Source organism: Bradyrhizobium sp. Arg237L, from assembly GCF_029990105.1.
GTDB lineage: Bacteria > Pseudomonadota > Alphaproteobacteria > Rhizobiales > Xanthobacteraceae > Bradyrhizobium.
In genome coordinates, this window is sequence record NZ_JAQMIL010000070.1 from 1 (window position 1) to 54,260 (window position 54,260).

Sequence of the window (54,260 nt, forward strand, 5' to 3'; positions counted from 1 at the left end):
GTGACGATCGCGACCCGCCCCTCATCCGCCGTGAGACGCGCGGAGTTAAATCACTGATTTGCCCGACGGCGGAAGCCGAATGTTTTTCGCGCGACGGCTGGACAGAGCAAATCACATTGGAATTGCTCGCGAATTTTTCTCCTCCCTCATTCCAAGGCATCGCCGTGTGTTCCGACTCGCGCGGGAGCCGTCGGCCTTCACAGCTGCTCGCCGCCACACCCATGGTTAGCCCCAATTCAAGCGGGCGCGGTGACTTAGCCCGGGCCCCCCACATCGAGAATGATCTTCCCTTTCGGCGGCGGCCGTTGGCCTTCCAACATCATATGGGCTTCTCGCGCAGCGGCAAAAGGAAGAACTGCGCCGACGCGGGTTTTCAGTTCACCGCGATCAATGAGATCGGCAATTTCGCGAAGACGCTCGGTGGTCACCTCCACCAAGAAGAAGGCGGCGGTGACCCCGTGGTGCTTTGCGCGGTCTTGATCAGGCTGGGACACAGCGGAGATCAGCCTGCCGCCCGGGCGAAGAACCTGAAAAGAACGTATTTGCGTTTCGCCTCCGACGAGATCCAGCACCGCGTCCGCATCCTTCACCTCTTCCTCGAAGTGTTGCGTATGATAGTCCAATACTCTGTCGGCACCGAGGGACTGCACGTACTCGATGTCTTTGGTCCCCGCGGTGGCGATTGAACGCAGGCGAGCGCGACGAGCGAGCTGAACCGCGTAGGCTCCGACATTTCCCGCCGCTCCGTGGATGACGACCGTCTGCCCGGCTTCGAGGCGAGCGTGGTCGAACAGACCTTGCCACGCCGTGACCGCAACGACGGGAACGGAGGCCGCTTCGGCATAGCTCAGCGAGCTTGGTTTCTTCGCGAGCATCCCAGCAGAGGCCACGGCGTATTCTGCGTAAGCACCAAGGAACTGGCTGTTGGTCACTCCGAAAACCTGATCCCCGACAGCGATGCCGGAAGTGCCCGGTCCCACGGCCGCGACTGTTCCGGACAGATCAGAGCCGAGCGTAAGAGGAAGAGGCTGCGGCAAGGCGCTTTTGCCGGCCCTGATCCAGCCGTCCCAGGGACCGACGCCTGCTGCGTGAACATCGACGAGGACCTCGCCCGGACCAGGAACTGGCCGCGGAACCCGATCCAAAATCATCACTTCCGGCGATCCGAATTCGTGTACTCGCCATGCCAACATGGGGCAGCGAGCAGGACCTTGGGACGCATCGTCGGGGAGGGTACTTGCCATTCTGGACTCCCTACTAAGACGCGGGTCAGCTTGAAAAACGAGCGTCGGCCATTGACCCAACAGCCGGCTCGCGTCAACCGGTGATACTGATCAGAGGTAGGGGACCGTCTGATCGGGAACAGTACCAAGATTGGCAACTCGCAATGCACCATCGATAGTTCGCTATTTCGCAGCGACGTTCATTTCGCAGTGCGATCGTGCCAATTTCAATAGCCGACGACAATCCGCCGCCAGCCGCCGCTCATTGAGGTTGGTCACTAGATCGCGCCAGTAGGGCAACCGTGGGCCGGAGGCGAGCCGCCCGTTCTCGATGCTCTCTCGGATCGCGCAATAGATCTGGGCAGCCAGTGGTGTCCTTCTGGCACGATCAAGTTGGATGGGGAGGACGGCCACCGCGCGATGGTACAGTCAAAATTGGCAATCTTGGTACTGTTTTATGATCCGTGCGGACCGATCTATTTCCTGTAACCTGCGGCACAGATACGGAAGACGGGAGTTCGACAATGGCCGACGTTATTTCTGGCGTTAAGATCCCCGATAGCAAAATCGCACGGGAGGCCGCCGAACTCGTGCGGCAACATGAAACCGAGTTGTTGTTCAACCACTCGGTTCGCGTGTTTGTGTTCGGTGCGATGAAGGGAATTCGTCAGAACCTAAAATTCGATTCTGAACTGCTTTATGTCGCAGCGCTGTTTCACGATCTGGGTCTTGTCCGCCCTTACCATACCGATACGAAGCGGTTTGAAGTCGACGGCGCCGATGCAGCCCGCGAATTCCTCAAGAGCCGTGGCATCCCGGATCCGAAAGCGGATCTGGTGTGGGAAGCAATCGCCTTACATACCACGCCAGGCATTCCCCAATACATGCGGCCAGAAATAGCTCTCACGAATGCAGGTGTTCTAGTGGACGTCGTCGGCATTGGATATGACGACTATACGCGAGAGCAGCGCGACCAGGTCATTGCCGCGTTTCCTCGTGGTGATTTCAAGAAGGAATTCATCCAGGTTCAGACGTGCTCGGCCTTGAAGAAGCCCCAGACCACGTTCGGCACGGTCAATGTCGATTATATTGAAGATCGCGATCCCACATTTCGTAAGCCAAACGCGTGCGTTCGGATACGCAATACTCCGTGGCTAAGCTGAACCGTCATGCCATGAATTCGGACGATCAATAGTTGCGTATCCATACAGCCGTAGCTGCCACGAAGGTGTACCGCTTTGGCAAACACACGTAGCCACAGACGTTCACCCGCCGTGATGTTTACCCCTCTAAAAGCGTAATCGAGCCGTAAGAGCGAGTTGAGAGATGCCAAAATTTGCTGATTTCCCGATCATACAGCGCTGGCCTGCGAAATACCCAGATCGCTTGCAACTCTACTCACTGCCGACACCCAACGGCGTAAAGGTCTCGATTATGCTGGAGGAGATCGGGCTACCTTACGAGGTGCATCTGGTCGACTTCAACAAGGACGACCAGCACACGCCCGAATTTCTTTCGCTCAACCCCAACGGCAAGATTCCCGCGATTCTCGATCCGAACGGCCCGGAGGGTCAGCCACTGCCCTTGTTCGAATCCGGTGCCATCCTGCAATATCTCGCGGAGAAGACGGGCAAGCTTTTGCCGGCCAACGCGGCTCGCCGATACAAGACTATCCAGTGGGTGCATTTCCAGATGGGTGGGATCGGACCGATGTTTGGCCAGCTCGGCTTCTTCAACAAATTCGCAGGCCGCGAATACGAGGACAAGCGCCCACTTCAGCGGTACGTCAATGAGTCAAAACGCCTGCTGGGCGTCATGGAAACGCATCTCGCCGCGCGGGAGTGGATCATGGACGATGAATATACCATCGCCGACATTTCGATGCTTGGCTGGGTGCGCAACCTGATCGGGTTCTATGAGGCGCGCGAACTCGTTGACTTCGACAGTCTTCAAGAAGTGCCCGCTTGGCTCGAACGGGGACTAGCACGGCCCGCAGTGCAGCGTGGATTGAGTATCCCGCAAAGGCCGTGAGACGGCAGCCGGTCTTCTTGCCCCGCCAGACGCGTAGTTCGCTTTAAGGCACATGTGGCGAGCGGGCGGGAAATCATGCTTTTCGCCTTCGCGCTTGGCGAAGGCGAAAAGCTAATCCGCCCTACGCCATCACGCCGCCTTCTGGCCGCTGCCGGCATCGAGGCCGGCATAGATGCCGCGCTCGAAGCCCGCAAAAGCCTCCAGGCATTTGCCGTCGCCGAACGGCAAGAGTTGCATCAGGATCACGCCGGCGACGTCGCGCGTCGGATCGATCCAGTAATAGGTGTTGGCGAGGCCCGCCCAGGCGAGGCTGCCGGCGCTGCGTCCTTCCGCCGTTTTCGCGGTGTTGATGAGGAAGCTCAGGCCCCACTTCTTGTCCATGTCGGGATAGAGATCGACGTCGTTGGACAGCGTGAGATCGGCCGAGACCATCTTGGTGACGTTGAGATCGCCCATGTGGTTCTGGCCCATCAGCGCCACGGTTTCGGGCTTCAGCACCTGGTTGCCGTTGCCGCGGCCCTTGTTGAGGATCATCCGCGTGAACTTGATGTAGTCGCCCGCGGTCGCGTAGAGGCCGCCGCCGCCCATGTGGAATTCCGGCTCCTGCTCGAGCTCGAACGGGATCGGCGCGAGCGATCCGTCGGGGGCTCTCGCATGCATGCCGACCAGGCGCTGGCGCATGGCATCGCTGATCTTGAATCCGGTGTCGTTCATGCCGAGCGGCGCGAACAGGTGATCGCGCAAGTAAGCGTCGAGCCGCTTGCCGCTCGCAGCTTCAACGGCCTTGCCGATGAAATCGATATTGATGCCGTACTCCCAGCGCGTGCCGGGATCGGACACCAGCGGCACTTTCAGCGCGTCGTTCTTGCAGGTGGTGATGGTCGGCATCTCGGTTTTCGCGACATACTTCCCCATGTCACCGTTCCACATGTGGTAGCAGAAGCCCGCGGTGTGCGTCATCAGATGGCGCAGCGTGATCGGCGTCCTGGCCGGCCGCAGCTTGGGCTCGCCATCGGCGCCGAAGCCTTCCAGCACTTGCGGTGAAGCGAGATCAGGCAGCACCTTGCCGATCGGCTCGTCCAGCGAGAGCTTGCCCTGCTCGACCAATTGCATCGCGCCCGCGCCCGTCACCGCCTTGGTCATCGAGGCGATCCAGAACACGCTGTCCGTCGTCATCGCATCGTCTTTGCCGAGGTCGCGCTTGCCGAACGCGTTCTCGTAGATGATCTCGTTGCCGGTCGCGGCAATCGCGACCACGCCGGGGATTTCCTTCGCGTCGCATTTCTGACGGAGAAGCTGATCGATCTGAGCTTTGCTCTGCATGGGGGCGCCTCCTGATTGTTGTTGTGAAGACGATGATCTTCCTCCCGCGCGCCGCGTCCCGCAAGCGGCCTCCTCAGGGGATGCGGCTAAGGGCAACACCGCGACGGTGGCATGTCACACAGATTTAACCGTGAACGGCTGCCGATCCCGCCGCTTGTGGGAGCCATCCACGATAACGTGATTTGGTATTGCTTCCCGTCGATGATTTCGTGATCTAACGCATTCTAATTCCAAGGCAAACCATGCTTCTGGACTGGATGTTTTGAAGCAAATGGTTGCTTTTGAAGTTGCTTAAGGATGTGGCGATGATCTCGACCTGGAGTGAGTGGAAACGGTATCCCCGGCCCGGACGTAGCGAGAACATCGAAGCCCCGATCAGCCCCGGCCTTTACGAGGTCCGCTACGCCGGAACCGGCGCGTTGCATTCCTTCGAGGCGGTCGACAATGTCGCGCAGGCGCTGGCGCTGCTGCAGGTCGCGCCCAGGTCGTGGTTCGGTCGCCGTGACCCGGCCAAGTTGCCGGATCTCGAATACCGCACCTGCGCGACGTCTTCGAGAGCCGATGCCAAGGCGGCGGCGGAGCGCATGATCGGGCGTCGCGAAACCTATCTGCACGGCGCGGCCTAGAGCGTGATGACTTTTCTTCGAAACGTCATCCCGCTCTAGCTCTTTGTTTGAGCATGATCTCCGCGCAAACGCTTCGCGTTTGTTGCGAGGGAAAACCGGTGTCCACTTTTCCGGATCATGCTCTGGAGCATTTCGGTTCTGATTGAATCAGAACCGAAGCTCTAGATTCTTGTTTTGGTGCGTTTTCTGCGCAGATAAGTCTACGCAGCGAACCGGTGTCCACCTTCGGATCAAGTCCGCGGGCATGCTTCGCTCGAAAACGCGCTGGCGGCTCCCGCACCCCCGCAAAATTGCTTGACGCGTCCGCCTTCAGCGGACGATGCATTGCGGCCTGTTTCGACCTATGTTTGGGCGATACGCCCAGAAAATTGCAGGAGTGACGCCATGAACCCGCCCGTTGCCGCACGCGCTTCGCAATCAGGAACCTCGCTTCGCGATCGCCTGAAAGATCCCTCGCTGCTGCGCGACCGCTGCTACATCGATGGCGCCTGGGTCGGCACGCCCGTCTTCTCCGTGAACAATCCGGCTGATGGGGTCGAACTGGCGAAGATCCCGCAGATGAGCGCCGATGACGCCACCAAGGCGGTCGAGGCCGCGGAACGCGCGTTCCCGGCCTGGGCCAAGCTGACGGCCAAGCAGCGTTCCAACATCCTGCGCAAATGGTTCGAATTGATCATCGCCAACCGCGAGGATCTGGCGCTGATCCTGACCTCGGAACAGGGCAAGCCGCTGGCCGAGGCGCTCGGCGAGGTCGATATCGGCGGCGCCTATGTCGAGTTTTTCGCCGAGGAAGCCCGCCGGGTCTATGGCGAGACCATCCCGACCCAGCGGCCGGATGCGCGGCTGCTCGCGATCAAGCAGCCGATCGGCGTTTGCGGCGCGATCACGCCGTGGAACTTCCCGAACTCGATGATCACCCGCAAGGTTTCGCCGGCGCTCGCCGCCGGCTGCACTGTGGTGCTGAAGCCTGCCAACGAAACCCCGCTCTCGGCGCTGGCGCTGGCGGCGCTGGCCGAGAAGGCCGGCGTGCCGAAGGGCGTGTTCAATATCATCACCGGCGATGCACCGCCGATCGGCAAGGTTCTGTGCGAGCACCCTGCGGTGCGCTTTGTCGGCTTCACCGGCTCGACCGAGGTCGGCAAGATCCTGTACCGGCAGTCGTCGGTCGGCGTGAAGAAGCTCGGGTTGGAACTCGGCGGCAACGCGCCCTTCGTCGTGTTCGATGATGCCGATATCGATGCCGCCGTCGAGGGCGCGATTGTCTCGAAGTACCGCAACATGGGCCAGACCTGCGTCTGCGCCAACCGCCTCTATGCCCAGGACAAGATCTACGACGAGTTCGTGCAGAAGCTCTCGAAGAAGGTTGCCGCCATGAAGATCGGCGACGGCACCGAGCAAGGCGTGGTGCAGGGGCCGCTGATCAACATGGAAGCGATCGAGAAGGTCGAGCGGCACATTGCGGATGCGGTGAAGGGCGGCGCCAAGGTCGTCACCGGCGGCAAGCGCTCATCGCTCGGCCGCACCTTCTTCGAGCCGACGGTGCTCTCCGACGTCAAGCCGGATGCGCTGGTATCGCAGGAAGAGACATTCGGCCCGCTCGCGCCGGTGATCCGCTTCAAGGATGAAGCCGACGTGATCGCGATGTGCAACAAGTCGCCGTTCGGCCTCGCATCGTACTTCTATTCACGCGACCTCGGGCGGGTCTGGCGCGTCGCGGAGGCTCTGGAATCCGGCATGGTCGGCGTCAATACCGGCCTGATCACGACCGAAGTCGCGCCGTTCGGCGGCGTCAAGCAGAGCGGCCTGGGCCGCGAAGGCTCGCATCACGGCATGGAAGAATATGTCGAGATCAAATACGTGATGATGGCGGGCGTGTAGTCCCTTCTGCCTCGTCATTCCGGGGCGCGCGAAGCGCGAGCCCGGAATCCATTCATCCACTTGGTCTGCCGCCCGATGGATTCTCTGATGTGCAATTGCACATCAGAGCTCGCGACTTCGTCGCGCCCCGGAATGACGGCGATCGCGTGGGGTGGGCAAAGGCGCGACAGCGCCGTGCCCACCATCCGCATTCGAGCCAGAATGGTGGGCACGCTGCGCTTTGCCCACCCTACGAGGCTTTGCCCACCCTACGACGCTGAGGTTCGTCATGGCTCCATTCACCCTCAGGCTCATAACCTGAAGGTCGGTGGTTCAAATCCACCTCCCGCAACCAATAATTTCAGACACTTATCCAGATCGACCGAATGAGCGTCAGGTTAAAAACCTGACGCTCATTCGCAAAATTGTTGTTTTACAACATGTTGGTAACGGTTTTGGATGGAAATCCGCTAGCACAAAATGGCTAGCACACAAAGAGAACTGGTGAGTGCGGTGGCGGCAGTAAGGTTGACGCCAAGCGGCATAGCTCTCAGCATTCCCTCCAATGAGATTCAACCATGTGCTCGCGCTGTTGATAGCGACGATGATGTCCTCGCCTATCGTCCATGCCGATGATCTGGCCTCCCGGATTCAATGGGAGGATTTTCAAGGGACCTCTTGGACAGCTCCTGAGCGCGCTATTCTAAAGCGCGGTGCGCTGAAGACATTGAGAGATGTTCCTCAGTGCAAGACGGTTGTTAGCGCCGTGGCTGAAATGCACTTCGATCACTATACGATCGTGTGTAACTGCGACGACATCAGCGAACCTCGTAACCCAGCTTGCTTTAGTGTTGAGTTCACTGAGAAGGAGGCGTCCAGCAAGAAGCCGTTCATCTACCGCCCCACAATTGCTGTGAGTGACGACGAAGGAAAAAAGATGTGCCGCGACGCAGTTGCGAAAAAGTTGGGGAGCCCATCAGAAATTCAATGGGGGCTTATATCCGCTGACGTGGCTCAACTCACACAGAACATGCAGGTGCTCGTGCGCGGATTTGTCCCGGCAATCAAAGCATACGGCTCAGAGTGGGGCTTTAGCGGCCGCTGCATCATTGATGGCAAATACCATAAGCTTGAGCTGGATGATTTTTCGAAGTGGAAGCTGTAGTTGAAGCGCCAAAATGGAAAATCTCACAAAGCTAACTGTCTCACGACGACTGCTGGGTACAGCATTTGAGCTATTTTTAAGAGATAAAGATCCTGTTGCGATTCATTGCTTGGCCTCGGTGGGATGTGAAATTATTGAAGGAGTGGCCAGGGACCTTAGCGATGAACGCCTCAAGGCCAAGGTTGAAACCTCGCTGGGTAGAGATTGGAGAAAAGTAGTGGGATGGGCATTAGAAACTATTTGATCGAAGGGGTGTCCGGTACTGGCAAAACCACGGTGGCCGAAGAACTGCAGCGGCGCGGTTACCATGTTGTCCATGGCGACCGGGAGTTGGCCTATCAAGGAGATCCAGAGACGGGGGAGCCAGTGGATGAGCCTGCCCATGAGAACGAGATGGACAAGGTCCTCTGGCGGCAGAAACGTTGGATTTGGAACATAGACAAGGTTAAGTCCATCATCGCCGATCGCAGCAACGCAATATCCTTTTTCTGCGGAGGCTCTCGAAATTTTCCTCACTTTATTGATTTGCTCGATGGGGTTTTCATCCTCGATGTCGATCCCAACACTTTGGAACAGCGGCTTGCCAGCAGGCCAGGAGATGAGTTTGGCGGGAGGCCGGTCGAACGGGAGTTGGTCATGCGGCTACATACGACGAAAGAAGATATCCCTAGGGCTGACTTCATAATCGACGCCACTGCGCCGCTTGAACGCGTCGTGAATGAGATTTTGGAAAAGTGCGAGGGGTCGCGGACCTATTAACGCGTGAGCGCGACGCTAACGCCAATGCCGCCCATACCTCGCTCAGACCGCTCGAACGTCGTCAAGCCGCTTCTTTGAGTAATCATCGTCCCAGCAGACGGCGGCTTGCCATGCGGCCGAGGCTTGCGCGGCGATGTCATGCGCGGTGTCATCAAAACCGGCGGCATTGTGGGGCAGCACCAGGTCAAGGTCGGGAACATCGACATGCGATTCGTCCCAATCGATTAGCGCGACCTGATCTGCAGTCATGCGGATGTTGCCAGGGTTGGCATCGCCGTGAACGACAGATGTCTGGCGGCCGACCAATCGTGCCCACGCTGCCCGGCAGCGAGCAACGCCGTCAGGCGGCATCGCATTGAGGTTGATCCTCGTCCCGGTCTCGGCGTGCAGGAGGTCGGTCGACGATCGCCAACCCGGGCGCTGCGGCCAGCCCTGCGTTAAGCGATGCAGCTCGCGAAGTGTGTCGGCGACACGACGCCAGTCGGCCTCGGTCTCGGGCGGCCCGCCCTCCACGTATGTCATCACCACCAGACCATTTGCAAACAGCCGGCCATCTGTCGTCGGGATTGGTACTGGCACGGCCAAGCCTTTACGGTCGAGGTGTTGGAGGAGCTCGGTCTCCCACGCAAGGTCGGCGTCGCTTCTGCTCCCGAGACGGGCAACCGCGAGGTGCCCGTTAATACGCACGCTCCAAACAGCATTGGCGACTCCACCAGTGAGTGGTTTGATGCGGGCTACGTCTTTACCCCACTGCCCAAGCGCCTCCCATCCCTCTGGCAGCATCCTCGCAAGATCCTCCTCATTTTCTAATCCCGCATACTGCGCAGATTCATCAGAAGATGCTGCGGTGAGTCAGTGTATTGATCAACTTAAGTGCCTTTCTTGTAGGCCTTGATGATCTCTTTGCGACGCTTAGCCGGGGAAAGTTGAGGTCGAGAAGCAGCTAGAGGCGCTGGAGGACTAGGGCAGGAGCCTGAAATCCCGCGGGGTTACCATCACCGATGGTAAACCCTGTTTTGCGGCCCTGCCAATGGGGTGAAAAGGGCGGATTTGTCGCTTTTATGCTGCGTCGCTAGACAGCGATGAGGCGTTTCGTATTCACTTTGCAGTTGCCCGACATTATCGTTCGGCGCACTTCTGCGTCCGAACGATCTTTCCGCGCCAAGACTGATGCTGAAAGTGGCTCTCACCTTCGGTTCTAGAAGGTGACGTGATATTCGTTCGTACACTCCTGTACGAACGGACGGAGTGAAATCCCCAAGCTTCGAACTGCCTGCCGATGAGGCTGATTTTTGCGAAAGTTAGCACAAATCCTAGCACAAAAATATTTGATGAGCTTGTTTCTTAAGTAAAATCAGTTGTTTGCCCCGACGCTCATCTGTCTCATAACCTGAAGGTCCGGTGTCCACTTTTCCGGATCATGCTCTTAACACTCTGTTAACCAACGCGGCCTAGCCTGCAGTCATCGCCCGGTCATCATCAGCCGATTACCGCCCGGTTCGTTCTAGGAGAACAGCCGATGTCCGTTGAGGCGCTGACATATGCCGCTCCAGGTGCCCGCCTGACAGTCTCGCCAGAGGCTGCTCGTTCGCTCGCCAAGCGACGCCAGTTGCCGCGCTCACTTTGGGATGATGGCAGGACCAAAGTGGAAACAGACCGCAGGGCTCGTAGATAGCTGATCCGTACCCTCTCATTCCCGACTTGCCGGAGCAACGTGAGGCAAAAATGACCCACACCATCGATATCAGGGAGATGAAGGCGCGCGTTGTCGTGTTTGGGGTCGGCGGCGCCGGCGGCAATGCCGTCAACAACATGATCGCGGCCGGGCTGAGTGGCGTCGACTTCATCGTTGCCAATACCGACGCGCAGGCACTTAGCATGTCGAAGGCCAAGCGCATCGTCCAGATGGGCACCCAGGTGACCCAGGGTCTTGGGGCCGGCGCGCAGCCCGAAGTGGGGTGCGCTGCGGCGGAAGAGGCGACCGATGCAATCCGCGATCAGTTGGCCGGCGCGCACATGGTGTTTGTTACGGCCGGCATGGGCGGCGGTACGGGCACTGGGGCGGCACCCGTCATAGCCAGAACCGCGCGCGAGCTTGGCATTCTCACCATTGGCGTCGTCAGCAAGCCATTCCACTTCGAGGGGCAGCGCCGCATGCGCGTTGCCGAAGCGGGTATTGCCGAACTGTTGAAGGCAGTTGACACGCTGCTGATCATCCCAAACCAGAACCTGTTCCGGGTAGCCAGCGAGAGAACCACATTCGCCGATGCCTTCGTCCTGGCCGATCAAGTGCTCTATTCGGGCGTGGCATGCATCAGCGATCTGATCGTCAAGGAAGGTCTGATCAATCTCGATTTTGCCGACGTTCTCTCGGTCATGCGCGAGAAGGGCAAAGCCATGATGGGCAGGGGCGAGGCTTCCGGCGAGAAGCGCGTGCTCAACGCCGCTGTGGCCGCGATTTCCAATCCATTGATCGAGGACCCCTCGATCAAGCGCGCCAGTGGCCTCATAATCTCGATCTCCGGCGGCAAGGACCTGACGTTGTTCGAGGTCGACGAAGCGGCTACTCGCATTCGCGAACAGGCCGACCCCGACGCCAACATCATCGTCGGCGCCACTTTCGACGAAAGCCTGGAAGGCATCGTCCGCGTCTCGGTGGTGGCGACCGGCATCGATAATCTTGGCCCGGCGCAACGGACGCAACCGGCGGAAAGCGCACTTACCGAACTCGCGGACAGGCTGCGGAACGACAACCGTCGCGTTGCCAACGGGATCGAGCGTAGCGCACCCGCGCCGCAATCAGAGAGTCCGCTGCTCCGTCCGACGACCCGCCACCCTGGAGGGCAACCGGCAACGCCGATGTCGGAACATGCGCGCCATGCGGCTCCGCAAGGCGTCGATCCGTACGGCCGCTCCTCTCCCGGGCGGAATTTGGTCGAGGAAAACCTTCTCGATATCCCGGCCTTCCTGCGCCGGAAGGCCACCTGAGCACCTACCCAAGTGCCGGAAGTAGACGGATTGCAATAGGTCCGTCACACGAGCGTCGAGGGTCTTCTTCGGGGTGCGCAGCGCGCCGATGTTTTACACGGCTGTGCTGTCCGGGTTCTCTGCTGCTTCTTTTCCAACCTCCTTGCTGCGCGACAGCCATGCTGGAAGACGGAGCAAGCCAAGCAGGCGATCATTACTATCTTTTGCCAGCTCGGTTGGCGCCTCATTGGCCAGGCGCGGGAGATCCAGTGCAGCGTGGCCGACTCGCACCGCATCCGCGCGTCGGTCCAGTTCGCGCAATAAGGGATCGATTACGGCTTCGACTTCGGTCGCGACGGATGATAGAAAATTATTGAGCTCGCGAGCTTCGGGCACGACTGCCGCGGCCATCTCGGTCGCCTCGCAGAGCTCGCTGATGACAGGTGTAAACGCTTTGCCGGTTTGCGCGATTCGCTTTTTTATCGCTTCGATTTCGCCCAGAACGTGATTGCGTTCGCGCCGAACTCTTTCCTCAGAAAGGCGGGCCTCGATCTCGGCGATCTGAGCCGTCAGTGTCGTGACATCGGATGCTAGTGCGTCGCGTTTTCCGCGTGCGCGATCGAGATCGCGGCTGAGAGTGCCCACTAGATCATTCTCTCCGGACATTTTTTGCTCCGCGTAGGACAGCCGTAACGCGAACCGTCAGCCTGGCAAACGAACGAATGGTAAGATCGGCCGACAAAGGCATCGACTTCGTTCGCGTCGCCGGAGCGGTGAATCCAAATTCCCTCCAAATCATTCGCATTAGGCGACCGTATGGTTAACAAGTGATTAATTTTCAATGTCCGATGCAACGGTGGTCCACCGGAAGAGAGAGCGGAAGCCTCACTTGAGTTGCGTCGAAGCCTAGCGGCGTAGGGTGGGCAAAGGCGCGCATGCGCCGTGCCCACCATCCGCACTCGAGCCAAAATGGTGGGCACGCTGCTTTGCCCACCCTACGGCATCGCGGCTATCTATCGCCGCAGCACTGCAATCGTGCGGTTGGCGAAGCTCAGGCGCTCGGCCATGATCGAGACGAAATAGGTCAGCAGCTTGTGGCTGAGCGCGGGGTCGTCGTCCCTGAGCGCTTCGAACTGATGCGTGTTCAGGACGTAGAGCACGCTTGCGACCTCGGCCTGGATGGTGGCGCTGCGCCGCGATTGCGAGACCAGGCCCATCTCGCCGACCGTGGTGTAGCGGCCGAGGCTGCGCACGCGGGTCGGGCGGCCATCATCGGCCGCGACCATCACGCCGACGCGCCCGTCCAGAATGAAGTGCATGGAATCCACGGCGTCGCCGGCGCGGACGATGGTCTCTCCGGCATCGACCTCGACGCGCTCGCAATAATGCATCAGCGCGCTTGCCTCCCGCTCGGAACCGAGAATCCCGGTGAACCAGTCGCGCAGGCTCGCTTCCTCCTGCTCCAGCCCCCGATGCTCGGCGATGATCTCGTTCTCGCACCATTCCAGCGCATGATCGAGCTCGGGCTCGATCCTGACCTCGCCGGAAATGAAGCCGCTCGAGCGCAAGGTCTTTTCGGCTGCTGGCGCCAGATGCACCAGCAGCAGCTTGACGCCGCGCTCGTCGGCGCTGCGCTTGATCTGCGCGAAACTATAGGCCGCCGATGAATCGATGCCGGTGACGAGCTTGAAGTCGAACACCAGATAGCGGCATTCCGGATGGCGCGCGAGCAGCGCCTTGACGTGCTGGTAGAGCCGATTGGCCGAGCCGAAGAACAGATAGCTCTGCAGGTTCAGGCCCTGGATCGCGCTGCCATGGACCGCCAGCAGGTCCAGGTCATCGCGCGAGCGATCCAGCGAGCTGCGATATTCGGTGCCGTCAAAACCATATTTGATCGATTCGATCCGCGCGGCGCTGAGGGCAAAGGTGGCGCAGCCGATCACGACGCCGATCAAAACGCCGGCGACGAAGCCCCATTGCAGGATGATGAGGATGATCGCGAGCAGCGACACATATTCGGTCTTCGACAGCCGCCGTCGCGACTCGACGATCCATTTGTGGAGCTGATCGGCGCCGAGATAGATCAACAGGCCGCCGAGCACGAATTTCGGCATGTAGCCCAGCAATTCGGGTGCGACCGCAAGCATCAAGAGCGAGACGACCGCAACCGTGATGCCGGAAAGGCGGCCGGTAGCGCCGCTGTTCAGACTGAGCAGCGAGCGGGTGGTGGAGGTGCAACCGGCGTAGCCGGCCAGGGCGCCGGTCAGGATATTGGCGAGGCCGGTGATATTGAGTTCCCGTTCCAGGTCGGCCTCGCGATGCGCGGCGACCTCGATGCCGGTGGTGTTGAAGAGGGTGCTGGTTGCCGTGACGAAGACGACGGCGACGAGGTTGCCGAGCAGGTCCGGTACGGCATACCAGGGATAGTCAGCGAAATTCTCCGCGCTCCAGGGCAGCATGAACCTGGTCGGAGGCGGCGGCTGAAAGGTCCAGCCCGCGGCCTGCGCGTCGGCGGGCGTAAGGCCGATGATCCAGAATGCGAGATGGCCGATGAGCACGCCGCCGACCAGGATCACCGGCAGTCCGAACGGGCTGCGCGAGCGATGCCAGGTCAGGTACAGGATCAGCGCCATGGCGCAGGCGGCCGACAGCTCGGCGATGGTGATGACATTTGCGAACTGAGGCAGCGTCGCAAACTTCAGCTCCACGCCCGTGATGACCCTGACGGCGCCGAGCACGAGCAGGCAGCCGGTGGCGCCGAGAAAGCCGCCGACGACGGGATAGGGCACATAGCGGATGGCGCGGCCCATCCGCGTCACGCCGAAGCCGCACAGCACGATGCCGGTGATGATGGTGGCAAGCCCGAGCGTGATCAGGACCGGCGCCAGCATCGGCGCCGCTGGATTCGCGGCCGCCACGCGCTCGACCAGTGCGGAGGCGAGGATCGCCGTCATCGCCGCGGTGGAACTCTCGGGACCCGCGACCGCAAATGGCAGCGAGCTGCCGAGCGCGATCACCAGCGCCAGCACTGCCGATGAGATGAAGGTGGCGGCGACGCCGTAAGCGAGATAGGGCGACAGCGGTCCGGCGAAGATCAGAAGCGCGTAGGACAGGCCGAAGGTAATCGAGAGCACGCTGGCGGCGCTGCCGCCGATGATATCGCTGAACGCGCGACCAATCCGCGGACCGAGATTGACGTTTCGATGCACCACGCCTTGCATTTGCCCCTGATAGCCGCGTCACTGGTAAACGAGCGCAGCCGGCCGCGACAACAAGATTTTTGTGTCAATGCGTGCATTCGTCGTTCCCGCGGAGGGAACCTATAACTATGGGGCCCGATTGTTGAGTGACGTAGCCCGGATGGAGCGAAGCGCAATCCGGGGGCGGTCTCGCCTGTGGATCGAGCTGTCCCGGGTTGCGCTTCGCTTCACCCGGGCTACGACGCTCGCAATGACGGGGTCAGATTTTGAGGTCCGAACCCGTCACGCGCCGATAGGCTTCGAGGTAGCGCTTGCTGGTTGCCTCCACCACGCTGGCCGGCAATGACGGCGCCGGTGCGTCGCCGTTCCAGCGGCCGGCGTGCCGCTCAGTGTCGAGATAGTCGCGCAAGGGTTGCTTGTCGAAGCTCGGCTGCGGCTGGCCCGGCTTGTAGACATCGACCGCCCAGAAGCGCGACGAATCCGGCGTCATCACCTCGTCGATCAGGATGATCCGTCCATCCTGGTCGCGCCCGAATTCGAACTTGGTGTCGGCGATGATGATGCCGCGCTCGCGGCTCACCTTTTCGCCGTAGGCGTAGACCGTGCGCGCCATCCGCTCCAGCGTGTCGGCAACCTCGCCACCGACGATCTCGCGCACGCGGGCCACCGTGATGTTCTCGTCATGCCCGGTCTCGGCCTTGGTCGCCGGGCTGAAGATCGCTGGTTCCAGCTTGGCGCTCTCGACCAGGCCCGCCGGCAGCTTTTCTCCGGCAAGCGTGCCGTGGGCGGCATATTCCTTCCAGGCCGAGCCGGAGATGTAGCCGCGGATCACGCATTCGATCGGGAAGACGGTGGTGCGCCGGCACAACATCGCGCGGCCTAAAATCTCGGCGCGATGGTCTTTCAGCGCGGGTACTTCACGGATGATCTCGTCGGCATCGGCGCTGATCATGTGATGCGGCACGGTGCTCTCGAGCTGGCGAAACCACCATGCGCTGATCTGGGTCAGCACCGCGCCCTTCATCGGGATGGTCTCGGCCATCACCACGTCGAATGCCGAGATGCGATCGGTGGTCAGCAGCAGCACGCGGTCGTCGCCCACGGCATAGATATCGCGGACCTTGCCGCGGCCGATTTGCGGCAAGGGCAGGTCGCTGGCGCGCATCGCATTCATCTGGTCAGACCTTCAGAGCGGCCGCCCGCGAGATTGCGGGCGACATAAAGCGACGAGGAGATAGCTCACTCCGGCAGCGGAATGAACTCATGTTCCTGCGGGACTGGCTCGAAACGTCCGGTTTTCCAGTCCTGTTTGGCCTGCTCGATCCGCTCCTTGCTGGAAGAGACGAAATTCCACCAGATATGGCGCGGGCCTTCCAGCGCGTCGCCGCCCAGGAACATCATGCGCGTGGGCTGCAGCGCCTTTACCGTGATGCGGTCGCCGGGCCGGAAGATCAGGAGGCGCGGGCCTTCATAACGTTCATTGGCGATCTCGACTTCGCCGTCGACGAGATAGATCCCGCGCTCCTCGTGATCGGGGTCGAGCGGCACGCTGGTGCCGGCCTCTGCCGTGACCTCGGTGTAGAACCAGGGCGAGACCATCTCGACCGGCGAGGAGATGCCGAACGACGAGCCCGCGATGACGCGTGCGGCGAAGCCGCGCTCGGTGATCATGGGCAGGTCGCCGGCGGCATAATGCTGGAACGAGGGCGAGATCTCCTCCCTGGCCTGAGGCAGCGCGATCCAGCTCTGCAGGCCCAGCATCTTCTGGCCGTCGCGGCGCTGCACGTCCGGCGTGCGCTCGGAATGGGCGATGCCGCGGCCCGCGGTCATCAGGTTCATCGCGCCGGGCTGGATCTCCTGGATGTTGCCCTCGCTGTCGCGATGCATGATGCTGCCGTCGAACAGATAGGTCACGGTGGCAAGCCCGATATGCGGATGCGGCCGCACATCCATGCCCTTGCCGGCGAGAAACTGCACCGGCCCGAAATGGTCGAAGAAAATGAAGGGGCCGACCATCTGCCGCTTGCCATGCGGCAGCGCGCGCCGCACGGCAAATCCGTCGCCGAGATCGCGGGTGCGCGGCACGATGACGAGCTCCAGCGCGTCGCAGGTCTTGGGATCGCCGAGGATCGGATCGTTGGAGGGAAGCCAGCTCATGAGGGGGGACTCCTTATTTCGTGGCCTTAATGATAGCAGGAATTCGCCGCCTGCACGCCATCATCCCGGATGTGCCGCCCGGCGCCGGCGTTTTGCGTCATCGTGGCTTGACTCGGGAATCGCCGATGGGGCATGCCATGGGCTTCAAGGTTCCCGCGAGGCCCCCGGAACATGACTTTCACGTCGTGGCAATTCGGCTTGTTTGCCGCGATCGTATTTGTCGCCTACTACCTCCCGCCGTTGCGGCGGTTCCAGGTCCTGCTCCTGGTGGTCGCGAGCCTGTTCTTCTACGGATACGGCCAGCCTGAACTGCTGCCGCTGCTCGCGGTCGCGGTCGGCGGGACCTATCTGTTCCTGGTGCTTTCGCTGCACGACCGGCGCTGGCTGCCGGCCGGCATCGTCTTCAACCTCGCGCTGCTCGCCTTCTTCAAATACAAATTCCTGTTTCTCGATCCGAGGGCGCCGGTTCTGGTCGACAATACGGCGATCGACTTCCTCTTGAAGCTGCCGCTGCCGATCGGCATTTCCTTTTTCGTCTTCCACAATATCAGCCTCCTGGTCGACCTCACGCGCAGCAAGGCGCCGCGGCCGCCTCTTGCCGACGTCTTCCTCTACATCATCTTCTTTCCGCAGCTCGTCTCCGGGCCGATCACGCGCGCCGGCAATTTCATGCCGCAGATCGTGCCGAAGCAGCTTGCCGACGTGCCGTTCGTCGACGCCACGAAATGGATCATCGCGGGCTTCTTCTTCAAGCTCTATGTGGCCAACAATCTCAACGAGATGACGGCCTATATGGACTTCCCGCTCTACGAGACGCTGCAAACGCAGGACCGCTGGCTGCTCGTTTTCCTTTACGGCTATCAGATCTACGCCGATTTCTTCGGCTATTCGGCGATCGCGATCGGTCTGGGGCTTCTGTTCGGTTACCGCCTGCCGATCAATTTCGATCTGCCCTATACGTCGCTGTCGTTTTCGGAATTCTGGACCCGGTGGCACATTTCCCTGTCGACCTGGCTGCGCACCTATCTCTACATCCCCTTGGGCGGCAACCGGCATGGACGTATCAGGACCTATCTCAACCTGATGATCGTGATGGGGCTCGGCGGCCTCTGGCACGGCGCGGGATTCAGCTATCTGGCGTGGGGGCTGGTGCACGGGTTGTTCCTGGTGATCGAGCGGCCGTTCCTGCATGTGCTGCAGGCGATCGATTCCGTGCCGCTGCGCCTCTTGCGCATGGGCGTGGTGTTCTTCTGCGTCACCATGGCCTGGATCTTCTTCAAGCTGCCGAATTTCGATCATGCGCTCGCCTATCTCACCGGCATGTTCACGCCGACCACCAACCCGAATCCGCCAAAATTGTTCTACAATCTTGCGCTGCTCTATGCGCTTCCGGTCCTGCTGCAGCATATGCGCATCGCCTCGCTGTTCGAGACCGCGCTGATGCGGTGGGAGCCATATGTCTATGGTGCGCTGGTCGCGCTTGCCTATCTTGAGGCGGGGCCGGAGAGTGCCTTCATCTATTTCCAGTTCTGATCGCATGGAAAAGCAGCCAAAACCCACCGTCTGGTTGATCAAGAGCGCCGTTGCGGCCGCGCTCCTGCTGCTCGCCTGCGGCATCGCGACCGCGCGGTTCGGACACACGTTGCAATTGCCGGCGACGACGGCGCGCGATGGCGCGCTCGTCATCGTGAATCGCTATGTCGACAATCCCGTTCCGGATATCGTGTTCGTGGGCAGCTCGCTGACCTTCCGGCTCCGGGAGGAATATTTCGAAACGCCGCGCGTGGGGAATCTGGCATTCGCCGGCGGATCGCCCGTCACGGCGCTCGAAATCCTCGCGAGCCAGCGGCAGCTCCCCAAGCTGATCGTCGTCGAGATCAACATATTGTCCCGTGCACCGGATGCGGAGCTGGTGAAGCGCTTCTCCACCAAGGAAGGGCACGAGGCGCTGTTCTTGCGTCCGATCCGGACCGCCGTTGCTGCCTATGAGAACCGGGTGCATGCCCCCGTCACTCACGCCCAGATCGCGGCCCGGCTGAAAAGCCTGCTCGAGCAGCCGCCCGGCAATTTCGACAACCACGTCTATCTGGAGCGGGCGATCGGAGAGATGGAGTCCGAAGACCCGAGCGCCGCCGCCAAGGTCAATATCGAGATGATCCGCCGGCTGATCGAGGTGCTGGAAAAGCGCGGCGCCCGCGTGCTGCTGATGGAAATGCCCTACGCCGCGCCGATCGAGACATCGCTCTATGTCAGGACCACGCGCGAGCTCGTCCATCGCGCGTTTCCGGATCAGAGCCGCTGGCTGCCGATCGACGTCGATCGTAACGAACTCAGATGGGATGACGGCGTGCACCTGGACGCGCGATCGGCGGTGCTGGTCAGCCGCTACCTGGATGAACGCTTCTCCGCTAGATTGAGTGATATCCGCGGATCTTCTCATTCTGGTCAGTAGGGTGCAGGAGCGATGGTCGCTTGGCTCAAGTCCGGCGCGGCGCCGGCGCAATTTCACGGTCCCACGATCGAGACGACGCGGTTGATCCTGCGGCCGTGGAAGGCTTCCGACATCGCGCCGAATACCGCCATGCTTGCCGATCCCGAGACGGCGCGATTTATCACGCCCGACCACAAGGCGGTGACAAACGAAACGACTGGCTGGCGCAATGCGGCCGTCATCGCTGGGCACTGGGCGCTGTATGGTTTCGGCATGTTTGCCGTCGAGGAAAGATCATCCGGTCGATATGTGGGCCGTGTGGGTCCTTGGTACCCGGCGGGCTGGCCGGGGTTTGAGGTCGGCTGGGGCATCGCCAAGGAATGTCGCGGCAAAGGCTATGCGGTCGAGGCAGCGCGCGCCGCCATCGACTGGGTGTTCGCCAACCTTGCGGTTGACCGCATCATTCACTGCATCGATCCGGTCAACGTTGCCTCGCAGGGCGTGGCGCGCCGGCTTGGTGCGAAAATCGACGGTCAGGCCGAGTTGAACGGCGATACCGTCGATATCTGGGTGACCGAGCGCGATCGATGGACGGCTTGAGAGAGCCTACTGCCGGCCCAGTTGCGTCGCCTTTTCCACGCGGTCGAAACGTTCCAGCGACAGGATCGCATCGGCGAACTGGTCGGCGCGGCCGTTCAGGACCGGGCGGGCCAGCGTCAGGAATTTCTGCTGCATCGCCTGCCCATCGGGGAACGATGACGGCTCGCCGGACGGGTCGGCATTGAGCCGCTCATGCACGCCGTCATCGGTGGTGATGCTGACGCGCGCGCCGAACGGATGGGTGCGGCCGATCTCGAGCCGATCGTCCTGCACCACATCGAACTTCTCGGCGAGCGCGTCGATCGCGGCATCGCCAAGCCGGTTGTAGTCGTCCCAGCCGAAGCGGCCCTGGTCGAGGGCAACAGCGCCGGTGAAGAACATCGAGAACTGGCCGCCGACGATCGAAGTCGGGTGCCGCTTGGTGGCGGCGTCGCCGGTCAGCGTGATGCCGTTGCGGTGCAGGCCGATCTCGACCCGCTTCACCTGGTCCGGCGTCAGATTGTGCTCGCGCCGCATTGCGATCAGCGCATCGATCGCGGCATGGGTGTAGCGGCAGCTCGGATAGGGTTTGACGCCGATCTTCATGGTCTCATAGATGCTGCCGAGACCCGCGATCGCCTTGTCCGGGTGCGCATCGTCGCTGTAGCCGACGAGCAGGCCATGCTTGCCTTCCACCGATTCGACCGAGCCAACGAAATCGTTGCGCGCCAGCGTTGCGGCGATGACGCCGTTCATCGCGGCGGCACCGACCTGGTAGCGCTTGTTCCAGGCGCCGTTGATCAGGAACTGCAACGAGCCCGCGGCCTGGCTGCCGGAAACGCCGAAGGCCGCGATGATCTGCTCCTTCGATAACCCGTACAGTTTCGCAGCCGCCGCTGCCGCGCCATAGGTGCCGGCGGTCGCAGTCGGGTGGAAGCCGCGCGCATAATGCGAGGTGGGATCGAGCGCGTTGCCGAGCCGGCAGCAGACCTCATAGCCCGCGACAACAGCGGTCAGCACGTCGCGGCCGGAGGCACCGACCATCTCGCCGACCGCGAACGCGGCCGGCACCACGGGCGCGCTCGGATGCAGCGAGGAATCCGCATGCGTGTCGTCGAAGTCGAGCGAATGGCCGAGCGCGCCGTTGAGCAGCGCCGCGACCGCCGGTGTCCAGGTCTTGCCGTCGCCGAACACGGTGGCTTCGCCCTTGCCGTCCAGCGCCAGCGCTTCCAGCATCTTCAAAAGCGAGGGCGTAGATTCGGCTTCGCGCCGCGCCCGAATCGTGCTGCCCAGGAAGTCCAGCGTCAGCACTTTTGCCCGCTGCAATACTTCCGGTGGTATATCTGCAAAATTCAGGTTAGCGACGTAGGCGGCGAGCGTTGCGGTTTCGTTGGCCATCGTGTTTCCTCGTTTCGCCTGGCACGGTAGGCGGGCCGGTTTCACGTTTCAAGCCGCCTTCACGCCGCGGGCATCAGCCATGCCGAACATCAGTCATAGGATCGTCGTGAGCATCAGAGATTCGGTCGCATGACGGCCGCCGCGAAACATGTGCTCGGCTGGATTCGCAGCCGGAAGGGGCAATTGGCGCTGGCAGTCAGGGTTACGGTGGCGGCCGCGATCGCCTATGCGGTCGCCGTGGCGCTGCACCTGCTGCTGCCGCTCTGGGCGGTGCTGACCTCGCTGATCGTGACCCAGATGAGTGTCGGCCGGTCGCTGAAGGCGACCCGCGACTACATGCTCGGCACCATCGGCGGCGCGATCTATGGCGGCGCCATCGCGGTGCTGATCCCGTATTCCGGGGAGAGCGGCCTGCTGGGCTTGCTGGTGCTGGCGGTTGCGCCTTTGGCCTTCATCGCCGCCATCAATCCCAGCCTCAGCGCGGCCACTGTGACGGCCGTGATCGTGCTGCTGGTTCCGACCTTGCATCACGCCGATCCGCTGGCATCCGCCATCGACCGCGTCAGCGAGGTCGCCGTCGGCGCCATTACAGGACTTCTGGTGTCGTTCCTGGTGTTGCCGTCGCGCGCGGTGAGCCAGATCCGCGTCAACGCCGCGCGCCTGCTGGAATTGATCGCGGCCGCCTTCACTGAACTGCTCGCCGGCCTGACGCGCGGGCGCGACAATGACGCCCTACACCGCATCCAGGACGGCATCGGCACCGCGCTGGAAGGGTTGAATGCGACCGGCGCGGAGGCCGAGCGCGAGCGCTCCGCGCATCTATCGTCCGGTCCGGACACCGGGCCGCTGCTGCGGACCATTTTGCGACTGCGCCACGATGTGGTGATGATCGGCCGCGCCACGGTGGTACCGCTGCCGGCGAATGTGCAGGCACGGCTTGCAGCGCCCCTGTCCGACGTCAGCAAGGCGATCACGCTCTATCTGCGCTCGGCAGCCGCAGCGCTGCGCATGGGCGCGGGCGCGCCGCCGATCGCGCCTGTTCATGCCGCCTTGCAGCGCTATGCGAACGAAGTCGCCGCCGTTCGCAGCGAGGGCCTGATCCGCGGCCAGCCCGTCGGCACTGCGGAGTGCTTCTTCGCGCTGGGATTCTCGCTGGAGCAGATGCGGCAGAACCTGCTCGACCTCGATCGCGTCGTGGGTGAGTGGTCGGAGACGTCGGCGGCGACGAAAGAGCCGGCCGAAGAGTAGGGCGTGTACTCGTAAAGCCGTGGATGTCGGCTTCTGACGGCCAAGCTGAAATCTTACAATCAGTCGGAACATTACTGCTCGTGACCTCGTGACCTCAACCGGACATTATCTCCATCTCCGGGCGCGTTTATTGCTCCTACTCACGCGCTGTCAAAGAAGCTCTATTCAGTCATGCTGCTGACGCAATCTCTGTCTTAGTCGGTGAGAATTAAAAACACTGTGTGAGGACCCGCCCAGGTTCCCACAACGGTTCCATCGCCGGCATCGGCACGAATTCGCAAAAAATTGGCACGAGTCCGTTAACGCCTCCGCGTTCGCTTGACCATGCTTTGCGGCATCGGGAACCGAACGATCGAAAAAATCAGTCAAGGAGTTATGATGCTGTTCCGCTCGAGCGCCGCAATTTGCGGCGCCGTAGTCGCACTTGCCATTTCTGTTACCGTTGCTCGCAGTGAAATCAGCGCAGTTCATTCAAGCGCCGTCGTCGATGCCGCTTCTGGAGATGCGATCGTTGGCGCAGCATCCATGTACAATCCGTTCCGGCCCGGATGGCGGGAGGGCGGCCCGGACACAGCCTCCGGCGAGCGCTATGATCCCTCTGTCTGGGCGGCGGCCATCAAGACAAGTTTGCGTGAGAAGTTCGGTGGGGTCCAATATGGCGCGAGGCCGAAGTACGCTCTCGTTGAGGCTGTAGGCAAGAAGGTCATCGTCAAGATAAATGACGTGGGGCCACTGACGCCTGGCCGTATCATTGACCTGAATGAGCGGACGATGCGCCACTTCGATCCAAGCCTGCAGCTCGGGGTCATTAATGACGTAACAGTCAGGCCGCTCTCAGGGGACGATTGGATCCCCGGACCGGTCGATGGCCTCCTCGCCGCTGATTCTTGAGACCTCTGCGCGCCCTGATCTCCGGCGCGGGGTCACAAGTACACGCCCGAGCGCGCGATGCGGTTTGAATCTAAAGCACGACCTGCCGCAGCATCGCGGCCACGACCAGGCGGTGAAAGGGCAGGATGATCGCGAGGTAGGTCCGGCCAAGCCAATTGTGTGTCCGCACCAGCGTGGTGGTGGTGACCTCCTGGCCACCGGCACGAGCGGTGACATCGACCACGACACGAAAATCGAGATGGCTGTCGTTGAAGCCCGCCACCAGCCGTTCCGGCGTTTCGCTGAGAACCGGAAACATGCCCACCATGCCGTGCGATGTCCTATCGCCTTCGCCTGAGGTCTTCAGGCCAAGCGGCGCGACAATCAAATTGCGCAATCGCAACAGCGCTTCGATCCAGCGCTGGCGTCGCGCAAACATCTTCTCGGCCGCCTTGCGCGCATCGAGCGCGGTGCCGTCGACGGCGATGCGAAAGGCGTCGATGAACTCTGCACCCGCGAGCAACGGGCCGGGATCGATATCGGGCGTGACTTCGCGCGCTTTCATCACATGGCCAATCTGTTGCTCAGCAGGCGGAAACGCAAGATCAGCAGAATGGCATAGGCCGCGGTCCCGGCCGATAGCCCGATCCAGATGCCGACCGCGCCGAGCGTGGTCGCGAAGCCGAGCAGGCATGCGGAGGTGAACCCGATCAGCCAGTAGCTGATCGTGGCGAACAGCAGTGGCAGGCGTGTATCGTTCATGCCGCGGAGCGCGCCGGCGGCAACCGTCTGCACGCCGTCGGCGATGAAGAAGGTCGAGCCGACCAGCAGCAGCGAGGCCGTCAATTGCGCGGTGGCTTCGGCGGCTTCGCCGAGGAAGATTTCGGCGATCGCGAATCGTCCGAGAATGACGAGAAGCGTCATCGTCGACATGAAGACGATGCCGAGTCCGGTTGCTACGAGTCCCGCGCGTCTGACCGCGGGCGCATCGGCGCGTCCGACAGCGTGGCCGACGCGGACGGTCGCCGCCATGCCGATGCCGAACGGCACCATGAACAGGATGGCCGCGATCTGCAGCGCGATCTGATGCGCGGCCAGCGCGGCCGTCGAGATCAGCCCCATCAAGAGCCCCGCGGCGCCGAACAGGCCATATTCCAGCAGGAAGGCGACCGAGATCGGTGCGCCGACAATGACGAGTTGCCGCATCAGCGGCCAATCGACGCGCCAGACGCGGCCGAGCACCTGATATTTCCGGAACGGCCGGCGGCGATAGGCGAACCACAGGCCGGCGAGGAAGGTCCCGAGATTGACGATCGAGGTGGCAATGCCCGCCCCGAACAGCCCGAGCGGCGGCAGTCCCCAAGCACCATAGAGCAGGAGATAAACCAGCAGCGCATTGGCCGGGATCGCCGCGAGCGTGATCCACAGCACCGGCTCGGGCCGGTTGACCGCGCTCATGAAGCCGCGGATCGCAATGAACCACAGCGCCGGCAGCATGCCCCAGGCGAGGCCGAACAGATATTGCTGCGCGAGCTGCGCGGCCGTGGCGGCCTGGCCGAGCGCGAGCAGGATCTGTTCGCCGCGGAACGGCAGCACCATCAGCGGCAATGTGATGAACAGCGCGGCCCACAGCCCGACGCGGAGCGAGCGCCGCACCATGCGCGGATTGCGCGCGCCAAAGGCTTGCGCCGCCAGCGGGGCGACGGCGGACATCAGGCCCATGCCGAAGGTAAAGCCGACGAAGTAGACCGTGCCCGCCAAGGCCGCGGCGGCGACGGCCTCGTCGCCGAACCGGCCGATGAAGGCGAGGTCGGTCGTCATCATCGCGATCTGGCCGAGCTGCGTCAGCGCCATCGGCACCGCAAGGCGCAGGGTCTCAGCGAGCTCGTCGCGCAAATGGTGACGAGGCGCACGCGCGGCCACGCGTGGCGCCATCGAAGCGCGTTCGATGTTCTCGGTTGAGGTCATGGGCCGAGATTAGCACCGCCGCGCGCCTAAAAGGTGGCGGAACGGCCACTGCAATAGCCCGGAACGCCATTGCGTAACCCGGGGCCGCTCGCGAATGCTGATGCGACTGTCCCGGGTTGCGCGTTCCGCTCCACCCGGGCTACGTGCTCGCAAAGGTCAACGAAAAATGTCCTGGGTTACGGCTTGCCCTGCCTGATCGCGTTGATTTCGCGCTCCTGGGCCTCGATGACGCCGTCGGCGATCTGTCCGACGCGGGGATCGCTGACATGGGCGCGCTCGCTGGTCAGGAGCGCCGCCGAATGGAGCGGAATCACCACCTGCGTGCCCGGGGCATCGCCTGAGGTTTCGCGGCCGTGCGTGAGCCAGAGCGAAATCGTAAGCGCGAGGACCGCTGCCGCGGCAATGGTGAGATTAGTGGCGTCGCCGCCGGTGATCTGGAGAAATCTGGGCAGACGAACGCGCATGGACGCACCTGCCTGTGGGGAACTGGCAGTGCAACCGACAGGTCGGCCGATTGTTCCAATCGTCGTGGTGATTCTCTACCGCACGCGTTCGGGCACGCGGGTGATCCTGGCGCCGAGCGCGTTCAGCCGCTGCTCGATCCGCTCGTAGCCGCGCTCGATCTGGTCGGCATTGTTGATGGTGGAGGTACCCTCGGCGCAGACCGCCGCAAGCAGCATCGCCATGCCGGCGCGGATATCGGGGGAGGTCATCGGCGCGCCACGCAGCCGGCTCGGACCGGCGACGATGGCGCGATGCGGGTCGCACAACACGATGCGGCCGCCCATTGCAATGAGTTTGTCGACGAAGAACATCCGCGATTCAAACATCTTTTCGAACATCAGGATGACACCATCGCACTGCGTCGCGGTGACGATCGCGATCGACATCAAGTCCGCCGGGAAGGCCGGCCAGGGCTGGTCCTCCAGCTTCGGCACATGGCCGCCGAAATCATCATGGATCTTCATGGTCTGGCCTGAAGGCACGACGAGGTCGTCGCCCTCGACGCCGCAGACGATGCCGAGCCGCTCAAAGCCCATCCGGATCGAGCGCAGATGCTCGACGCCGGCGCGCGCGATGCGCAGCGGCGAACGCGTCACCGCGGCAAGCCCGATCAGCGAGCCGACCTCGATGTGGTCGGGCTGGATCGCATAGTGCGTGCCGCCGAGCGTGGCGGGGCCGTGGACGATGATGGTATTGGTGCCGATGCCCTCGATCTTGGCGCCGAGCGCGACCAGGAAATTCGCGAGATCCTGCACATGCGGCTCGGATGCGGCGTTGCGCAGGTAGGTGGTGCCGCGAGCGGCCACGGCCGCGACGAGCGCGTTCTCGGTCGCCGTGACGCTGGGCTCGTCGAGGAACACGTCGGCGCCCCTCAGGCGGGAGGCGCGGAACTCGAGTCGGTGGGTCGCGGTGACGGTCGCGCCGAGCTGCTCAAACGCGAGGAAATGCGTATCGAGGCGGCGGCGGCCGATCACGTCGCCGCCGGGCGGCGGCAATGCGACCTCGCCGCAGCGGGCGAGCAGGGGCCCGGCGAGCAGGATCGAAGCACGGATCCGCGCGCACAGTTCCGGATCGAGATCGGCGGCGCGGATCTCCTTGGCGTGGATCAGAAGCGTGTTGCGCTCGGTCCACTCGGCCGAGGCGCCGACGGAGCGGCAAAGCTCGACCAGCGTCTCGGTGTCGCGGATCCGCGGCACGTTGGTCAGCGTGACCGGATGCTCGGTCAATAGCGCTGCCGCGATGATCGGCAGCGCCGAATTCTTGTTGCCGGACGGCTCGATCGTGCCGGAGAGCCGGTGGCCGCCCTCGACGATATATTGAATGGGCGCCACGTTGTCCTCGACGGGTTGGCTGGTTCGCTCGTGGAAGATTCCGTAACGGAATCAATGGGCAGTCAGAGCGACATAGCACATAAGGCTCGTCGAAGTCATGCCCTCAGCGATCCGCTGTCCCCGCCGTCAGGCCGGGACTGTGGCTGCCTGCTCGATCAGCCCGCTTTCCTTCAGCTCCTGCCAGAATTCCGCAGGAATCTTGGCCTGCATCGAATTGTAGTCCTCGAGGATTTGCCGGTGGCTGCTCGCGCCCACGACCAGCGCGACGACGACGTCAGGAGCCGATGAAAACTGCAAGGCCGCGGTCCGCAGATCGACGCCGTGGCGGGCGGCGGCCGCGCGGAGCCGGTCACGTTTCTCGATATGGGCCGGAGAGATCTTGTAATTGTTCGGCCCGTAATTGTAGCGCGGACTGCCGGAGATGAAGCCTGCGTTCAGCGCCGAGCCGATCACCAGCGACACATTCTTCTTCCGCACCGCCGGGAAGACCTGATTGACGGCGTTGGCATGATCGACCAGCGAGTACTGCGAGGCGCACAGGCAGACGTCGGGATCGGCAACGTCGATGACGCGCAGGATGGGCTCCGGGCAATTCACGCCGATGCCCCACGCCTTGATGATGCCTTCCTCGCGCATGCGCGAGAGCGCCGGGAATGCGCCGCGTTCGGCGATCGCGAACTGCTCCTGCCATGATGTCGGGAAGTATGGAAAATCCGGCGAGATGTCGTGGACGAATGCCACGTCGAGGCTGTCGACGCCGAGCCGCTGCAGGCTGTCCTCGATCGAACGGCGAACGCCGTCGCCGGTGTAGTCATAGGTGACGTCATTCGGCGAGTCCGATAGCGGAAAGATTTCCGCATGCCGGTTGTTCTTCGACGCCTTGAACAGCTTGCCGACCTTGGACGACAGCACGTAGTCGCCGCGAGGCTTGTTGTGCAGGAAATGGCCGAAGCGGCGCTCCGACAATCCGAAGCCGTACCAGGGCGCCACGTCGAAATAGCGCACGCCGGCGCTCCACGCAGCCTCAAGCGTCGCCTCGGCATCCTCGTCCGTGACCTTGTTGAACTCGTTGCCAAGCGGGACGCCGCCCAGCCCGAAGCGGAACCCCGGCTTGAAAAGTTGTGTCGCGCGATTTGCCTGTGCCATGCGATTGTCTCCTTTGGTGTCGGTGGTGGCTGTAACCAGTGACGGTGCCGCAAGGGCGCCGACCGCTGCCGCGGCGACGGTGAGGAAATCCCTGCGGCTGCCAGTTCGTTTCGTCATTGCGTGTCTCCTTCGGTCATGCGGGGAAGGCGCCGAGAAGCGTGGCTCCATGCGCGGCGCTCTTCCTTCAAGCTTGAGTATGGGTCGTAAAACGGCGGCCACCAGGGTAGGATCGTTGAGTGCAGCTCAACGACGCCTTGAGGGGCCGTTCATGAAAACGTTCGACCGAAACATGCTGGCGGATTTGAACGTGTTCCTGACGATCGTGCGCCGGGGCAGCCTTGCCAAAGCGGGCATTGAGCTCGGCGTGAGTACGTCCGCTCTGAGCCATCGCCTGCGCAAGCTGGAGTCCGATCTGGGCATGAGGCTCCTGCATCGCTCCAGCCGCTCCATCAGGCCGACCGCGGCCGGCGCCTCGCTCGCTGCTGAACTGGAGAACGGATTTCGCACCATCCGCGATGCCTTGACCGGGCTGGAGAACCATCGGCGTGTGCCGGTGGGGCGGCTTCGTCTCAACGTTCTCCGTGATGCCGCGCGCCTCGTGCTTGGTCCTGTGCTGCCGCGTTACTGCAAGGAGTTTCCGGGCATGCATGTCGACGTGACCGTCGAGGATCGCATGGTCGAGATCATCGCGGAGGGTTTTGACGCCGGCATCCGCTACGGCGATCGCGTGCCGCTGGACATGGTGGGGATCGCGCTGACGAAACCGTTGAAGTGGGTCGTGGTCGCCTCGCCCGAACTGATCGCGCGTGCTGGCCGTCCCGACGCTCCCGGCGATCTGCTGCAGCTTCCGTGCGTCGAGATGCGCGTCGGCGATAATCGCAACTTCCCGTGGGAATTGGGCAACGGCGATTCGATGATCCGTCTCGATGTTCGCGGGCCGGTCTGCGCCAACGAAACCGAGCATGCGGTCGACATGGCGTTACGCGGCGTGGGCTTTGTCTATTGCCTGGCGCGGCGGGTCGAAGCGGAAGTCGCATCCGGCGCGCTGGAAATTCTGCTGTCGGAATGGGCCTCCGAAGGCCCGCCCTTCACCATCTACTATCCGAGCCGCCGCCAACCGCCGCCCGGCTTGCGCCAGCTCATCGACCTCACGCGCAAGTCCGAAAGCCTGCCGCCATTGGCCGCGACCGACGCCGGCTAAGAGACAAGGCTACTCCTGCAGCGCGAGCGGTGTGGCGTTGGCGCCGCGCGAGTAGATGGCCGTCATCTAGACTGCCATGGCGGCAGCACAATTTGTAGCTGCAACCAAGCAAATCCGGCTTGGCTCGTTCCAGTTCATATACTAATATATTAATCAGGATGCTGTCATGCGCTCCATGAGGAAAGCCGAAGCCACCGTCCGTGCCGCCGGCAATCGCCGCAGCGGTCGGCCACGAACAGCGACGGCGTCGGCGCGGATCTATGCGGATCTGCGCGCCGAATTGGTGTCACTGCAGCGACGCCCGGGCGAGGCGATCTCGGAAGCGGAAATCGCGCTCGCCCATGGCGTCAGCCGGACGCCCGTCCGCGAGGCTATCCTGAAATTGTCGGACGAAGGTCTTGTGGAGATATATCCGCAATCCGGCATCTTCGTCTCGCGCATTCCAATCGCGGCGTTGCCGGAGGCGATCACCATCCGCAAGGCGCTGGAGGAAACCACCGCCCGATTGGCGGCAGAGCACGCCACCTCAAGCCAGATCCTGAATTTGCTTTCTATCTTGGAACGCCAGCGCGAAGCGAGCGCCGCCAGCGATCGCGAAGCATTCCATCAAGCGGACGAACTGTTCCACGCAACCATCGCCGAGATCGCGCGATACCCGGGCATCTGGAAGCTGATCCTGCAGGTGAAGGTCCACGTGGATCGCTATCGCCGCCTGACGCTGCCGCAACCTGGGCGAATGAGGCAGGTGATCGCGGAGCATGAACGCGTCATGACTGCGATCGAGGATCATGATCCGCCGGCTGCGGGAATGGCTATGGCCAGGCATCTCGAAAGGCTGCTCGTCGATATCTCCGCCACTCAAAATATCAACCCGGAGTTCTTCGACGCGCAAACCTGAGGTTGAAGATCAACGACAACGACAACAATATATTGGGAGGATCCAGATGAAACGGCGCGACTTCATCAAGCTGAGCGCCGGGTTCGGCGCGGCTTTTGTTATCCAGCAATCCCCCGCGCAGGCCCAGACAAAAACGGTCCTTAAGGCAGCGGACGTTCATCCGTCGGGCTATCCGACGGTCGAAGCCATGGTCCGGATGGGCAAGAAGCTGGAAGCCGCCACCAATGGAAGGCTGTCGATCCAGATGTTCCCGTCCATGCAACTTGGCGGCGAAAAGGAAATGATCGAGCAGGCGCAACTCGGCGCGCTGCAGATCGCTCGTATTTCGGTCGGGGCCGTCGGCCCGGTCGTGGACGACGTCAACGTCTTCAACCTGCCCTTCGTATTCCGGAACTCCAGGCACATGGAGAAGGTGATCGATGGCGAGATCGGCGATGAGCTGCTTGCGAAGATTTCGGCGAACGACAAGGCTGGTCTGATTGGGCTGTGCTGGATGAACGCTGGCTCGCGCAATATCTACAACAACAAGCGGCCGGTCCGAACGTTGGCCGATCTGAAGGGCCTCAAGATCCGCATGATCGGTAATCCGCTGTTCGTTGACACCATGAACGCGCTTGGCGGCAACGGAGTCGCGCTCGGCTTCGATCAGGTCTTTAGCTCGATGCAGACCGGCGTGGTCGATGGCGCGGAAAACAATTCGCCTTCGTTTGTAGCGCAGAACCACTATCAGGTTGCCAAATACTTCACGATGACCGAGCACCTGATCATTCCGGAAATCGTGGTGTTCTCGCGCGTGTCGTGGCAGAAGCTGTCGCCGGACGATCAGGCACTGATCAAAAAATTTTCCAAGGAAATGCAGGCCGAGCAGCGCGTGCTTTGGTACGAGGCGGAAAACGCAGCCATCGCAAAGATGAAGGCTGCCGGGACCGAAATCATCACCGATATCGACAAGAAGCCATTCCAGGACGCCGTAAAGCCGGTTTGGGACAAGTATGGCGCAAAGTACGCCGCAATGATCAAGCGGATCGAGGCGGTCCAATAGCTCCCGCGCTGCAACGGGCGAATGGCCGAACCGCGTCCGCTCCCCCGGACGCCGGATTTGCCGGAGCAATTTGAATCGCTGTTATTCTTGCGAGGTCCAAATGTATGACGAGCAACGGTCCCGAGCTTATTGGACCGGCATGTTCCGGCGGCTTGTGAATGCAGTCTACTGGACGGGAGCCGTGATTGCCTGTGTGGCGCTCGTGCTCGTCTGCTCTGTCATTCCGTGGGCAGTCTATACCCGATATGTCCTGAATAGCGCTTCGTCATGGCCCGAGCCGATGGCCGTGTTACTCACGGTCGGCATCACCTTCATCGGTTCAGCCAACTGCTATCGTCAGCGCATTCACATGAGCATGACGGTGGGTACCGATTCGCTGCCGCCGGTGTTGCGCCGCGCCTCGCTGATATTGAGTGAATTGTTGATGGGCGTGACTGCGCTGTTCATGTTCGTGTGGGGATTGAAGCTCGTTCAGACCACCTGGGGCAATTCAGTCGACGAATTTCCATGGCTGTCGGTCGGGGTCACCTACCTTCCGATCGTAGTCAGCGGAGCGATGATGTTCCTGTTCGTCGTCGAGCGCCTGACCATCGGTCCGCCACCGCGTGACGGCAGCGATGCTCACGTTCCTGTCGAGTGAATCCCCATGGATATCGCCATTCTTCTTCTCAGCATGTGCTTTTTCTTCGCCATCGGCATGCCGATCGCCTATGCGATGGCGCTTTCGTCGCTCGCCGGCGCGCTCTGGATCGACCTGCCCGTCGGTGCCGTCATGCAACAGTTTGCCAGCGGCGTCGGCAAGGTCTCGATGCTGACGATCCCGTTTTTTGTGCTGGCGGGCGCCATTATGGCCGAAGGCGGTATGGCCAGACGGCTGGTCGATTTTGCCGCAGTGCTGGTCGGATTCACGCGCCTGCGGGGCGGCCTCTCGCAGATCAACATCCTCGCGACCACGATCATGAGCGGAATTTCGGGATCGTCGGTCGCCGACACGTCAGCGATCGGTTCGGTTATGATTCCCGAAATGGCTGCGAAAGGTTATCCGCGGGTGTTCGCGACCAACGTGACTATCAGCGCTTCGCTTCAAGCCATCATCATCCCGCCAAGTCACAATTCCGTGATCTATTCGCTGGCGACGGGTGGGGTGGTCTCGATTACCAGTCTGTTTCTCGCCGGCGTGATTCCAGGGCTGCTGCTCGGCTTTTCGTTGATGCTGCTTTGCCTGTTCTACGCGTATCGTGACGAGCATCCAAAGGGCGAGCCCGTGCCGATGCGCCAGGCGATCAGAGTGCTCGGCGACGCGCTGTGGGGGATCGTGACACTAGCGATCGTGCTGGGTGGCATCCTCTCCGGCGTATTTACGCCGATCGAGGCAGGCGCGGTCGCCTGCGTCTGGGCGTTCTTCGTCACCATGTTCGTCTACCGCGACTACAAGTGGTCGGATCTGCCTGTGCTGATCTATCGGACGCTGCAGACGGTAGCCATGGTGCTCACCCTCGTCGCGACAGCGTCGTGCTTCGGCTATGTCGCCGCCTTGATGCAGATGCCTGCGAAAATGACGGAGTTCTTCGTTGCGATATCGAGCAACAAATACATGCTGCTGATGTGGTTGAACATCATGCTGCTGGTTCTTGGAACGGCACTCGATCTGGCACCGCTGTTGCTGATCTGCACGCCAATCCTGTTGCCGGTCGTGAAGAGCTTCGGCATAGATCCGGTACATTTCGGCATCGTGATGTTGCTCAATCTCGGTATCGGGTTGCTGACGCCCCCAGTCGGGACCACCCTGTTCGTTGGCTGCGCCATCGGCAAGGTCTCGGTCGACGAGGTGATGCGCGGTATCTGGCCGTTCTATTTTGTGATGTTCACGGTGCTGATGATCGTGACCTACGTTCCCTGGCTGTCTCTGGCATTACCGAGGATGTTCGGCTTCTAGAGCATGATCCGGAAAAGTGGACACCGGTTTTCCCTCGCGACAAACGCGAAGCGTTTGCGCGGAGATCATGCTCAAACAAAGAGCTAAAGCGGGATGACGATTCGAAGAAAAGTCATCACGCTTTAGAGCAAGACCATCGACACGCGCTTCGCGTCAGATGTCGATGTTTGCGCTGAGTGAGTTTTCCTGGATGAAGTCGCGGCGCGGCTCGACCACGTCGCCCATCAGCTTGGTGAAGATGTCGTCGGCCTCGTCGACCTCCTTGACCTTCACCTGCAATAGCGAGCGCACTTCGGTATCCAGCGTGGTCTCCCAGAGCTGCTCCGGGTTCATCTCGCCGAGACCTTTGTAGCGCTGCAGGGTCAGGCCCTTGCGGGCCGTGTTGGTTACGGCTTCGAACAGGTCGACCGGGCCGTAGATGAGTTGCTCGCTGTCCTTGCGGCGCAGCTTGCCGGAGCGGGCATAGACGCTCTGCAGCCGCTCCCGGAATTCGTGGAGCTTGCGGGCGTCAGCCGAACCGAGGAAGGCGTCGTCGATGACGGCGACATCCTTGACGCCGCGCACGGTGCGTTCGAACATGAAGCCCTGGCCTTCCACGAATTGTCCGGTCCAGCCGCGTTCGACTTCCTCGGCCTGATTGTCGAGCCGTCCCGCCATGTATTCTGCCGCGGCCGCTGCGGTTTCCGGATTGCTGTAGATGTCCTTGCCGAACAAGCCTGCGATGGCGGCCTGCTCGACGACCTTCCGATTGTAGCGGCTGTGCAGGTTGCGCAGCGCGGCGCGAATGACGCGGGCGTCGTCGATCAGGGAACGCAGATCGCGGCCCGAGCGTTCCTCGCCGGTGCCAAGCGTGAACACGCAATCGTCGAGCCCGGCCTCGATCAGATAATCTTCCAGCGCCCGCTCGTCCTTCAGATACTGCTCGGACTTGCCGCGCGTGACCTTATAGAGCGGCGGCTGCGCGATATAGAGAAAGCCGCCGTCGATGATCTCGCGCATCTGGCGATAGAAGAAGGTCAAGAGCAGCGTGCGGATATGGGCGCCGTCGACGTCGGCGTCCGTCATCACGATGATCTTGTGATAGCGCAGCTTGTCGATCGCGAAGTCGTCACTGATGCCGGTGCCGAGCGCGGTGATCAGCGTGCCGATCTGCTCGCTCGACAGCATCTTGTCGGGGCGGACGCGCTCGACATTGAGGATCTTGCCGCGCAGCGGCAGCACCGCCTGGAATTCGCGGTTGCGGCCCTGCTTGGCGCTGCCGCCTGCCGAGTCACCCTCGACGATGAAGAGTTCCGACTTGGCGGGATCCTTCTCCTGGCAATCAGCCAGTTTTCCCGGCAGCGAGGATATCGCGAGCGGATTCTTGCGGGTCAGTTCGCGCGCCTTGCGCGCGGCCTCGCGCGCGGCTGCGGCCTGGATCACTTTGCCGACGATGACTTTCGCCTCGGTCGGATGCTCCTCGAACCAGGCGGCCAAGGCCTCGTTGATGACGTTCTCGACAACGGGACGCACTTCCGAGGACACCAGCTTGTCCTTGGTCTGCGACGAGAATTTCGGATCCGGCACCTTCACCGAGAGCACGGCGGTCAGGCCCTCGCGGCAGTCGTCGCCGGTCAGCGTGATCTTTTCCTTCTTCGCGTTGGCCTCGGCATAGCCGTTGACCTGGCGCGTCAGCGCGCCGCGGAAGCCGGCCAGATGGGTGCCGCCGTCGCGCTGCGGGATGTTGTTGGTGAAGCACAGCACGTTCTCGTGGTAGCTATCGTTCCACCACAGCGCGGCTTCGACCCCGATGCCGTTCATCTCCGAACGGACCATGATCGGATTGGCGACGATCGCCTTCTTGTTGCGGTCGAGATATTTGACGAATTCCTCGACGCCGCCGACGTAATGCAACTCCTCGCGCTTCTCGACGGCATGTCGCATGTCCGAGAGCAGGATGTTGACGCCGGAATTGAGGAACGCGAGCTCGCGCAAGCGATGTTCGAGCGTCGCGAAATCATATTCGATGTTCTTGAAGGTCTCGGTGGAGGCGAGGAAGGTGACCTCGGTGCCGCGCTTGCCCTGGGCGTCGCCGACCACCTTCAGGGGGGCGATGGCATCGCCGTGGGCGAATTCCACGTAATGCTCTTTGCCGTCGCGCCAGACGCGGAGCTTCAGCGTGCTTGACAGCGCGTTGACGACGGAGACGCCGACGCCATGCAGGCCGCCCGAAACCTTGTAGGAGTTCTGGTCGAATTTACCGCCGGCATGGAGCTGGGTCATGATGACCTCGGCCGCGGAGATGCCTTCGCCCTTGTGGATGTCGACCGGAATACCGCGGCCGTCGTCGCGCACGGTGACGGAATTGTCGGGATTGAGGACGACTTCGACGCGCGTCGCATGGCCCGCGAGCGCTTCGTCGATTGCGTTGTCGACGACCTCATAGACCATGTGATGCAGGCCGGAACCGTCATCAGTGTCGCCGATATACATGCCCGGCCGCTTGCGCACGGCATCCAAGCCCTTCAAGACCCGGATCGATTCCGCACCATACTCCACGGGAATGGGATGCTCGCTTTCGGCAGGGGTCTGCCGGGCTGGTTCTGTCATGTGAGGCCTTAGGATGTCCCGAATCAGCGGCGCAAAACTGAGGGCTGATTACACTATTTGTGCCACGAAAGATGCATCGCGCCTAGCGCAAAGTCTGTTGCCGCAAGCTGTTGAATAAATAGTATTTTTCTGCCTTTTTTCAAGGCGGTTCAAGGCTGTTTCAAAGGCCGCGAAAAAGCGCGATTCGAGGCCCATTTCGAGTGCACGAGAATCCCGATTCGGATCGCTCGTCGGGCTCCCTCTGGCGGTGCTTCGCGTACCTGCTACAGAGGGCATCGAAGCAGGCTGACTTCGATGCCTTCTCCTAGTTCCGCAATTTCCGGATTATTCGCCCTTGTCCCTGCCGTCCCAGCTTTATCGGCCCGATATCGATGGCCTCCGCGCCATCGCCGTGATGCTGGTGCTGATCTTCCACGCTTTTCCTGAAGTCGCGCCGGGCGGGTTCGTCGGTGTCGATGTCTTCTTCGTGATTTCCGGCTTCCTGATCACCGGTATCATCGCGCACGGGCTCGACGAGGAGCGCTTCAGTCTGGCCGTCTTCTACGCCAAGCGCATCAGGCGGATTTTTCCGGCGCTGATTGTCGTGCTTCCGGTCGTGCTGGTCGCGGGCTGGCTGGTCATGCTGCCATCTGCCTATGCGCAACTGGGCAGCGACGTCTTTGCCAGCGCCGCATTTTTCGCCAACATCGCGCTGTTGCTGCAGTCGGGCTATTTCGACGTCGAATCGGCGAAAAAGCCGCTGCTGCATCTGTGGTCGCTCGGCATCGAGGAGCAGTTCTACCTGTTCTGGCCGCTATTGCTGATGCTGGCCGCGCGGCTGCGGCTGAAACTGTTCTGGATCGCCGCGATTCTCGGCGCCGTCTCCTTCGCCCTCAATCTCTCGCTGATCGGCGCGAACCCGGTCGCGACCTTTTATTTGCCATTCACGCGGGCCTTCGAATTGCTCGCCGGCGCCTTGCTGGCGCTGGGCTGGAGCCAGATCGGCAAGCCGAGCGCCGCGAGCGATTGGCGTGCGTTCGCAGGCCTCGCCCTGATCGCGCTCGCGGTTGGCTTGTTCGACAGCCACAGCCCGTTTCCGGGTTGGCGCGCGGCGCTACCGGTTGCCGGATCTGCGCTGCTGCTGTCGGCGCCTACGGCCTGGCTCAACCGCGGCGTGCTCGCCAGCCGGCCGATGGTTTGGATCGGGCTGATCAGCTATCCGCTCTATCTCTGGCACTGGCCGCTCTTGGTGTTCTTCGCGCTGATCAAGTTCAGTCCGCTGACGCTGCTCGAACGCGGGCTGATCCTGCTCTTGAGCGTGCTGCTCGCCTGGGCGACCTACCGCTACATCGAGAAGCCGCTGCGTTTCGGCCGGCCGCAGCCGCGCAAGCTGGTTGCGCTGGGCGCGAGCATGGTGCTCGTGGCCGCGCTCGGCGGCACTGTCGTTTGGGGGCGTGGCTACGATTTCCGCCTGCCGCCGGAAATCCGCGCCATGGCCGGTGTGTCGACACAATCAGCGCAATGGCGGTTCCACCAATGCCTGCTCGATCTCGGCCGCGACACATCGTTCGCCGATGATTGCGTCGATCGCGATCGCCGCCCGCTGGTCGTGATCTGGGGCGACTCGACGGCGGGCGCGCTGTTGCCCGGCTTGCGCAAGGCGCAGGAGACGAAGAATTTCGGCATCGCGCAGTTCACCTCGGCGTCCTGCGTCCCTGTCCTGAACGTCGATGTACCCGGCACGCCCAACTGCCGCGCCATGAACGACAAGGTGTTCTCGCTGATCCGCGATGCGAGGCCCGACATCGTGCTGATGCACGGCACCTGGGACAGATATCTGGATGAGATCGCCGAGACCGCTGCCGCGCTGAAGCGCGAGACCGGCGCGCGCGTGGTCGTTCTCGGCGCGGTGCCGACCTGGCGGCGCGGGCTGCCGAATGAAGTGCTGCGTTATTTCCTGCTCTATCACGGCCTGCTCCCGGCGCGTTGGAGCGGCGGCGTGACGAGCGGATGGTTCGACGCGGTGATGCGCGAGAAGCTTTCCCCCGCCGGCGCGGAATTCGTCTCCGCCTGGGATGTGCTGTGCAATGGCGAGGGATGCCTGACCCGGATCGGCGACAGCGCCGGCGATATCACCGCAAGCGACGGCATTCACCTCACCGAGAAGGGCTCGACCTATCTCGTCGACGCGGTGATCGACCGCGTGCTTGATGGGGCCAAAGCAGGCGCCCCGGGAAAGTAGCTTCAGCCGCGGCGGCTGATGCGGCCGGCTTCGACGTCGAAGATCTCGCCATTCGCTCCGATATCGACGAACGCGGCGGGATCGGCGCCGGTCATCCAGACCTGCGCGCCGAGCTTTGCCAGTTCGTCGAACAGCGCCTTGCGCCTGCTGGGATCGAGATGCGCCACCACTTCGTCGAGCAAGAGCAGCGGCACGATGCCGGTCATCTCGGCGACCAGCGTCGCATGCGCCAGCACCAGCCCGATCAGGAGCGCCTTCTGCTCACCCGTGGAGGCGTCGCGCGCCGGCATGTTCTTTGGCGCATAGACCACCTGCAGGTCGGTCAGATGCGGGCCGTCGAGCGTGCGTCCGGCGGCGGCATCCCGCGCGCGGCTGAGGCGCAGGATCTCGCGGTAGCGGTCCTCGACGGCCGTTGCGGGCTCGCTGAGCAGCGCATTCTCCATCCAGCCGTCGAGCGCGATCTCGGCTGAAGGAAACCCTGAGCCCTGCGCGCGCTCGCGCAGCATCGCCGATAGTCTTGCGGCGGTCTGGCCGCGCGTCGCCGCGACCGCGACCGCAAGCTCCGCGGTCTCGCGTTCGATCGCGCCGCACCAATGGTCGTCATAGTTGCGCACTTCCAGGAGCCGGTTGCGCGAACGCAGCGAGCGCTCCAGCGCCGAGACGCGGCTGGAATGCTCGGAGTCGATCGCAAGCACGAGCCGGTCGAAGAACCGCCGTCGTTCGGAAGCCGCACCCATGAACAAGCCGTCCATCGCGGGCGTCAGCCACACCATGCGCAGATGGTCGCCAAAAGCCGCAGCCGAACCCACCGGCTCGCGATCGATGCGGCAGCGCCGGCTGACGCTCTCGCCGCCTTGCGCGGGCGCTTCGATCCCGGTGCCGAGCGTCGAAAGCCCCAGCGCGCCCTCGACCTCGGCGGAGACGGCCCAGGAGCCGTCGCCCTGGTTGTCGGCGACGTCTTCCAGCGTCGCGCGGCGCAGGCCGCGTCCCGGCGCTAGAAACGAGATCGCTTCGAGGCAATTGGTCTTGCCGGCGCCATTCGGCCCCACCAGCACCACCACGTCACCGCGCGTCGAGACGCTCGCCGCGCGATAATTGCGGAAATGCGTCAGCGACAGCCGATGGATGCGCGAAGGGGTCATGTTCCACTGTCATTGCCGGGCTTGACCCGGCAATCCATCGTCCGCTTCAGCGGACAATTTCATCATATAGGTCTCGCCACTCGGGATTGCCTTTGACGATCAGATCGATCTTCCACTCGCGGGACCAATGCTTGATGTTCTTTTCGCGTTGCAGGGCCGCCGCGATGGTTTCATGGGCCTCGAAGTAGACCAGGGTCTTGACGCCGTAACGCTTGGTAAAACTCTCTGCCAATCCCTCGCGATGCTCGTAGATGCGTCGGATCAAATTATTTGTTACGCCGACATAGAGCGTTCCACCGGGCTTGCTGGCGAGGATGTACACCCAATAGGTCATTTTGTTTGATGGATTGCCGGGTCAAGCCCGGCAATGACGAATTAAACCCGCATTGGCATCAGTACGTAGAGGGCGCTCTTGTTGTCCTTGTCCTGCACCAGCGTCGGCGAGCCGGGATCGGCGAGTTTCAGGACTGCGACGTCGCCCTCGATCTGGGCGGCGATGTCGAGCAAATAGCGCGAGTTGAAGCCGATATCGAGCGCGTCGGAGGCGTATTCGACCTCCAGTTCCTCGGTGGCGCTGCCGGAATCCGGGTTTGTCACCGACAGCACGAGCTTGCCTGCCGACAGCGACAGCTTGACCGCGCGGCCGCGCTCGCTGGAGATGGTCGAGACGCGGTCGACGGCGGCTTCAAAATCCTTCTTGTCGACCACCAGTTCCTTGTCGTTGTTCTGCGGGATCACGCGGCCGTAATCGGGGAAGGTGCCGTCGATCAATTTCGACGTCAGCACCACATTGCCGAGCGTGAAGCGGATCTTGCCGGGTGAGAGCTCGATGGTGATTTCCGCCTCGGTATCCTCGATCAGCCGCTGCACTTCGCCGACCGTCTTGCGCGGCACGATCACGCCGGGCATGCCGGCGGCACCCTGCGGCTGCACCAGGTCGACCTGCGCCAGGCGGTGGCCGTCGGTCGCGACGCCGCGGAGCGTCGCCTGCTTGGCGCTGCCCGCCGAATGCAGATAGATGCCGTTGAGGTAATAGCGTGTCTCTTCGGTCGAGATCGCAAACTGCGTGCGGTCGATCAGGCGCTTCAGGCCGGCGGCGGGAAGCGAGAACGAATGCGTCATGTCGCCGGCGGCCAGATCCGGGAAATCGCTCTCCGGCAGCGTTTGCAGGGTGAAGCGCGAGCGGCCGGCCCGGATCGCCAGCACCGAGCGGTCGCCGTCCGCCTCCAGCACGATCTGGGCGCCGTCGGGCAGCTTGCGCACGATGTCGTAGAACATGTGGGCGGGCACCGTCGTCGAGCCGGCGGTGGCGGTTTCCGCGGCCAGCGTCTCCGTCACCTCGAGGTCGAGGTCGGTCGCCTTCAGCGAGAGTTTGGCATTTTCGGCGCGGACCAGCACATTGCCGAGGATCGGGATGGTGTTGCGACGTTCGACCACGCGATGCACGTGGCCGAGCGATTTCAGGAGTTGCGCGCGCTCGACGGTGACCTTCATTGCAATACCCGCCAGATCCCTGAGTTGAGCATGGTCTGTCCGAAAACCGGTAACCCACCGTGCTCTGAGATGGAAAGGCCGGGGCGGCCATGGGCGCGCCGCGGCGTTTGAGGCCCGAAAGCCGGCCAATCCATGGGATTTGACCAAACCGTCGGGGGGACCGCAAGGTGGCGCGGATAACGCGCGAGCGCAAGGGAGCGGAACGCCGTTCCCCACGTTTTCAGGCATAAAGGCCGTTCCCGCCCCGGTTAGAGCATGATCCGGAAAAGTGGAAACCGGTTTTCCGAAAAGATCATGCTCAAACAAAAGGATGGATCATGATCCGATTCCGTCCGATCGGATCATGGTCCGGGCGGCAGGGAAGAATTCATTCCTGCAATTGGCGCTTCAGGGATTCGACCTCTTCCGAGAGCGAGGTGTCCTTGGCGACCAGTGCTTCGATCTTGCGCACGGCATGGAGCACCGTGGTGTGGTCGCGCCCGCCGAAGCGCCGGCCAATCTCGGGCAGCGAGCGGAGCGTCAGCGTCTTGGCCAGGTACATCGCGACCTGGCGCGGGCGCACCACGTTCGCCGTGCGGCGCGAGGACAAGAGGTCCGAACGGCTGACATTGTACTGCCGGGCGACCACGCGCTGGATGTCCTCGATCTTGATGCGCTTCGGCTCCTGCGGACGGATCAGATCGCGGACCTCGCGCTCGGCCATCTCCAGCGTCACCGGCTGGTTGTTCAGCTTGCTGTGCGCGAGCAGGCGGTTGATCGCGCCCTCGAGGTCGCGGCCGTTATGGGTGATGGTGCGTGACAGATAGTCCAGCACCTCGTCGGGCACGTCGAAGCTTGCGTGATGGACGCGGGCCGCGGCCACGCGCGATTTGAGGATGCCGAGGCGCAGCTCTTCGCCGAGCGATCCCATTTCGACCACGAGCCCGCCGGCAAGCCGCGAGCGCACGCGGTCGTCGAGGCTTTCCAGATCCGACGGCGGACGATCGGCCGCGATCACGACCTGGCGACCGGCATCGATCAGCGCATTCAGCGTGTGACAGAACTCGGCCTGGGTCGATTTGCCCTGCAGGAATTGCAGGTCGTCGATCACGAGCACGTCGATGCCGCGCAGCGCTTCCTTGAACGCCAGCGCCGTCTGCGTCTTCAGCGCCGCGACGAAGCCGTACATGAATTTTTCCGCGGTGAGATAGAGCACCTTGCGCTCGCCGCCGGAATTGCCGGCCCAGGTCACCGCCTGCAGAAGATGGGTTTTGCCGAGCCCCACGCCGGCATGGATGTAGAGCGGGTTGAACATCACGGGATCGCCGCGACGACCTTCCGCAACCTGGCGCGCCGCGGCATGCGCGAGCGTGTTGGAGCGGCCGACCACAAAGCTCGCAAATGTCAGCCGCGGATCGAGCGGTGAGCCACCGAGCGCATCGTGGCTTGCGGATACCGGCGCGGTCGCGGTCGAACGCAGTTCGACAGAGGGCCGTCCTTCCGGCCGCTCGACGCGCCGCGTTTCTGCCGGCGCGGGAATCTCCTTCGGGGTGGGCGAAGGCCGCACTGCCGTGCGCACGGTCAGATCGATGCGGTGCACTTCCGGCATCTCGGCCTGCCAGCAGGAGAGCACGCGATCGGCGTAGTGCGCCTGGATCCAGCTCTTCAGGAATCGGGTCGGAACCGACAGGCGGACGCTTTCGTCCTGCACGCCCTCAAGATCCATGCGCGCAAACCAGCTCGTATAGACATCCTCGCCAACGGTCGTCCGTAACCGTCCCTTCACCCGCGACCAGCGATCCTGTTCCGTGTTTGTCATTGCCTGAAGACTTTTCTCAAGAGGAGTGCCGTTGTTTGTGAAAGCGCCGTGCATGTTTCTTGCCACGACGCGACCTCAAGCGAGGCCTTCTGCTCCGGACATACCTCTCCCGTTCGGCGAAACCGCCGCGCGACAGATTATGTGCTGGAACAGACCTGCGTTCGCGAGGTCAGCGCGTACTCGAAGGTGTATCCGGAGTTCGCGTGGGGCTGTTTGCGGAAGTGCAATCCAAGGTGTCGAATACGGACTTGTCTGAAATGCGCAATTCGAATGCTGCGATGGTTCCGTAAATCATACTGCCTCCCCCTCTCGCCGCGATTGCGCGCGGCGAGCAATCCGCTCGCAAGTGGTCCAAATTCAGTGTGCCGCTCCCGAACATCGGAATGTTCAGTGCTGCGCCGCCGCGTAGTTCAGTCCTTGTCAACCCATTCACGGGCTCCGCGTTCCCCGCTGCTTAAGGCCGCGGCTGTTGCGTGTCTCCCCAGTTCGCCTCTCTCGCAGCGCGGACGCTGCGATCGAGAAATCCAGACACAGAACAGCCGTTCTCATATTGCTATGAGCTTGCCAACTCAGCTTCGCTTGGAAAGCGTCGCTAACGCGCACACCGCCGCCGATTTGCACGTCCGCCCGTGGGTCTAAAATCGCGCTGATCTTAAGAGCCGTGGGCGCCGCGAACGCATAAACAAATACACCAAGCGCGATTTCTGACAATCCGTTGTTTGTGGCTCGTGAGTTGAGTCTTCGCCGGTGTTGCGGCATTGCAATTGCGAAACCCGAAAGCAAGTTTTTGAATCACCGCGCAGATTCGCGCGTGTCACAAAGCGCGGTGTAACGGAAAAAAAAGTTCATAAAATATTTACGTAGCATCTCGGCGGCGCCAATTTTCAAACAAGTTGGCTTCGCTATGTGGGTAAGTGATTAGCGAGACGAAGTTTTTCGCGATTGCTTTTGGAGGGTAACCCTTCGCGGCTTTTCGCCGAGGAAAATGTTTAGTGCTTCCATTTATGTGGCGCAGGCGTGCGTATTTAATCACGGCGTCGCGTGTACAGCGCAGCAAGAACTTGCAGGACCAGTAAAACCACGGGTGCGCCCAATATGACACACGCGCTGTCCTGCAACAGCGAGTCAATTCGAGAACGCAGTCGTTCGAAGCTTCGCAAGAGAAAAGGCCCGGCGAAAAGCCGGGCCTTTGACGAAAATGTTTTTCTGTCAGCTCACTTCGCCAGCTTGGCGATCTGATGCGTCAGGCGCGAGACCTTGCGGCTCGCAGTATTGCGGTGAACGATGTTGCGCTGTGCGGCCTTCATCAGTTCGGGCTCGGCGTGCGCCATCGCCTTCAGCGCTGCATCGCGGTCGCCGCGCTTGATCGCTTCTTCGACCGAGCGAACGGCACCACGCATCTGGGTGCGGCGCGACTTGTTGATGATGGTGCGGCGGGCAATCTTGCGGGTCGCCTTCTTGGCGGAAGTGGTGTTGGCCATGGTCTCAATTGTCCTTCGGCGTTGGTCGCTCTGGTGGTCGGGCTCGAGCGCGCCGGCCGTTGAAATCGCGTGATCTACTCTGCTGTGTTGTCGAGATGCGTTCTTGAGGGGGCCGTGCCCAGAAGCAAAAGTCCCGGCAGCCGCCCGTCCAAAGAACAGCGGCGGCAGGATTGCGCCCGCCGCCATTGCGCGGTCTTATAGAGGGGCCGGCCCTCAGCGTCAACGTTTTCCACCCGGCTTGGGAGGCCGGAATCCGGCAGAAAATGGCCGCCAAGGTGCTGAACAGGTTGAATTTCCGCCCTTCCTGCCGTTAATGGGCCTTGGCGCGCTTGGGGCGGACAGGGACTAGGGTGAGGCATGATCCGCGGGTTTTTTCGGCTAATCGGCCTGCTGCTCCTGGCCGGCGGATTTGTTTTCATGGTCTATGACGGCGCCCGTTTCGTCGCCGATCAGACCCTGCACTTCACCCGCTTCGGCCAGTTCTGGAACGACATCCACCAGTCCAGCCAGGCCGCCTTCCGTGCCTGGATCGAGCGCACCGCGCCTTTCCTCTGGGACAGCGTGATCAAGTTCGTCCTCGACCAGCCGGTTTTCGCCGTGCTCGGCGTCGCCGGCATCCTGCTGATGATCCTGTTCCGGCCGCGCAAGCCGCTGATCGGCTACGCGCGAGACTGATCGGAACTTTGCTCCTTTGGGTTGTGGGCCCGTAACGGGGCTGCCAGATCGCGCGTAAACACCTATATAGTGGGCCAAGCCGGCCGAAGCCGTTTCCGGCTTCAGGCCGATGGCCCGCCTGGAGGTAATCCATGTTGTTCATGCGCAAGACCACCGCGTTGCCGAGTGCAGCCGAAGCGCTGCCGGGACGCGCCACGCCGATCCCGACCGCCACCATCCACTTCGTCAATGGCAGCAAGCTGCAGCCGCCTTACCCTGAGGGCCTGGAGCAGGCGGTGTTCGGGCTCGGCTGCTTCTGGGGCGCGGAGCGCAAATTCTGGGAACTCGGCGATGGCATCTACACAACGGCCGTTGGCTATGCCGGCGGCTACACGCCGAATCCGACCTATGAGGAGGTTTGCTCGGGCCGCACCGGCCACACCGAAGTGGTGCTGGTCGTGTTCGATCCGAAGAAGATCTCCTACGAGCAGCTCCTGAAGACGTTCTGGGAAAATCACAACCCGACGCAGGGCATGCGTCAGGGCAATGACGTCGGCACGCAATATCGCTCCGCGATCTACACCTTCAACGACGCGCAGCGGAAGGCCGCGGAGGCCTCGAAGGCCGCCTATCAGAAAGCGCTTTCGGCCAAGGGTCTCGGTCCGATCACCACCGAGATCGCGCCGGCGGGCGAGTTCTATTTCGCCGAAGACTATCATCAGCAATATCTCGCCAAGAATCCGGCGGGCTATTGCGGCCTTGGCGGCACCGGCGTGTCGTGCCCCATCGGCGTCGGCGTCACCGCCTGATCGCGCGCGCTCCCTCTCCCCGCAAGAGCGGGGCGAGGGAGTTCTTTCCAACAACCATTTGTTAACCATAACCGGTGCAAGACTAGGCTGTCTCGCTTTTCAGGGATGGCCATGGTGCGGGTTGCGCGCGCGTTTCGATTGCCGATCACTGCTGTCATGACTGCGCTCGTGCTGTCGGGCTGCATGCGCACGAGCGGTCCTGTCGCGGTCGCGCCAGCGCCGGCCGATCTCGACTCCATGGCCTATGGCGGGCCTGCCAGCCCTGCGCCGGTCGCGGTCGCCAGCAGCGGCGGTGGCGCAGTCGGCGCGCTTCGCTCCGCCTTTGCCGCTTCACCGCGCGCGGCCTACGCAGCGGCGCCCGGGGCTGGGGTCCGCTACGACTCGGCCTACCATCTCGATGCCGGCGACCGGCTGCGTGTCGTGGTCTACGGCCAGGAAGGTCTCACCAATACCTACGCGATCGACGCTAGCGGCTCGATCACCATGCCGCTGATCGGGCAAGTGCCCGCGCGCGGCAGGACGACGTCGGGGCTCGCAAGCGAGATCGCGGCAAAGCTGCGCAGCGGCTACATCCGCGAGCCTTCGGTCGCCGTCGAGATCGAGGCCTACCGTCCGTTCTTCATCCTCGGCGAAGTCGCCGCGCCCGGACAATATCCGTACGTGCCCAACATGACCGTCGAAAGCGCCGTGGCGATTGCGGGCGGCTTCTCGCCGCGCGCCAAGCGCGACATGGTGACGCTGACGCATACCGATGGCAACGGCTCGGGGCGCTACACGGTGCCGCTCGGCACGCCGATGAGTCCCGGCGACACGGTGTTCGTCGGCGAGCGGTGGTTTTAGGCGACACTCTCTCCACTCGTCGTTCCGGGGCGCGCGCAGCGCGAGCCCGGAATCCATCGGGCCACAAAACGTGCGGATGAATGGATTCCGGGCTCACGCTGCGCGTGCCCCGGAATGACGGCAGAGGGCTGTGCGCTATCCCTTCAAATGCTTCGCAAAAAACGCCAGGCTGCGCGGCCAGGCGATGTCGGCGCTGGCCTTGTCGTAGCTTGCCCGTTCGTCGCAATGAAAGCCGTGCTGCGCGCCGGGATAGATGTGGACCTCGACGTCGGGCCGCTTGGCCTTGATGGTCTCGACATCGGTCAAGGGAATGCCAGCGTCCTTCTCGCCGAAGTGCAGTTGCGTCGGCACCTTCGGCTTGTCGTCGGCAAAGCGGACGATGGCGCCCCCGTAATAGCCGACGGCCGCCTTCAGGCCCGTCAGCTTGGTCGCCGCGACATAGGCGACGCTGCCGCCGAGGCAGAAGCCGATGATGCCGACCGGGCCGACATCCTTGGCGGCATCAATGGCAGCCTGGGTGTCGCGCAGCATCGCCGCCCAATCCGGATTGGCGACGAATTTGCGCGCGATCGCGATTTCCTCCGGCGAGTAGCCGCTCTGGAAATTCGGCTCGCTGCGGTCGAAGATCGAGGGCGCGATCGCGACATAGCCGTCCTGGGCGAGGCGGTCGCAGACCGAGCGGATGTGGTGGTTGACGCCAAAAATCTCCTGGATCACCACGATCGCTCCCTTTGGCGCCCCAGTGGGGTCCGTGCGGTAGCCGCCGAGTTCGAAACCGTCCGAAGCCGTCAGCGTGATATCTCGTCCCATGGGTCATCCCTTCTCGCTTGAGGGTTGCAATTCGGGTTCGCGAAACAGCAGCGGCTGATTACCGCCACATCCAGTTTTGGCCCCAATCGGCCTTCCAGCCGGCGAGCCGCCCTTTGCGGAACTGCAGGAAGAGCCGGTCCTTGTGCGGGAACAGCCCGCTGCCGCCGAGGTCGCGGAAGGTGAGATAGATCTCATTTCCGGGACGTCCTCTGATGTAGGTGAGGGGCGTGCCGAGCGCGCGCGACGTCTCTTCCACGTCCATCCCAAACACCAGCGGCGCAGTGTTCGACAGCGTCGCTACGAAGGTGGATGGCGCAGGAGCAGGCCCGCCAAATGGCGGCAGGTGCTGCGCGCAGGCCGGTTCCGCGGCGGCGGCGAGCACAAGCAGTGTCGCGGCAATCCTCCTCATGACGCAGCCTTCTGCGCCGACTTGGCCTCGAGGCTATCGAGGAACGGCAGCACCGCTTCGATGAAGGCCTGTGGCTGATCGATATTGACGGCGTGGCCGGCTGCCGGGATCACGACCTTCTCCGCGCCGGGAATCTTGGCCGCCATATAGTCGGAGGCGGCGAGGAACGGTGTGTCGTCGGCGCCGACCACGATCAGCGACGGCACCTTGATATCGGGCAGCGATTCGATCACGCGCGCATCACGCTGGGTCAGCATGCCGCGTGCGGCAAGCGCAAGACCCGAGGCATCGCGGTGCGTCACCGTCGAGCGCTCGCGGCTGAACGACTTCAAGAGATCGAGGCCTTCGCGCTCGAACTTCGCTGCGGTGTCGTAAGCGCGCTTGTTCCAGGCTTCGCGAGCGTCGTCCTTCTTGAAGCCGGGTCCGGTGTCGATGATCAAGAGCGCGCGCACCCGCTCCGGATGCGCGCGATAGAACGCAAGCGACATATAGCCGCCGAGCGACAGCCCGCCGACGATCGCCCTTTCCGCGCCGACCGCGTCCAGCAGCGCGGCCATGTCGGCCACCGTCAGGGCTTCGCTATAGGCCGCGGGATCGCTCGGATAATCGGACTGGCCGTGGCCGCGCATGTCCCACAGCACCAGCCTGTGGCGCTTCGACAGCGCCGCGACCTGCCCCTGCCACATCGCCGAGGTCGATGAATAGCCGTGGGTCAGGAGCAGGGGCGGGCCGTCGCCATGGACCTCGTAATAGATCTCGACCCCATCTCGCTTGATTTTCGGCATTGCGTTTCCCCGAGCAGATTCTGGCAGCGATGCTGCGCAATCATCCTAGCGCGATCTGTTCCCGGGTGGGAAATGCGGAAATGGAAGGTCCGATCGTTAAAATTCTAGCATTGGCGCTAGACCGCTGTTCATCACGCCTATTAAGCCGCAGGGAACCCATTCTCGGCTAGCCTGGGTTGTTGATCGTCATTGCGAACGCCCAAGGATTTCATGACAGCGTTAGCCAACAAGAATTCGCTAAGACGCCGCTTGTTGCTGGCGTCGGATCGAGGCGACCAAAGCAGCGAGCTGGCCAGAATTTTGCGGTCCGTCGGCGAGGTCGACACCATTTCGACCGCGGAGATTCCCGAGAAGCCCGCGGATAATCTTTCGGGCATCGTGGTCGACATCAACCTGCGCTCGCCCGAGAGCGTGCAGCTCGTGCGCAACAAGCTCAGGACGGAAGCCTATCGCGAAATGCCGCGGCTGTTCGTGCTGCAGGATGCATTGCACCACGCGACCATGCAGGCCTGGGCGCTCGGGGCCACCGACACGATCTCGCGTCCGTTCGACGCTGCCGGACTGTTGCAGCGCATCCGCGCCGCGTTTCCGGACGCAGACGGCTACGATGAAACCGATCGCGGCAAGGCGCTGAACCGCGGCGTCGAGGCGGCGCATGCGGTGATGGTCAAGATGTTCGAAAAGCTGCCGGCCGGCGAGCCCCTGCAATTCAGCGACATCGTCGCCGCCGAGCGCAAGATCCTGAAGGCGATCAAGCACTCATCCTTGCGCGAATGGCTGACCATGGTCGGCTGCCATCACACCGACACCTATCGCCATTGCCTGTTCGTCACCGGTTTTGCGGTGGCGTTCGCGCAGCACCTCGGCATGCGCGAGGACGACCAGCGCCGCCTTGCCCGTGCGGCGCTGCTGCACGATGTCGGCAAGGCGTTCATCCCGACCTCGATCCTGGACAAGCCGACCGAATTGACGGCGGACGAGATGGCCGAGATGCGCGAGCATCCGCGGCGCGGCTACGAGGCGCTCTTGGTCCAGGGCGGCTTTCCGCCTGAAATGCTCGACGTGGTGCTGCACCATCATGAGATGCTGGACGGCTCCGGCTATCCGAATGGTCTCCACGGCGGCCAGATCAGCGACATCGTGCGGGTCACCACCATTGTCGACATCTACGCCGCGCTGGTGGAGAGGCGCGCCTACCGGCTGCAGTTCACCCACGCCAAGGCGTTCGCGATGATGGAAGACATGGGCGCCAAGCTCGACCAGCAATTGCTGCAGGCGTTCCGCCCGGTCGCATTCGGGCATTATTGATTCCGACTGCTCAGCCGTCATTGCGAGGAGCGCAGCGACGAAGCAATCCATCGGCTCCGCAAGCGGCACTATGGATTGCTTCGCTACGCTCGCAATGACGTGGAGAGACGTTGCCCCGAAATAGCGAGTCGGCGCCTCACTCCAGCATCTTGCGCAATTCGGCTTTGGCGACCTTCTCCAGCGTCGAGCGCGGCATGTCGTCGACGAAGCGGATTTCGCGCGGCACCTTGAAGTCGGCGAGTGCGTTGCGGCAGGCGGCCATGACATCGTCGTGCAGCTCGACGGGTGCGATGCCGCCTTGCGGAATGATGAAGACCACCGGCACCTCCTCGAGCATCGGGTGCCTCTTCGCAACCACCGCCGCCTCGCGCACGCCGGGCACCACCGCAATCACCTGCTCGATCTCGGAGGCCGCGACGTTCTCGCCGCCAACCTTCAGCATGTCCTTGGCGCGGTCGCCGAATTTGACGAAGCCGTGCTCGAGCAGCGTGACGCGGTCGCCGGTCAGGAAGTAGCCGTGCTCGTCGAAGCTTTCGCGGGTGGCCTTTTCGTTGTGCAGATATTCCTTGAACAGCGACAATCCGGGAATGCCCTTGATCGAGAGATTGCCGGTGCCGCCGACTTCGGTCGCCGAGCCGTCATCATTGGTGATGCGGATCGAGTATTCGCTCGCCGCGCGGCCGATCGACATCGGCGTGTTCGGCTGGTCGACCTCGCCGACAATGCCGTGGGTGATGGTCTCCGTCATGCCCCACCAGCCGATGGTTTTGACGCCGAATGCGGCAAAGGGCGGCGGCTCGCACACCGCCGTGCCCCAAAGCCGGAACTTGTGGTTGTCAGGGATCTCGTGCTCCAGCAGCGCCTTCATGCAGAACGGAATGGTCGAGGTCCAGGTGCAGCCATGCTCCAGCGCGACGCCCCAGAACCGGCTTGCGGAAAAGCGCGGTTGGATCACGCAGGAGGCGCCGACCCAGAGCGTCGCCAGCATCGAATAGGCGAGCGCATTGGTGTGGAACAGCGGCAGGTAAATCTGGTGCACGTCGCCGGCATGCAGGTCCTCGTGCGCCGCATTGACCTTGGCGCCCCACAGCGCGTTGGCGTGGGTCCACAACACCGCCTTCGGGCGCGACGTCGTGCCGGACGTGTACTGCACGCTGCAGGGAGCGAGCGGATCGGCGGCGCGGCGCGGCCGGTCGGCGCTGTCGGCGAACAGCGCCTCAAAACTGTCGCCGCGTGACACGGGCTGTGCCGGCGCGGCGCCGGCGTTATGCGAGATCACGGCGATCCAGCGCAGGTCGCGGCAATTGGCTGCGATCGATTCGGCATAGGCCGGCTGGGTGATTGCGGCAACCGCGCCGCAATGGCCGGCGAAAAATTCCATCTCGGCGGCGGCCGAGCGCGTGTTGGTGGTGACCGCGATCGCACCAAGCTCGACGCAGGCGAACCAGGCCAGCATCGCCTCGATGCAATTATCCAGATGGATCAGCACATATTCGCCGGGCGTGACGCCGCGTTTTGCGAGCCCCGCGGCCAGCGCGCCGACGCGCGCGTGAAATTCGCCATAGGTCCATTTCCGCGCCGGCGCCTCGAACGGCGCCCAGATCAGGAACGGGTGATCGCGCCGGATCTCCGCGCGCATCCGAAGCAGCCACGGCACGTCGAGGCCTGCGAACGGTCCCACGATACCAGGTGCTGCCTGTGAATTGGTCATGCTTCCCTCCCGCGCAGCCTTGCTGGCTGCTTTCGTTCTTATTCCAGAAGCATTTGTGCCACCGGATCGTACGGCGGGCAAATATTACGGGCGGATTCCCTCCACCTCATTGCGAGGAGCGCAGCGACGAAGCAATCCATGTCCCCGCAAGTGGAGAAATGGATTGCTTCGCTCCGCTCGCAATGACGGTGCTAGGAGGCATCATCCTCATACGACGAAATCTCGATCAGGCTGCCGTCTGGATCGCGGCAATAGACCGAGCGCAGCATGCCGCGCGCGCCATGCCTGGCCACCGGGCCTTCCTCGATCTTGACGCCGTTGGCCTTCAGATGTTCGACGACCTCGTCGGGCGTGCTGGAGGTGAGGAAGCAGAGGTCCTCGCTGCCGGGCGTCTCGTGGTCGGCTGTGAACCAGTCGATCTTGGAGGCATCGCGCGGCCGCACGTTGATCTTCTGGTTGCCGAACACCAGCGAGGTCCGTGGCGCCTTGCCTTCACCCGGATCGAACACCTTGACCTCCATGCCGAGGATCCTGCTGTACCATTCGGTGGAACGCGCCACGTCTGACACGTTGATCACGAGATGGTCGAGCGCGTTCACCTTGACGGCCATGGCCTCATCCTTTCGTCGCGGTCCAGCGCGCAGGGTGCGCACTGGCTGTCCAATGCGTAGTTTGTTACAACGCACGCCGTCATCAGTTCAATAGAAACGGACCGGAGTGTGAACCCGGCCATATCGGAGGAAACTACATGATTTCACGCCGTACTGCGCTTGGCCTGATCGGTTCCGGGATTTCGACATTCGCGATCGGCCGCGCTTCGGCAGCGGCGGACTATCCGGCACGGCCGGTCCGCTGGATCGTCGGCTATCCGCCGGGCGGCGCCACCGATATCCTGGCGCGCCTGATCGGGCAGCGGCTGTCGGAAAGGCTCGGACAGCAATTCGTGGTCGAGAACAAGCCCGGCGCCGGCAACAATATCGGCACGGAAGCTGCGATCAACGCCGAGCCGGACGGCTACACCGTGCTGCTGGTAAACCCTGCGAACTACATCAACGCCACGCTGTATGCGAATCTGAAGTTCAATTTCGTTCGCGACATCGCGCCGATCGCCTCGTTCCAGCGGGTGCCGAACGTGATGACCGTCAACAAGGACGTCCCGGCCAAGAACGTCGCCGAGTTCATCGCATATGTGAAGGCCAATCCCGGCAAGGTGAACATGGCCTCTTCAGGCAATGGCACCTCGGTGCATCTCTCCGGCGAGATGTTCATGGCGATGAGCGGCGCCAAGATGCAGCACGTGCCCTATCGCGGCGCGGCGCCGGCCATCACCGACCTGCTCGCCGGCCAGGTGCACGTGATCTTCGACAACATGCCCTCGATCATCCAGCATATCCGCTCCGGCTCGTTGCGGGCGCTCGGCGTCACCACGGCGGAGCGTTCGCCGCAACTGCCCGACGTGCAGGCCGTCGGCGAGACCGTCAAGGGTTACGAGGCGAGCGCCTTGTTCGGCATGGGCGCGCCAAAGAACACACCGAAGGAGATCATCACCAAGCTCAACAGCGAGATCAACGCTGTGATGGCCGAGCCCGCGATGAAAACACGTTTGGTTGAACTGGGCGGCGAGCCACGCATCCAGACGCCGGACGCGTTCGGTGCGGAGATCGTCGCCGAGACCGAAAAGTGGAAGAAAGTGGTCGAGGGCGCCGGGCTGAAGGTGGAATAGGACGCAAGCGCGCATCATCCGGAACCTTGCTGCGGCAATCGTGGTCTGAACCTTGAGGCCGGCCATGCGACTACGCAGATGCGGGGCAATGGCCAGCTTGGCCAAGGCGAAGGAGAACGACGATGCGCAAACTGATGTTGGCAATGCTGGCCGTGACGGCCGTCGGGGCGGGTGTCACCGCCGGCTCCGCTCCCGCCGCGGCCTACGACTATCCCTGGTGCGCCCAAGGCAGGGGCTTCGGCATTCCGGGCGACTGCTCGTATCAAACCTACGGGCAATGCATGGCGAGCGCGTCCGGCCGCAACCTCTATTGCAACATTAATCCACGTGTAGCCTTCGGTCAGCAACAGCCGCCGCGTCGCGGTCGCGTGCATAGGGACTACAATTATTACAACTGAGCTTATGAACGGCGTGCTTCGCCGTGCCTACCGGCCAGCGCCTTCGCGCTGTCAGTTGATGTGCCCTCTCCCCTTGTGGGAGAGGGCTGCGATGGTATCGGCAACAAATTCACTTGGGTGAGGGGTTCTCTCGACGCGCACCGTGCCCGCGGCGACGACCCCTTGTATCTGCACGGGCATGATTTGTGCGATGGAAGCGATTTAGCGTCTTGGCCGGTGGCCACCGGC

49 protein-coding genes are annotated in these 54,260 nt (G+C 62.4%); 25 read left to right on the plus strand and 24 right to left on the minus strand.

All coding sequences use genetic code 11. From position 1 onward, the window contains the following. Positions 1–254 precede the first annotated feature (254 nt). Complete coding sequence (locus OZ411_RS32810) at positions 255–1,193, minus strand: NADP-dependent oxidoreductase (RefSeq protein ID WP_282531294.1); 939 nt, start codon at positions 1,191–1,193, stop codon at positions 255–257. 554 nt (positions 1,194–1,747) lie between these two features. Between OZ411_RS32810 and OZ411_RS32820 the strand changes: the two genes are divergently transcribed. Beyond that, positions 1,748–2,386 carry an HD domain-containing protein gene (locus tag OZ411_RS32820; RefSeq protein ID WP_282531255.1) on the plus strand — a complete coding sequence of 213 codons (639 nt, stop codon included), beginning with the start codon at positions 1,748–1,750 and terminating at the stop codon, positions 2,384–2,386. Positions 2,387–2,549: 163 nt separating this feature from the next. Then, complete coding sequence (locus OZ411_RS32825) at positions 2,550–3,254, plus strand: glutathione S-transferase N-terminal domain-containing protein (protein WP_130583513.1); 705 nt, start codon at positions 2,550–2,552, stop codon at positions 3,252–3,254. A gap of 129 nt (positions 3,255–3,383) precedes the next feature. On the opposite strand, the gene OZ411_RS32830 is transcribed toward OZ411_RS32825, so the two are convergent. Continuing rightward, a complete protein-coding gene (locus tag OZ411_RS32830; protein ID WP_130583514.1) occupies positions 3,384–4,577 on the minus strand; it encodes a serine hydrolase domain-containing protein in 1,194 nt (397 codons plus the stop codon). A 305-nt stretch (positions 4,578–4,882) separates the two neighbouring features. On the opposite strand from OZ411_RS32830, the gene OZ411_RS32835 reads away from it, so the two are divergent. The 5 genes from OZ411_RS32835 to OZ411_RS32855 all read left to right on the plus strand — a co-directional run bounded on the left by OZ411_RS32835 (position 4,883) and on the right by OZ411_RS32855 (position 8,984). Beyond that, positions 4,883–5,203: a hypothetical protein gene (locus OZ411_RS32835; RefSeq protein ID WP_282531256.1), complete on the plus strand. Its 321-nt coding sequence runs from the start codon at positions 4,883–4,885 to the stop codon at positions 5,201–5,203. Positions 5,204–5,587: 384 nt separating this feature from the next. Further along, the gene (locus OZ411_RS32840) at positions 5,588–7,081 is read left to right on the plus strand and encodes an NAD-dependent succinate-semialdehyde dehydrogenase (protein ID WP_282531257.1); all 1,494 of its coding nucleotides are present in this window, start codon (positions 5,588–5,590) and stop codon (positions 7,079–7,081) included. Between the two features lie 544 nt (positions 7,082–7,625). After that, positions 7,626–8,225 carry a hypothetical protein gene (locus tag OZ411_RS32845; RefSeq protein ID WP_282531258.1) on the plus strand — a complete coding sequence of 200 codons (600 nt, stop codon included), beginning with the start codon at positions 7,626–7,628 and terminating at the stop codon, positions 8,223–8,225. A 13-nt stretch (positions 8,226–8,238) separates the two neighbouring features. Further along, positions 8,239–8,469, plus strand: coding sequence for a hypothetical protein (locus OZ411_RS32850; protein WP_282531259.1), 231 nt, complete (start codon positions 8,239–8,241; stop codon positions 8,467–8,469). Further along, positions 8,448–8,984 (plus strand): AAA family ATPase, encoded by a 537-nt coding sequence (locus OZ411_RS32855; protein WP_282531260.1) that lies wholly within the window; start codon positions 8,448–8,450, stop codon positions 8,982–8,984. Before OZ411_RS32850 ends, OZ411_RS32855 begins: the two co-directional genes overlap by 22 nt. Before the next feature lie 42 nt (positions 8,985–9,026). Here OZ411_RS32855 and OZ411_RS32860 read toward each other — a convergent pair whose 3' ends face one another. Further along, positions 9,027–9,767 (minus strand): phosphotransferase, encoded by a 741-nt coding sequence (locus OZ411_RS32860; RefSeq protein ID WP_282531261.1) that lies wholly within the window; start codon positions 9,765–9,767, stop codon positions 9,027–9,029. Between the two features lie 942 nt (positions 9,768–10,709). On the opposite strand from OZ411_RS32860, the gene ftsZ reads away from it, so the two are divergent. Next, on the plus strand, positions 10,710–11,972 hold the full coding sequence (ftsZ, locus tag OZ411_RS32865) for a cell division protein FtsZ (RefSeq protein WP_349017056.1): 1,263 nt from the start codon (positions 10,710–10,712) through the stop codon (positions 11,970–11,972). 93 nt (positions 11,973–12,065) lie between these two features. Here the strand turns inward: ftsZ and OZ411_RS32870 are convergent, their stop codons facing one another. The 4 genes from OZ411_RS32870 to OZ411_RS32885 all read right to left on the minus strand — a co-directional run bounded on the left by OZ411_RS32870 (position 12,066) and on the right by OZ411_RS32885 (position 17,308). Further along, positions 12,066–12,617, minus strand: a complete 552-nt coding sequence (locus OZ411_RS32870; protein ID WP_282531262.1) for a hypothetical protein — start codon at positions 12,615–12,617, stop codon at positions 12,066–12,068. 347 nt (positions 12,618–12,964) lie between these two features. Further along, positions 12,965–15,163: a SulP family inorganic anion transporter gene (locus tag OZ411_RS32875; RefSeq protein ID WP_282531263.1), complete on the minus strand. Its 2,199-nt coding sequence runs from the start codon at positions 15,161–15,163 to the stop codon at positions 12,965–12,967. Positions 15,164–15,410: 247 nt separating this feature from the next. Beyond that, positions 15,411–16,325 (minus strand): phosphoribosylaminoimidazolesuccinocarboxamide synthase, encoded by a 915-nt coding sequence (locus tag OZ411_RS32880; protein WP_282531264.1) that lies wholly within the window; start codon positions 16,323–16,325, stop codon positions 15,411–15,413. Between the two features lie 65 nt (positions 16,326–16,390). Beyond that, positions 16,391–17,308 carry a pirin family protein gene (locus tag OZ411_RS32885; RefSeq protein WP_282531265.1) on the minus strand — a complete coding sequence of 306 codons (918 nt, stop codon included), beginning with the start codon at positions 17,306–17,308 and terminating at the stop codon, positions 16,391–16,393. A 171-nt stretch (positions 17,309–17,479) separates the two neighbouring features. Between OZ411_RS32885 and OZ411_RS32890 the strand changes: the two genes are divergently transcribed. Genes OZ411_RS32890 through OZ411_RS32900 form a run of 3 tightly spaced genes read left to right on the plus strand, consistent with a single transcriptional unit; the run spans position 17,480 to position 20,339 of the window. Continuing rightward, complete coding sequence (locus OZ411_RS32890) at positions 17,480–18,841, plus strand: MBOAT family O-acyltransferase (protein WP_282531266.1); 1,362 nt, start codon at positions 17,480–17,482, stop codon at positions 18,839–18,841. A gap of 4 nt (positions 18,842–18,845) precedes the next feature. Next, entirely contained in the window at positions 18,846–19,760 is a 915-nt protein-coding gene (locus tag OZ411_RS32895) for a hypothetical protein (protein ID WP_282531267.1), read from the plus strand. Positions 19,761–19,772: 12 nt separating this feature from the next. Next, a complete protein-coding gene (locus tag OZ411_RS32900; protein WP_282531268.1) occupies positions 19,773–20,339 on the plus strand; it encodes a GNAT family N-acetyltransferase in 567 nt (188 codons plus the stop codon). A gap of 6 nt (positions 20,340–20,345) precedes the next feature. Here OZ411_RS32900 and OZ411_RS32905 read toward each other — a convergent pair whose 3' ends face one another. Continuing rightward, a complete protein-coding gene (locus OZ411_RS32905) occupies positions 20,346–21,716 on the minus strand; it encodes an MmgE/PrpD family protein (protein WP_282531269.1) in 1,371 nt (456 codons plus the stop codon). A gap of 129 nt (positions 21,717–21,845) precedes the next feature. On the opposite strand from OZ411_RS32905, the gene OZ411_RS32910 reads away from it, so the two are divergent. Continuing rightward, complete coding sequence (locus OZ411_RS32910) at positions 21,846–22,964, plus strand: FUSC family protein (RefSeq protein WP_282531270.1); 1,119 nt, start codon at positions 21,846–21,848, stop codon at positions 22,962–22,964. 375 nt (positions 22,965–23,339) lie between these two features. Next, positions 23,340–23,855 (plus strand): septal ring lytic transglycosylase RlpA family protein, encoded by a 516-nt coding sequence (locus OZ411_RS32915; RefSeq protein WP_349017057.1) that lies wholly within the window; start codon positions 23,340–23,342, stop codon positions 23,853–23,855. Positions 23,856–23,925: 70 nt separating this feature from the next. On the opposite strand, the gene OZ411_RS32920 is transcribed toward OZ411_RS32915, so the two are convergent. The 5 genes from OZ411_RS32920 to OZ411_RS32940 all read right to left on the minus strand — a co-directional run bounded on the left by OZ411_RS32920 (position 23,926) and on the right by OZ411_RS32940 (position 28,900). Beyond that, positions 23,926–24,399: a DUF2867 domain-containing protein gene (locus OZ411_RS32920; RefSeq protein ID WP_282531272.1), complete on the minus strand. Its 474-nt coding sequence runs from the start codon at positions 24,397–24,399 to the stop codon at positions 23,926–23,928. Further along, the gene (locus OZ411_RS32925; RefSeq protein WP_282531295.1) at positions 24,399–25,769 is read right to left on the minus strand and encodes an MATE family efflux transporter; all 1,371 of its coding nucleotides are present in this window, start codon (positions 25,767–25,769) and stop codon (positions 24,399–24,401) included. The genes OZ411_RS32920 and OZ411_RS32925 overlap by 1 nt, the downstream gene beginning before the upstream one ends. Before the next feature lie 209 nt (positions 25,770–25,978). Next, complete coding sequence (locus tag OZ411_RS32930; protein ID WP_282531273.1) at positions 25,979–26,266, minus strand: hypothetical protein; 288 nt, start codon at positions 26,264–26,266, stop codon at positions 25,979–25,981. Positions 26,267–26,341: 75 nt separating this feature from the next. Then, positions 26,342–27,637, minus strand: a complete 1,296-nt coding sequence (murA, locus tag OZ411_RS32935) for a UDP-N-acetylglucosamine 1-carboxyvinyltransferase (protein WP_130581928.1) — start codon at positions 27,635–27,637, stop codon at positions 26,342–26,344. 126 nt (positions 27,638–27,763) lie between these two features. Beyond that, on the minus strand, positions 27,764–28,900 hold the full coding sequence (locus OZ411_RS32940) for an aldo/keto reductase (protein WP_282531274.1): 1,137 nt from the start codon (positions 28,898–28,900) through the stop codon (positions 27,764–27,766). A gap of 151 nt (positions 28,901–29,051) precedes the next feature. Here OZ411_RS32940 and OZ411_RS32945 point away from each other — a divergent pair, with 151 nt between their 5' ends. The 5 genes from OZ411_RS32945 (at position 29,052) to OZ411_RS32965 (ending at position 33,860) form a co-directional block, all read left to right on the plus strand. Beyond that, positions 29,052–29,984 carry a LysR family transcriptional regulator gene (locus OZ411_RS32945; RefSeq protein WP_282531275.1) on the plus strand — a complete coding sequence of 311 codons (933 nt, stop codon included), beginning with the start codon at positions 29,052–29,054 and terminating at the stop codon, positions 29,982–29,984. 166 nt (positions 29,985–30,150) lie between these two features. After that, positions 30,151–30,882, plus strand: coding sequence for a GntR family transcriptional regulator (locus tag OZ411_RS32950; RefSeq protein WP_282531276.1), 732 nt, complete (start codon positions 30,151–30,153; stop codon positions 30,880–30,882). Positions 30,883–30,928: 46 nt separating this feature from the next. Beyond that, a complete protein-coding gene (locus OZ411_RS32955) occupies positions 30,929–31,924 on the plus strand; it encodes a TRAP transporter substrate-binding protein (RefSeq protein ID WP_282531277.1) in 996 nt (331 codons plus the stop codon). Between the two features lie 100 nt (positions 31,925–32,024). Further along, positions 32,025–32,564 carry a TRAP transporter small permease gene (locus OZ411_RS32960; RefSeq protein ID WP_282531278.1) on the plus strand — a complete coding sequence of 180 codons (540 nt, stop codon included), beginning with the start codon at positions 32,025–32,027 and terminating at the stop codon, positions 32,562–32,564. A gap of 6 nt (positions 32,565–32,570) precedes the next feature. Beyond that, the gene (locus OZ411_RS32965; RefSeq protein WP_282531279.1) at positions 32,571–33,860 is read left to right on the plus strand and encodes a TRAP transporter large permease; all 1,290 of its coding nucleotides are present in this window, start codon (positions 32,571–32,573) and stop codon (positions 33,858–33,860) included. A gap of 153 nt (positions 33,861–34,013) precedes the next feature. On the opposite strand, the gene gyrB is transcribed toward OZ411_RS32965, so the two are convergent. Then, complete coding sequence (gyrB, locus tag OZ411_RS32970; RefSeq protein WP_282531280.1) at positions 34,014–36,449, minus strand: DNA topoisomerase (ATP-hydrolyzing) subunit B; 2,436 nt, start codon at positions 36,447–36,449, stop codon at positions 34,014–34,016. Positions 36,450–36,783: 334 nt separating this feature from the next. On the opposite strand from gyrB, the gene OZ411_RS32975 reads away from it, so the two are divergent. Next, positions 36,784–38,670 (plus strand): acyltransferase family protein, encoded by a 1,887-nt coding sequence (locus OZ411_RS32975; RefSeq protein WP_282531281.1) that lies wholly within the window; start codon positions 36,784–36,786, stop codon positions 38,668–38,670. A 2-nt stretch (positions 38,671–38,672) separates the two neighbouring features. On the opposite strand, the gene recF is transcribed toward OZ411_RS32975, so the two are convergent. The 5 genes from recF to rpsT form a co-directional block, all read right to left on the minus strand. Further along, positions 38,673–39,812 carry a DNA replication/repair protein RecF gene (gene recF, locus OZ411_RS32980; RefSeq protein WP_282531282.1) on the minus strand — a complete coding sequence of 380 codons (1,140 nt, stop codon included), beginning with the start codon at positions 39,810–39,812 and terminating at the stop codon, positions 38,673–38,675. Between the two features lie 46 nt (positions 39,813–39,858). Next, positions 39,859–40,146 (minus strand): GIY-YIG nuclease family protein, encoded by a 288-nt coding sequence (locus OZ411_RS32985; protein ID WP_282531283.1) that lies wholly within the window; start codon positions 40,144–40,146, stop codon positions 39,859–39,861. A gap of 41 nt (positions 40,147–40,187) precedes the next feature. Next, positions 40,188–41,306 carry a DNA polymerase III subunit beta gene (gene dnaN, locus OZ411_RS32990; protein WP_130582495.1) on the minus strand — a complete coding sequence of 373 codons (1,119 nt, stop codon included), beginning with the start codon at positions 41,304–41,306 and terminating at the stop codon, positions 40,188–40,190. Between the two features lie 367 nt (positions 41,307–41,673). Beyond that, positions 41,674–43,104 carry a chromosomal replication initiator protein DnaA gene (gene dnaA, locus OZ411_RS32995; RefSeq protein WP_130582494.1) on the minus strand — a complete coding sequence of 477 codons (1,431 nt, stop codon included), beginning with the start codon at positions 43,102–43,104 and terminating at the stop codon, positions 41,674–41,676. Between the two features lie 1,214 nt (positions 43,105–44,318). Continuing rightward, complete coding sequence (gene rpsT / locus OZ411_RS33000) at positions 44,319–44,585, minus strand: 30S ribosomal protein S20 (protein ID WP_028162524.1); 267 nt, start codon at positions 44,583–44,585, stop codon at positions 44,319–44,321. 357 nt (positions 44,586–44,942) lie between these two features. On the opposite strand from rpsT, the gene OZ411_RS33005 reads away from it, so the two are divergent. From OZ411_RS33005 to OZ411_RS33015, 3 genes are all read left to right on the plus strand, one after another. Continuing rightward, complete coding sequence (locus OZ411_RS33005) at positions 44,943–45,260, plus strand: hypothetical protein (RefSeq protein ID WP_130582493.1); 318 nt, start codon at positions 44,943–44,945, stop codon at positions 45,258–45,260. Between the two features lie 131 nt (positions 45,261–45,391). Further along, entirely contained in the window at positions 45,392–46,048 is a 657-nt protein-coding gene (msrA, locus tag OZ411_RS33010) for a peptide-methionine (S)-S-oxide reductase MsrA (protein ID WP_282531284.1), read from the plus strand. A gap of 111 nt (positions 46,049–46,159) precedes the next feature. Beyond that, entirely contained in the window at positions 46,160–46,888 is a 729-nt protein-coding gene (locus OZ411_RS33015; protein ID WP_282531285.1) for a polysaccharide biosynthesis/export family protein, read from the plus strand. A gap of 135 nt (positions 46,889–47,023) precedes the next feature. Here the strand turns inward: OZ411_RS33015 and OZ411_RS33020 are convergent, their stop codons facing one another. The 3 genes from OZ411_RS33020 to OZ411_RS33030 are packed head-to-tail and all read right to left on the minus strand — an operon-like array spanning position 47,024 to position 48,892. Then, positions 47,024–47,698, minus strand: coding sequence for a dienelactone hydrolase family protein (locus OZ411_RS33020; protein WP_282531286.1), 675 nt, complete (start codon positions 47,696–47,698; stop codon positions 47,024–47,026). 58 nt (positions 47,699–47,756) lie between these two features. Next, positions 47,757–48,107 carry a hypothetical protein gene (locus OZ411_RS33025; RefSeq protein ID WP_282531287.1) on the minus strand — a complete coding sequence of 117 codons (351 nt, stop codon included), beginning with the start codon at positions 48,105–48,107 and terminating at the stop codon, positions 47,757–47,759. Further along, entirely contained in the window at positions 48,104–48,892 is a 789-nt protein-coding gene (locus OZ411_RS33030) for an alpha/beta fold hydrolase (RefSeq protein ID WP_282531288.1), read from the minus strand. Before OZ411_RS33030 ends, OZ411_RS33025 begins: the two co-directional genes overlap by 4 nt. A 210-nt stretch (positions 48,893–49,102) precedes the next feature. Between OZ411_RS33030 and OZ411_RS33035 the strand changes: the two genes are divergently transcribed. Beyond that, the gene (locus OZ411_RS33035; protein WP_282531289.1) at positions 49,103–50,200 is read left to right on the plus strand and encodes an HD domain-containing phosphohydrolase; all 1,098 of its coding nucleotides are present in this window, start codon (positions 49,103–49,105) and stop codon (positions 50,198–50,200) included. 136 nt (positions 50,201–50,336) lie between these two features. On the opposite strand, the gene OZ411_RS33040 is transcribed toward OZ411_RS33035, so the two are convergent. After that, a complete protein-coding gene (locus tag OZ411_RS33040; RefSeq protein ID WP_282531290.1) occupies positions 50,337–51,911 on the minus strand; it encodes an AMP-binding protein in 1,575 nt (524 codons plus the stop codon). 191 nt (positions 51,912–52,102) lie between these two features. Further along, positions 52,103–52,522, minus strand: coding sequence for a VOC family protein (locus tag OZ411_RS33045; protein ID WP_282531291.1), 420 nt, complete (start codon positions 52,520–52,522; stop codon positions 52,103–52,105). 137 nt (positions 52,523–52,659) lie between these two features. Here OZ411_RS33045 and OZ411_RS33050 point away from each other — a divergent pair, with 137 nt between their 5' ends. Both OZ411_RS33050 and OZ411_RS33055 read left to right on the plus strand, forming a co-directional pair. Beyond that, positions 52,660–53,634, plus strand: coding sequence for a tripartite tricarboxylate transporter substrate binding protein (locus OZ411_RS33050; protein WP_282531292.1), 975 nt, complete (start codon positions 52,660–52,662; stop codon positions 53,632–53,634). A 122-nt stretch (positions 53,635–53,756) separates the two neighbouring features. Next, complete coding sequence (locus tag OZ411_RS33055) at positions 53,757–54,032, plus strand: DUF3551 domain-containing protein (protein ID WP_282531293.1); 276 nt, start codon at positions 53,757–53,759, stop codon at positions 54,030–54,032. The last annotated feature ends 228 nt before the right edge of the window (positions 54,033–54,260 follow it).

What these genes read in the sequence shown, in the direction of transcription:
- OZ411_RS33015 (WP_282531285.1), top strand. Translation starts at nt 46,160, where the DNA reads ATGGTGCGGGTTGCGCGCGCGTTTCGATTGCCGATCACTGCTGTCATG.
- OZ411_RS32890 (WP_282531266.1), top strand. Translation starts at nt 17,480, where the DNA reads ATGACTTTCACGTCGTGGCAATTCGGCTTGTTTGCCGCGATCGTATTT.
- dnaA (WP_130582494.1), bottom strand. Translation starts at nt 43,104, where the DNA reads ATGACAAACACGGAACAGGATCGCTGGTCGCGGGTGAAGGGACGGTTA.
- msrA (WP_282531284.1), top strand. Translation starts at nt 45,392, where the DNA reads ATGTTGTTCATGCGCAAGACCACCGCGTTGCCGAGTGCAGCCGAAGCG.
- OZ411_RS32855 (WP_282531260.1), top strand. Translation starts at nt 8,448, where the DNA reads ATGGGCATTAGAAACTATTTGATCGAAGGGGTGTCCGGTACTGGCAAA.
- OZ411_RS32835 (WP_282531256.1), top strand. Translation starts at nt 4,883, where the DNA reads ATGATCTCGACCTGGAGTGAGTGGAAACGGTATCCCCGGCCCGGACGT.
- OZ411_RS32925 (WP_282531295.1), bottom strand. Translation starts at nt 25,769, where the DNA reads ATGGCGCCACGCGTGGCCGCGCGTGCGCCTCGTCACCATTTGCGCGAC.
- OZ411_RS32810 (WP_282531294.1), bottom strand. Translation starts at nt 1,193, where the DNA reads ATGTTGGCATGGCGAGTACACGAATTCGGATCGCCGGAAGTGATGATT.
- OZ411_RS32850 (WP_282531259.1), top strand. Translation starts at nt 8,239, where the DNA reads ATGGAAAATCTCACAAAGCTAACTGTCTCACGACGACTGCTGGGTACA.
- OZ411_RS33030 (WP_282531288.1), bottom strand. Translation starts at nt 48,892, where the DNA reads ATGCCGAAAATCAAGCGAGATGGGGTCGAGATCTATTACGAGGTCCAT.
- OZ411_RS32985 (WP_282531283.1), bottom strand. Translation starts at nt 40,146, where the DNA reads ATGACCTATTGGGTGTACATCCTCGCCAGCAAGCCCGGTGGAACGCTC.
- OZ411_RS32950 (WP_282531276.1), top strand. Translation starts at nt 30,151, where the DNA reads ATGCGCTCCATGAGGAAAGCCGAAGCCACCGTCCGTGCCGCCGGCAAT.
- OZ411_RS32900 (WP_282531268.1), top strand. Translation starts at nt 19,773, where the DNA reads ATGGTCGCTTGGCTCAAGTCCGGCGCGGCGCCGGCGCAATTTCACGGT.
- OZ411_RS32905 (WP_282531269.1), bottom strand. Translation starts at nt 21,716, where the DNA reads ATGGCCAACGAAACCGCAACGCTCGCCGCCTACGTCGCTAACCTGAAT.
- OZ411_RS33055 (WP_282531293.1), top strand. Translation starts at nt 53,757, where the DNA reads ATGCGCAAACTGATGTTGGCAATGCTGGCCGTGACGGCCGTCGGGGCG.
- ftsZ (WP_349017056.1), top strand. Translation starts at nt 10,710, where the DNA reads ATGACCCACACCATCGATATCAGGGAGATGAAGGCGCGCGTTGTCGTG.
- OZ411_RS32915 (WP_349017057.1), top strand. Translation starts at nt 23,340, where the DNA reads ATGATGCTGTTCCGCTCGAGCGCCGCAATTTGCGGCGCCGTAGTCGCA.
- OZ411_RS32940 (WP_282531274.1), bottom strand. Translation starts at nt 28,900, where the DNA reads ATGACGAAACGAACTGGCAGCCGCAGGGATTTCCTCACCGTCGCCGCG.
- OZ411_RS32910 (WP_282531270.1), top strand. Translation starts at nt 21,846, where the DNA reads ATGACGGCCGCCGCGAAACATGTGCTCGGCTGGATTCGCAGCCGGAAG.
- OZ411_RS32895 (WP_282531267.1), top strand. Translation starts at nt 18,846, where the DNA reads ATGGAAAAGCAGCCAAAACCCACCGTCTGGTTGATCAAGAGCGCCGTT.
- OZ411_RS32885 (WP_282531265.1), bottom strand. Translation starts at nt 17,308, where the DNA reads ATGAGCTGGCTTCCCTCCAACGATCCGATCCTCGGCGATCCCAAGACC.
- OZ411_RS32820 (WP_282531255.1), top strand. Translation starts at nt 1,748, where the DNA reads ATGGCCGACGTTATTTCTGGCGTTAAGATCCCCGATAGCAAAATCGCA.
- OZ411_RS33040 (WP_282531290.1), bottom strand. Translation starts at nt 51,911, where the DNA reads ATGACCAATTCACAGGCAGCACCTGGTATCGTGGGACCGTTCGCAGGC.
- gyrB (WP_282531280.1), bottom strand. Translation starts at nt 36,449, where the DNA reads ATGACAGAACCAGCCCGGCAGACCCCTGCCGAAAGCGAGCATCCCATT.
- OZ411_RS32945 (WP_282531275.1), top strand. Translation starts at nt 29,052, where the DNA reads ATGAAAACGTTCGACCGAAACATGCTGGCGGATTTGAACGTGTTCCTG.
- OZ411_RS32955 (WP_282531277.1), top strand. Translation starts at nt 30,929, where the DNA reads ATGAAACGGCGCGACTTCATCAAGCTGAGCGCCGGGTTCGGCGCGGCT.
- OZ411_RS32840 (WP_282531257.1), top strand. Translation starts at nt 5,588, where the DNA reads ATGAACCCGCCCGTTGCCGCACGCGCTTCGCAATCAGGAACCTCGCTT.
- OZ411_RS33045 (WP_282531291.1), bottom strand. Translation starts at nt 52,522, where the DNA reads ATGGCCGTCAAGGTGAACGCGCTCGACCATCTCGTGATCAACGTGTCA.
- OZ411_RS33020 (WP_282531286.1), bottom strand. Translation starts at nt 47,698, where the DNA reads ATGGGACGAGATATCACGCTGACGGCTTCGGACGGTTTCGAACTCGGC.
- OZ411_RS32830 (WP_130583514.1), bottom strand. Translation starts at nt 4,577, where the DNA reads ATGCAGAGCAAAGCTCAGATCGATCAGCTTCTCCGTCAGAAATGCGAC.
- OZ411_RS32920 (WP_282531272.1), bottom strand. Translation starts at nt 24,399, where the DNA reads ATGAAAGCGCGCGAAGTCACGCCCGATATCGATCCCGGCCCGTTGCTC.
- OZ411_RS32870 (WP_282531262.1), bottom strand. Translation starts at nt 12,617, where the DNA reads ATGTCCGGAGAGAATGATCTAGTGGGCACTCTCAGCCGCGATCTCGAT.
- OZ411_RS33005 (WP_130582493.1), top strand. Translation starts at nt 44,943, where the DNA reads ATGATCCGCGGGTTTTTTCGGCTAATCGGCCTGCTGCTCCTGGCCGGC.
- OZ411_RS32860 (WP_282531261.1), bottom strand. Translation starts at nt 9,767, where the DNA reads ATGCTGCCAGAGGGATGGGAGGCGCTTGGGCAGTGGGGTAAAGACGTA.
- OZ411_RS33035 (WP_282531289.1), top strand. Translation starts at nt 49,103, where the DNA reads ATGACAGCGTTAGCCAACAAGAATTCGCTAAGACGCCGCTTGTTGCTG.
- OZ411_RS32960 (WP_282531278.1), top strand. Translation starts at nt 32,025, where the DNA reads ATGTATGACGAGCAACGGTCCCGAGCTTATTGGACCGGCATGTTCCGG.
- OZ411_RS32825 (WP_130583513.1), top strand. Translation starts at nt 2,550, where the DNA reads ATGCCAAAATTTGCTGATTTCCCGATCATACAGCGCTGGCCTGCGAAA.
- OZ411_RS32930 (WP_282531273.1), bottom strand. Translation starts at nt 26,266, where the DNA reads ATGCGCGTTCGTCTGCCCAGATTTCTCCAGATCACCGGCGGCGACGCC.
- OZ411_RS32965 (WP_282531279.1), top strand. Translation starts at nt 32,571, where the DNA reads ATGGATATCGCCATTCTTCTTCTCAGCATGTGCTTTTTCTTCGCCATC.
- recF (WP_282531282.1), bottom strand. Translation starts at nt 39,812, where the DNA reads ATGACCCCTTCGCGCATCCATCGGCTGTCGCTGACGCATTTCCGCAAT.
- rpsT (WP_028162524.1), bottom strand. Translation starts at nt 44,585, where the DNA reads ATGGCCAACACCACTTCCGCCAAGAAGGCGACCCGCAAGATTGCCCGC.
- dnaN (WP_130582495.1), bottom strand. Translation starts at nt 41,306, where the DNA reads ATGAAGGTCACCGTCGAGCGCGCGCAACTCCTGAAATCGCTCGGCCAC.
- OZ411_RS33025 (WP_282531287.1), bottom strand. Translation starts at nt 48,107, where the DNA reads ATGAGGAGGATTGCCGCGACACTGCTTGTGCTCGCCGCCGCCGCGGAA.
- OZ411_RS32880 (WP_282531264.1), bottom strand. Translation starts at nt 16,325, where the DNA reads ATGAATGCGATGCGCGCCAGCGACCTGCCCTTGCCGCAAATCGGCCGC.
- OZ411_RS33050 (WP_282531292.1), top strand. Translation starts at nt 52,660, where the DNA reads ATGATTTCACGCCGTACTGCGCTTGGCCTGATCGGTTCCGGGATTTCG.
- OZ411_RS32845 (WP_282531258.1), top strand. Translation starts at nt 7,626, where the DNA reads ATGAGATTCAACCATGTGCTCGCGCTGTTGATAGCGACGATGATGTCC.